The 57,671-nt window shown below is 33.0% G+C and carries 22 protein-coding genes, 7 tRNA genes, 1 other RNA gene and 1 pseudogene (1 of these 31 cut by a window edge); 22 read left to right on the top strand and 9 right to left on the bottom strand.

What is annotated here, in order from left to right; translation table 11 throughout:
• Positions 1-476: the 3' portion of an exodeoxyribonuclease V subunit gamma gene (gene recC / locus CIPSTX3056_RS02335; RefSeq protein WP_072666337.1), read on the top strand. It extends 2,908 nt beyond the left edge of the window; 476 of the gene's 3,384 nt are visible here — the last part of the coding sequence; the start codon falls outside the window, past its left edge; it ends in the stop codon at positions 474-476.
• Between the two features lie 256 nt (positions 477-732).
• On the opposite strand, the gene glnA is transcribed toward recC, so the two are convergent.
• Positions 733-2,142 (bottom strand): glutamate--ammonia ligase, encoded by a 1,410-nt coding sequence (glnA, locus tag CIPSTX3056_RS02330; protein ID WP_072666336.1) that lies wholly within the window; start codon positions 2,140-2,142, stop codon positions 733-735.
• Positions 2,143-3,369: 1,227 nt separating this feature from the next.
• On the opposite strand from glnA, the gene typA reads away from it, so the two are divergent.
• Positions 3,370-5,193: a translational GTPase TypA gene (typA, locus tag CIPSTX3056_RS02325; protein ID WP_072666335.1), complete on the top strand. Its 1,824-nt coding sequence runs from the start codon at positions 3,370-3,372 to the stop codon at positions 5,191-5,193.
• Positions 5,194-6,333: 1,140 nt separating this feature from the next.
• Entirely contained in the window at positions 6,334-6,810 is a 477-nt protein-coding gene (locus CIPSTX3056_RS02320; RefSeq protein ID WP_072666334.1) for a single-stranded DNA-binding protein, read from the top strand.
• 991 nt (positions 6,811-7,801) lie between these two features.
• Here CIPSTX3056_RS02320 and cls read toward each other — a convergent pair.
• The gene (cls, locus tag CIPSTX3056_RS02315) at positions 7,802-9,262 is read right to left on the bottom strand and encodes a cardiolipin synthase (RefSeq protein ID WP_072666531.1); all 1,461 of its coding nucleotides are present in this window, start codon (positions 9,260-9,262) and stop codon (positions 7,802-7,804) included.
• Positions 9,263-12,864: 3,602 nt separating this feature from the next.
• Between cls and ffs the strand changes: the two genes are divergently transcribed.
• Positions 12,865-12,959: signal recognition particle sRNA small type (gene ffs / locus CIPSTX3056_RS02310), an RNA gene on the top strand.
• An 882-nt stretch (positions 12,960-13,841) separates the two neighbouring features.
• Here the strand turns inward: ffs and gshA are convergent.
• Positions 13,842-15,410, bottom strand: a complete 1,569-nt coding sequence (gshA, locus tag CIPSTX3056_RS02305) for a glutamate--cysteine ligase (RefSeq protein WP_072666333.1) — start codon at positions 15,408-15,410, stop codon at positions 13,842-13,844.
• Positions 15,411-16,677: 1,267 nt separating this feature from the next.
• Here gshA and pssA point away from each other — a divergent pair.
• Positions 16,678-18,033 carry a CDP-diacylglycerol--serine O-phosphatidyltransferase gene (gene pssA, locus CIPSTX3056_RS02300; RefSeq protein ID WP_072666332.1) on the top strand — a complete coding sequence of 452 codons (1,356 nt, stop codon included), beginning with the start codon at positions 16,678-16,680 and terminating at the stop codon, positions 18,031-18,033.
• A gap of 1,723 nt (positions 18,034-19,756) precedes the next feature.
• Entirely contained in the window at positions 19,757-20,329 is a 573-nt protein-coding gene (gene dolP, locus CIPSTX3056_RS02295; RefSeq protein WP_072666331.1) for a division/outer membrane stress-associated lipid-binding lipoprotein, read from the top strand.
• Positions 20,330-21,210: 881 nt separating this feature from the next.
• Here dolP and folE read toward each other — a convergent pair.
• Positions 21,211-21,876 carry a GTP cyclohydrolase I FolE gene (folE, locus tag CIPSTX3056_RS02290; RefSeq protein WP_072666530.1) on the bottom strand — a complete coding sequence of 222 codons (666 nt, stop codon included), beginning with the start codon at positions 21,874-21,876 and terminating at the stop codon, positions 21,211-21,213.
• 448 nt (positions 21,877-22,324) lie between these two features.
• Between folE and sdhE the strand changes: the two genes are divergently transcribed.
• From sdhE to rplY, 6 genes are all read left to right on the top strand, one after another.
• Positions 22,325-22,618, top strand: coding sequence for an FAD assembly factor SdhE (sdhE, locus tag CIPSTX3056_RS02285; protein ID WP_414835984.1), 294 nt, complete (start codon positions 22,325-22,327; stop codon positions 22,616-22,618).
• Between the two features lie 3,257 nt (positions 22,619-25,875).
• A complete protein-coding gene (pgsA, locus tag CIPSTX3056_RS02280; protein WP_072666330.1) occupies positions 25,876-26,427 on the top strand; it encodes a CDP-diacylglycerol--glycerol-3-phosphate 3-phosphatidyltransferase in 552 nt (183 codons plus the stop codon).
• 304 nt (positions 26,428-26,731) lie between these two features.
• Positions 26,732-26,805, top strand: a tRNA-Cys gene (locus tag CIPSTX3056_RS02275).
• A gap of 11 nt (positions 26,806-26,816) precedes the next feature.
• A tRNA-Leu gene (locus CIPSTX3056_RS02270) sits at positions 26,817-26,902 on the top strand.
• Positions 26,903-28,146: 1,244 nt separating this feature from the next.
• Positions 28,147-28,219: transfer RNA gene (locus tag CIPSTX3056_RS02265), tRNA-Phe, on the top strand.
• A 664-nt stretch (positions 28,220-28,883) separates the two neighbouring features.
• Positions 28,884-29,171 (top strand): 50S ribosomal protein L25, encoded by a 288-nt coding sequence (gene rplY / locus CIPSTX3056_RS02260; protein ID WP_072666329.1) that lies wholly within the window; start codon positions 28,884-28,886, stop codon positions 29,169-29,171.
• A gap of 380 nt (positions 29,172-29,551) precedes the next feature.
• On the opposite strand, the gene nfuA is transcribed toward rplY, so the two are convergent.
• Complete coding sequence (nfuA, locus tag CIPSTX3056_RS02255) at positions 29,552-30,127, bottom strand: Fe-S biogenesis protein NfuA (protein ID WP_072666328.1); 576 nt, start codon at positions 30,125-30,127, stop codon at positions 29,552-29,554.
• Between the two features lie 4,828 nt (positions 30,128-34,955).
• On the opposite strand from nfuA, the gene lpxP reads away from it, so the two are divergent.
• Both lpxP and acpS read left to right on the top strand, forming a co-directional pair.
• Positions 34,956-35,876 (top strand): kdo(2)-lipid IV(A) palmitoleoyltransferase, encoded by a 921-nt coding sequence (gene lpxP, locus CIPSTX3056_RS02250; RefSeq protein ID WP_072666327.1) that lies wholly within the window; start codon positions 34,956-34,958, stop codon positions 35,874-35,876.
• 1,278 nt (positions 35,877-37,154) lie between these two features.
• Positions 37,155-37,535, top strand: coding sequence for a holo-ACP synthase (gene acpS / locus CIPSTX3056_RS02245; RefSeq protein WP_072666326.1), 381 nt, complete (start codon positions 37,155-37,157; stop codon positions 37,533-37,535).
• A gap of 2,331 nt (positions 37,536-39,866) precedes the next feature.
• On the opposite strand, the pseudogene pth reads toward acpS, so the two are convergent.
• Together pth and tmk are read right to left on the bottom strand one after the other, a co-directional pair.
• Positions 39,867-40,453: pseudogene (pth, locus tag CIPSTX3056_RS02240) on the bottom strand (aminoacyl-tRNA hydrolase).
• 716 nt (positions 40,454-41,169) lie between these two features.
• Complete coding sequence (tmk, locus tag CIPSTX3056_RS02235) at positions 41,170-41,805, bottom strand: dTMP kinase (protein WP_072666325.1); 636 nt, start codon at positions 41,803-41,805, stop codon at positions 41,170-41,172.
• 949 nt (positions 41,806-42,754) lie between these two features.
• Here tmk and CIPSTX3056_RS02230 point away from each other — a divergent pair.
• The 5 genes from CIPSTX3056_RS02230 (at position 42,755) to CIPSTX3056_RS02210 (ending at position 44,605) form a co-directional block, all read left to right on the top strand.
• Complete coding sequence (locus tag CIPSTX3056_RS02230; RefSeq protein ID WP_072666324.1) at positions 42,755-43,942, top strand: FAD-dependent oxidoreductase; 1,188 nt, start codon at positions 42,755-42,757, stop codon at positions 43,940-43,942.
• A 223-nt stretch (positions 43,943-44,165) separates the two neighbouring features.
• A tRNA-Thr gene (locus CIPSTX3056_RS02225) sits at positions 44,166-44,241 on the top strand.
• A gap of 13 nt (positions 44,242-44,254) precedes the next feature.
• Positions 44,255-44,339 (top strand) — tRNA-Tyr (locus CIPSTX3056_RS02220).
• Between the two features lie 110 nt (positions 44,340-44,449).
• A tRNA-Gly gene (locus tag CIPSTX3056_RS02215) sits at positions 44,450-44,524 on the top strand.
• Between the two features lie 5 nt (positions 44,525-44,529).
• Positions 44,530-44,605 (top strand) — tRNA-Thr (locus CIPSTX3056_RS02210).
• Between the two features lie 518 nt (positions 44,606-45,123).
• Here the strand turns inward: CIPSTX3056_RS02210 and cysK are convergent.
• Positions 45,124-46,071, bottom strand: a complete 948-nt coding sequence (cysK, locus tag CIPSTX3056_RS02205) for a cysteine synthase A (protein ID WP_072666323.1) — start codon at positions 46,069-46,071, stop codon at positions 45,124-45,126.
• Positions 46,072-47,680: 1,609 nt separating this feature from the next.
• Here cysK and asd point away from each other — a divergent pair.
• Both asd and mscM read left to right on the top strand, forming a co-directional pair.
• Positions 47,681-48,547, top strand: coding sequence for an archaetidylserine decarboxylase (asd, locus tag CIPSTX3056_RS02200; RefSeq protein WP_072666322.1), 867 nt, complete (start codon positions 47,681-47,683; stop codon positions 48,545-48,547).
• Between the two features lie 47 nt (positions 48,548-48,594).
• Positions 48,595-51,885: a miniconductance mechanosensitive channel MscM gene (mscM, locus tag CIPSTX3056_RS02195; protein ID WP_072666321.1), complete on the top strand. Its 3,291-nt coding sequence runs from the start codon at positions 48,595-48,597 to the stop codon at positions 51,883-51,885.
• A 160-nt stretch (positions 51,886-52,045) separates the two neighbouring features.
• Here mscM and epmA read toward each other — a convergent pair whose 3' ends face one another.
• A complete protein-coding gene (gene epmA, locus CIPSTX3056_RS02190; RefSeq protein ID WP_072666320.1) occupies positions 52,046-53,032 on the bottom strand; it encodes an elongation factor P--(R)-beta-lysine ligase in 987 nt (328 codons plus the stop codon).
• A 1,298-nt stretch (positions 53,033-54,330) separates the two neighbouring features.
• Here epmA and CIPSTX3056_RS02185 point away from each other — a divergent pair.
• Positions 54,331-55,563, top strand: a complete 1,233-nt coding sequence (locus CIPSTX3056_RS02185) for an N-acetylmuramoyl-L-alanine amidase (RefSeq protein ID WP_162271169.1) — start codon at positions 54,331-54,333, stop codon at positions 55,561-55,563.
• Positions 55,564-57,671: the final 2,108 nt, after the last annotated feature.

Here is a 57,671-nt window from a genome sequence, read left to right as displayed (position 1 = left end):
ATGTTCACGATGGATTAAGGCTCTGGTTAGAACATTTAATATATTGTGCAACAGGCAGTAAAGGCATTAGCCTTATGTTAGGACTTCAAAATAGTATTTGGCGTTTTTTGCCAATATCAGCAGATAACGCACAACAGTATTTAGAACACTATATGAATGGGTATTGCCTAGGTATATCTAACCCTTTATTAGTAACATACTCTGGAGGTGCGTGGTTAAAGGCCTGTTTTGATAAAAATTTGGGTATTATCTGTTATGATGATAGAACGCAGAAAAAGGCATATAAAAAATTGTTAGAGCGCTGGCATGGATCTTATCATGTTAACGGGGAAAAAAACGATCTCAGCTTGAAACGATTATTACCTAATTTATGCACTACAGATATTCAAGCCATAATAGCGGCAGCAGAGCACTGGTTTCTGCCAGTAATGCAGTCTCATCAGGAGGCTCAATCAGAATCTTATACAATTGTTTGACGCTAGACTGTCAATAGTAATAGTACATCTACAGTAGTAATTAATTGGTTTTTCCTGCTCTACAATTAAAATCTTTACAGCAGTGTGCTAAGTTTTTTACGATTTAGATACCACGCAATATATATTCTTACTCCCTACTTTAATTAGTATGAGAGCTAGAGCATGTCTCTCAATGCGCTCTAGCTCTTATCATAGTACTGTTTGGATATTTTAATTAAGTAACACAGCAAAATAAAGGTATATTTCATGCATAACGCTACACACTGTAATATAGTTCAAATTCAATAGGATGGGGAGTCCGTCGAAGACGTTCTATATCCTCTTGATGTAATGCAATATATGCGTCGATTGCATCGTCAGTAAATACATCACCCCGGGTTAAGAAAGCACGGTCTTGATCCAAGGCAGATAAAGCTTCATCGAAGGAGATTGCAACTTTGGGCATGGAGGTCTCTTCTAGAGGTGATAACTGGTATAGGTTTTTATCTCTTGCTTCACCTGGGTGGATCTTATTGATAATGCCATCTAAGCCAGCCATAAGCATCGCAGAAAAACAGAGATATGGGTTAGCCGAAGGGTCAGGAAAACGAACCTCAATACGACATTTTCTTGGATTCGAAACCATTGGAATTCGGATAGCGGCTGAACGGTTACGAGAAGAATAAGCAAGTATGACTGGTGCTTCATATCCTGGCACTAGGCGTTTATATGAGTTTGTAGTAGGATTAGCTAATGCATTCAGCGCTTTTGCGTGTTGAATTATACCTCCTATATAAAACAAAGCAAGTTCAGATAATTGACTATATCTATTACCCGAAAACAAATTTGTATCTTCTTTAGATAAGGAGATATGGCAGTGCATGCCGGATCCATTATCACCGTATATTGGCTTAGGCATAAAAGTAGCGGTTTTTCCATAAGTATGAGCAACATTATGCACTACATACTTATAAATCTGCATTTCATCAGCTTTTTTTATTATAGTATTGCAACGAGTAGCAATTTCATTTTGACCTGCAGTAGCTACTTCATGATGGTGCGCTTCAACAACGATACCCATATTTTCCATCATCAAACACATTTTAGATCGAATATCATGTGAAGAATCAACTGGAGGGACCGGTAAGTATCCCCCTTTAAGTTTTGGACGGTGACCTTTATTACCACCTTGATATTCTTTACCAGTATTCCAATGAGCTTCAATATCATCGATAAAAACATGTGATCCAGAGGTGCTATGCCCAAAACGAATATCGTCAAACATAAAAAACTCTGGTTCTGGCCCAAAAAATACATTATCTGCAATACCAGATCTTCGTAAAAACTCTTCTGCTCGTTTAGCGATAGAGCGCGGATCGCGAGCATATCCTATCATAGTATCCGGTTCCAAAACATCACAACGCAGAAGAAGCGTTGCATCTGCAAAGAAAGGGTCAAGGACGGCAGTGATAGAATCTGGCATTAAAAGCATATCGGATTTATGGATATCTTTCCAACCATGAATGGAAGAGCCGTCAAACATTTTACCTTCTTTTAAAAAATTATGATTTACCTGGTGAGCAGGGATGGTCATGTGTTGCTCTTGGCCCTTGGTATCAGTAAAACGTAGATCAACAAATTTCACTTGATTATCATTAATCATTGACAGAACATATTCAGCTGACATGTTTAATACCTCCTAGACTTGGTCATTGTTATAGCAATGTAAAATTGCGATTTTGTGTTCTGTACATGCTCGTGTTATTATATGCATTTTAAGTGGATACCTTATAAACCTTGTAACAGAATGTATCTGTAGATATTTTTTAAAAATTACCCTCAATCATGGCTTTGTACTTTATGTTTAGTATCCCTACTATTTTACTGCAAGCCTACGAATAGCGGGTTGTCTTAGGATATGGTTATAATCAGGCTTGATTGGTACATATATAAAAGAAGGATTCATCATGCAGGTTATCTTATATGAGAATTCAGTATAAAATATATGAATCATATATTACGTAGGCATAACTTATCATTTTACGTAGGCATAACTTATAATTTGATCTAGAACACAATATAATAATTGTTATATTGTGTTCTCTTATCCCGTGCTGATCCAGCTTTAATAACAAATATCTTGGACACACACTGTTGGTGGCACAATTCTCTCGCATTATAAGACTTGTATTCTGGCAATGATTCTTTTTCTTTTACTAGAGTAAAACATATCTGTATGTTTCGATATGTTTTTATACAGTGCAATAACACAATTATAGGTTGACACAGACCTATCTTTCATTACGTCTATTGTGTTTATGAGAAGTATGTAATGTTATATCCTTAGTTCTGCCTAACATTACTAGAGTCTTTGAGATTATTAGTTCTTTATGTAGTACGGTACGATACCACTGATTACTGATAATCATAACTTGCATCTTAGTAATGGTTGATTGATGCGATTCATTGTTAGTACAGACTTGCGTGTCATACATAATGATTTATTGATTCTAACCTCTCTTACTCATTTATAAAGATTATTAAATAGTTAAAACATAAATTGATATTCTCTATGATTCATATTATGACATAATATAATTTTGATCGCATGATGCAAAGCTATAATGTATTTAGCCGTAGATCGGTTGTGCAAAGAGTTATCACAGGCTAGGGGCATTCTTGACATACTATATCATTTAATAAATTTATTATATAATCATATAATTGACTATTACAATTTTTGTATAGTACAAGAATCAGAAGTGACATTATCTTCATGTATCTTTAATAGAAAGTTAGTATCTATAAAGAAGTAAAATTGATTAACTAAGATTATATGGTGTAAACTATTTGTATTACTGCATGGATCTAAGTATATGTTAGTTCTATACTTACTTATGCTCGAGGATAATTTGTGATCGAAAATTTGCGTAATATTGCCATTATTGCTCATGTCGACCATGGTAAAACCACTTTGGTTGATAAGTTACTGCTACAGTCTGGAACTCTGGATTCACGAACAGAGCCTGCTGAGCGTATCATGGACTCTAATGCTTTAGAAAAAGAGCGCGGGATTACTATCCTTGCTAAAAATACTGCTATTCAATGGAATGGGTATCGCATTAATATTGTTGATACCCCTGGGCATTCTGATTTTGGAGGTGAAGTTGAACGTGTGATGTCAATGGTTGACTCAGTTCTTTTAGTGGTTGACGCAATAGATGGTCCTATGCCACAAACACGTTTTGTAACTCAAAAAGCTTTTGAGAATGGCCTTAAACCTATCGTAATAATTAATAAAATTGATCGTTTCGGCGCCCGTCCAGACTGGGTTGTCGATCAAGTATTTGATCTATTTGTCAATTTAGATGCACATGATGAGCAACTTGATTTTCCAGTTATCTATGCTTCTGCTTTGAACGGTACTGCAGCGCTAGATTATCATGATATGGCAGATGACCTGACTCCTTTATATGAGGCAATCATTAAATATGTTCCCGCACCAAAAGTTCAGGTAAACGCACCATTTCAGATGCAAATTTCTCAGTTGGATTACAATTATTATGTTGGTGTGATTGGTATCGGTCGTATTACTCGCGGGGTAGTCAAGCCAAATCAGAATATTTGCATTATTAATAGACATGGAAAGATACGTAACGGAAAAGTTAGCAAAGTCCTAACTCATTTAGGTTTAGAACGCATAGAAACTAGCACATCTGAAGCAGGTGATATTATCGCGATCACTGGATTAGGGGAGCTTAATATTTCTGACACTCTCTGTGATCCACAAAATATAGCGGCGCTACCAGCGCTTAACGTTGATAAGCCTACCGTAACTATGTATTTTAACGTTAATACATCTCCTTTTTGTGGTAAAGAAGGTAAGTTTCTAACGTCACGTCAAATTTTAAATCGTTTGAATAAAGAGTTAGTGCATAATGTTGCGTTGCAGGTGGAAGAAACCGAAGACACTGATGCATTTCGAGTATCGGGGAGAGGTGAGTTACACTTATCTGTGCTTATTGAAACTATGCGGCGAGAAGGTTTTGAGCTATCTGTATCGCGACCTAAAGTAATCTATCAACAAATTAATGGGCATATGCAAGAACCTTTCGAGAATGTCACTGTAGATATTGAAGCGCAGCACCAAGGTGGTATAATGAAAGTGCTTGGTGAGCGTAAAGGAGACATAAAAGATATGGCCCCTGATGGTAAAGGTCGTGTGCGTCTTGACTATCTGATCCCGTCGCGTGGTTTAATCGGCTTTCGCACTGAGTTTATGACGCTAACTGGTGGTACAGGGTTACTATATGCCACTTTTAGTCACTATGATAAGATTCGTCCAGGCACAATTGGACAGCGTCAAAATGGTGTTTTAATCTCTAACGGCCAAGGAAAAGCAGTTGCTTTTGCGCTGTTCACTCTTCAGGACAGGGGGAAATTATTTATTGGGCATGGTGCTGAAGTATATGAAGGACAAATTATAGGATTACACTCGCGTGTAAATGATCTGACGGTAAACTGCTTGACAGGAAAAAAACTAACTAATATGCGAGCTTCTGGTACTGATGAAGCACCTACTTTAGTACCAGCTATAAAAATGTCTCTAGAGCAAGCTCTAGAGTTTATTGATGACGACGAATTAGTTGAAGTAACTCCTCAGTCAGTACGCATTCGTAAGCGTTACCTAAAAGAGAACGATCGAAAACGAGCTAACCGAAAACTCCTAAAATTTTAAAATTAGATAAAAATTAGATAGTGTAAGAAGAGTACTATCTCAGCAATTCTCACATATTACTAGTATAGTGACTGGCCCCTGGGTGCATTACGTAGTTTTGATCGTCAAATTATAATAATATCTAATGTTAGATATATACAATACTACAAATTTTCAAATTTTCCTGAAAAGTTAGCTTATGGGATTTCTGGATCCAGCGATAATGACTCTGTGGTCAGCCCGCGGTCGCTACACATTGTAACTGTTAATTCTATCAAGTGCTCTCTTACAAATACCTGTAGCATTTATTACAAAGATATTATAAAGACCGATCTATACATACACCTATTGATTTAGAATGTTGTGAGGTATTGATTTAGAATGTGAAGCTAAATTATTCAGTTTGACATAGGTGATCTAGTATTCTAGCTCTAGAGGTAGAGCATCCGATGTTTCTGAAAAATCTTTTCTTGAGCTGAAAGTATTTTATATATACTATCAGTAATACATCTTATTCGAAATTATGTTATTCAACAGATTTTTATAAGAAATTCAGCTCGCATTGACATATCAATATATGATACATCACAGATGTAAAAATATTTACAGAAGATTCTACTATCATTTATTGAATTTATTAATTCTCTAGTGGTTAATATATTAAAAATAATTTTTCTACACACATTCAGTTATTGAAAAATTAATAGCTTCAAAGTTGTATTTTAAGCATTGTAGTGTAAGAGCGATATAGTAATAAATATTTCTGACTAAATAGAAATATCGAGTTAATTAATGCATGAACGAAATTTACTATTTATTTAGTTCCTAAGGAACAAAGTCTATCACTTCTTATGGCCAGGTTGAATTAGTTGAGTATAGAACCGATCAGTGTTGGTATTCTGTAGGTTTTAAGATATATAATCTGTATACAGTAATAAATTATCCTTTCTTACTGTATACGACGACTGCGTACTGCATCTAGGAATTAGATCTGATATAGAATATGTAGTAATATACGTAGTATACACAATGTGTGTACTAATGATAAAGCTTTGGTTGGTGTTATTAGTGCAGTAGTATGGAATATAGGTTAAAACATTTCAAGGTTATGCGCAATAACCAGATTAGTTATCAGGATTATTAGTTCTTGGAGGCGATAGTATGGCTAGCAGAGGTGTGAATAAAGTAATTTTAGTTGGCAATTTGGGTCGGGATCCGGAAATACGATATATACCTAATGGTAGTGCTGTTACTAACATAGCTTTGGCTACGTCTGAAAGTTGGCGTGACAAGCAGACTGGAGAAACAAAAGAAAAAACTGAATGGCACCGCGTGGTTCTGTTTGGAAAACTTGCTGAAGTAGCCTGTGAATACTTGCGTAAAGGCTCCCAAATATATATTGAAGGATCTCTTCAGACACGCAAATGGACTGATCAATCTGGAATCGAGAGGTATACTACAGAAGTAGTAGTGAATGTAGGTGGTACTATGCAGATGCTTGGTGGGCGTATACAGGGAAATCATTCATCAAGTAAAGAAGCGCAACTATCTCGTTCTCCACAAAAGCCTGCTCAGCTAGAGAATAGCTTACCTAATACTGAATCAATAGTGGATTTTGAAGATGATATTCCTTTTTAAGTAAATGTGCTGTATCTATTAATTATTAGGTTAGAGCTTTTAGGTACAATTAGGTATTTAATTCATTTAGTAACATATGATGTAATCATTACATGAAGATTGCAATTACCTTATACATAATACACTGATATTTATAATATAAAACATCGATATTTTGATATATTTTGAATATATACACTAGAGAAAAAATTTGATAAGGTCAAAACTACAGAAATTATCTATATATTTCTAATATGCAGTGTAGAATCAGATGGTTTTTTATAGTGATTGATCATCACATGGACCTCTATTTTTGAGCATCTTGCTAAATGTATTATTCAGTCATTATATTAGTAAAGGTAGTTAAGGATAAACTGATAACCAATGATACATGCATATTGCATATCCCAAAACCTATACAAGATTAGTTCTCATAAGTATTTTTTAACTGATGCGAATTCTTGAAAACATAATATTCTTAAAAAATTTACATATTTACACATAGGTCTTGTTAATTATAATTGTGTATTAGAGTCAAGTAGTTATGCAGATAACTCTTATTAAGGTAAAAAATTCTAACAATAAGTATATGATAATGTGAATACATGACATATTAGCTATAGATACTGATTTAGTTTAGAGCTTTGATATACTAGTCATGGTAATAACCACTTATTACCATTCATAATATATAAAGTAGCATTTTTGATGCTGAATTTTTCTAAAATTATACGATTTATCTTAAAATTATACTATTTATTGATTTGTATTAGTAAATTTAGTTTTTGCAACAATCTACTGCACTTAGAAAAGCCAAAATATCTTACTGCCTAATCGTAAGAGGTAACGCTATCAGTGAGTAACAGCCATACTAAACGATCAGTAGATAGCGGCCGCATCTACAATATATTCCTTTATCGGTATTAGTAATACTAACAGAGGATTGCTTTATAACCCCTGATAACGATAGCATTTTATGCTACTATAATTATCCATTTATAGTAGCGTCCATTTATAGTAGCGGACTAAAGAAGTAGAATAATCGCTCTAAAATACGTTTCCAATAGGAGCGCTGAACCCAACAGTTCATATCTATTAAGCGCGATTTAGCAATATAATTCTCTTGAACACGCGCCAGATCACTTCCAAATTGATGATTATCAATGACCAAGCTGATTTCAAAGTTAAGCCATAAACTTCGCATATCAAGATTGACCGTGCCAATGAGACTAAGCTGCTCATCAACAAGAATGCTTTTGCTGTGCAAAAGTCCACCTTCAAATTGATAGATTTTTACTCCAGCTTCAAGTAATTCGCTAAAAAATGCTCTACTAGCCCAACGGACTAGTAATGAATCATTATGACGTGGAATAACAATACTAACATCTACACCACGATAAGAAGCGATACAGATAGCGTGTAATAGATCATCGCTTGGAATCAGGTAGGGAGTGGTAATTATTAATTTTTTGCGTGCTGAAAAAACCACAGTTAATATCGCTTGATGAATAATATTTTCTGGAAAGCCTGGGCCTGATGCAATCACTAAAATAGTACGGTCATTCTTTTTTTCAAGAAACATAACCTTCTTATCTGGTTTTACTGGTAAAATGCGCTGCCCAGTTTCAATTTCCCAATCACTCGAATAAATAGCTCCCATGGTAGTTGCGATCGGACCTTCCATACGTGCCATTAAATCTATCCATTGACCAATTTTTGTGTTTTGTTTAAAAAAGCGCGGGTCCACTAGATTCATACTACCAGTATAAGCGATATGATTATCAATCAGAACCATTTTTCTATGCTGCCGTAAATCCATACGTCTAAAAAAAATTCGGAGTAGGCTAACTGGTAATGCTTCTACTACATCTATTCCAGCATTACGCATTCGATTTGGCCAAACTGTTCGAAAAAATTCTACACTACCAGCAGAATCAAGTAAAAGACGGCAGTACACCCCGCGTCGTGCAGAGGAGATTAGTGCTTCTGCAAGTTCATCAGCTTGTCCACCAGGTTTCCAGATATAAAAAACCATTTCAATGTTATGGGATGCTTTTTCTACATCCCGAATCAATGCGCGTAATGTATGATAACTGCTAGTCAGAAGCTCCAATTGGTTTCCTTTGATTCCGGAAATTCCCTGTCGATTTGCACAAAGATGAAATAGTGGTTGAGCAATCTCACTGTTCTGTGTAGGGTAAGGGTTTTGGATAGATTGTAAGTTTTTGAACCAGATAGCCATACAAGGCCACACTCTACGCGCTCGTTGAGCACGGCATTTACCTAAATGTAATTCTCCTAGAGTGAGGTAGGCAATAATTCCTAGAAGAGGTAAAACATAAATAATTAGTAACCAGGTCATTGCAGAGGGTACTGATCGGCGTTTAATTAAAATGCGACAAGTAATTCCAGCTATTAAAAACCAATAACCGAAAACTAGTAACCAGCTCATGGTGGTATAAAAAGTTGCAATCAAATTAATCATCCTGTTTACAGATTCATTTTGAGTTTGTTATAAAAACAGGAACCTGTAAGAAGGAAGTCCCTAGCAGGGTCATTATACTATCCAATAAAATACTAGTTTGAGTTTCTTAAATTGTGCCATCTAATAGTTTATATGTATCCAAGCGTTTTTAGTATAAGATTTATATCTATCGAGATGTGATATGTGTCATCATACAGAGCATAAGAACTATTGTAGAGTTACTATATGCATAGCGAGAGTTCTGATAGAAAGGTATACAAGTAGTAATAATTTTTATACATTGTGAATGTATACTGCTCTATTAGCTTTACCGTAATTAACGATCACATCGTACTATCTTCATAGTAGTGGTAATCTGTATTAATACGCAGCTGAAAGAGTTAGTGCCAGAGCCAACAGCGATCGATGTTTTCATGTACAGATATTGCATGATAGTGATAGAAATTAGAAGAATATCTTCTAACTAGAAGCAACTAATATTCAAAATATCTATGGTATACAGTTATCAGAATTTCTAGAGTTTGTGCGTGAGAAAGATTCTTTTAGCTTCCACAGCATAAAAATATATTTTTACTACAGCATATAGCGCTATAAGACAAAATCTATCAATAATTTATAGAACGGACACTTATATATAGAGCATACCTCTAAGACCTAAATGAGACCTGTTTAGGCTATTTTTAGTATAGTGGTAACTATAGATTATCATTTGATATAAGTTTAGCGCATTGCGCTATGTATATAAATATTGATAGCGGTATTAATTCTATATCTTTCGTTACAGCTTCTATGCTGTATGTCAGACAATAATAGATTAAAAACTTTATGGGCATAGTATGATACAGCTGAAGCCTGAGGTTATAAAGGCACGTAGTATCACTTCAAAAGGATTTTCCACTTATTTTTTAACAGTAGCATACTGACTTTTAGTGTTAGATCAAATATCATGATATGCAAGCATTATATCAATTTTTTCTAAAACTTACGTAATAACCTTGAGATCAAGGATAGGTTTTAAAATGTCTTATTATGCTTTCCGTTATTGTTGGAATATTTTTCTTCCTATGATTATTGGAGTTTACGATGATCAAGTAATAACCTTGCATTACTTTACAGGACGCAGAAAGCTTTATATTGCCACTTATTAGTTTTAGTATTTTGCAGATTCTTTATTCAGTTGGATAATTTTGGAGTATGCGTCTTGCATGTTTGTATTTTATTAGCTTGCACTTAACGTAAAGTGAAATCCTGATAGGATTACTTACTAAAAAAATAATAATAGGATAATTTTACAACAAATATGATCTAAAAATTATGGAGAATGCTAGGGCTCTACGATCTTATAGCTTTAAATGGCTCTTATCTCTGTTTGCGATACACAGGGACAGCATGTCCAATATAATCTAAAAATGCCAAATAATTAGCATTGATCGGAGTACAGTTATTGATATTTTAGAGATTATCGAAGATAACAATGTAGTACCATTAAGGCTCGAATAACTTTAGGTAATCTTTAGGTAATATTTGTGATGATAGAGCATTGTATCGTGCTATGCGTATACACTAGTCGTTAATATATAGAGATTCTGGGGTTTGTGTTTAGATTTTTTATAACTTCAACAATAAATAAATCATTAGATGTGTCCAGATCAATATAATGGATTAGAAGACATTGTAGATTCTAATCAGAAGATTATATATTTTGTGTGAACGAATTACAACAGCTTTCACTGATCAAGCAGAAATAGAGATTTAGTGCAAGCTACTGATGTAAATAAAAATTCATCTATTTTAGACAAAATTAACTGAAAATTTTAATCAAATCTTTTATCGTAAATATTTTCTTATAATGCATAGGTGGTAAAAATTTATCTTAAAAATGTTATTTTAAATCATGGAGCTTTATAAGACTAATAATAGCCGAACATTAATTACAATTAGTGATATCGCATAGAAAAATTCAAAAATTCTTATATAATATAAAAAATATATTATATACAATAAAGCAAGATCAAGGCTGAACATTTAAAATATTAGATATGATGGATGATCATAATTAAAGTTTAGGAAAAAGATAATCGGAGTAGGAATAATAATTGTTATCATACTGTGCGGTGTGATGTATTTGCGTGGGAGACGGAATTAATCTTTATTGGAGTTGTTAATTTTATACTTATAGCTTCGTGATAAATCAGGGTTATATTTTATCTTTACTTCAATTCAACCCCGCAACATGGATTACTCATCATTATCCAATACATAGCATCAGAAAAATATATTGTATATATCACATAATGAATAGAGCTCTAGTAGAGACAAAGATGTATTACAATATACTATCAATACAATTATCAATACAATTAATTTGATACTAGTGTAAATATACTATATTAGCATTACCTGTCGTGCTAGTTATTTCTTTTTGGAAAACCTATTTGTGGGCCTGATTTCAAAATCCCTCTTTTTGATTTAAAATGTTATTTTTCTGGAATTTGCTAGAAATTTTAAAGGTTAATTATATCTTATATGAAATAGAGTCACGTAATGCTCCCTGGCAGAGTGATCCCTTATTAAAATTGTGTTATAGTATGCAGCAAATATAATTAGTATTATTACACTCTATGAGTGCTTAACTTATATGTATATCTACTAATAGTAATACTATAAATTTTTATACATAGTATGATTTTCTTATTGTATAAGCATATTCGCATCTACTTTAATTTTGTATGATTACTAATAAGTTAAATGTTACATAATAAATCACACTCTAGGCATCTTATCGCATGATGTTATTATCCTTATATGATAGCAGATTCTATTAAGATAAATCTTACACTATCGATCTCTAAACATGTAATACGTTTGAAAAAGAACTATTACGTAATATTCTATTAACTAATCAACTGGGACCTCGAGAGAGCGCTATTGCTGTGTGCCGACTACGATTTGCATGTCAACCAAGATTATTAGAAGCATTGCCTTGATTTGACTAAACAATACTAGCAAGATTAAGTATAATGATCTTCTCTTTCCCAGAGCTCAATCATTGATTGCATTATGCAGTTTTGGATCTTGAAGCTTAAAATTTTTATTTATTACTAGCTCAGTCATAGAGCACTGAACATAAAGGTTGGGTCTGCATACACAAAGTAAGCCTAATAGAATTGTATTCTAGATCAATGCTAAGCGCGGGAGAGCATACCATAATGAATTATGGTATGCTCTCCCGCGCTTAGCATTGATCTTAGGTGTGATTAATATACGAAAACAAGGCATGCATAATGCTATAGTAATATCCCCTTGAGCAGGTCAATGTGTTTTCTGCTTTTTTTGATGGTTAGAAATCACTTGACAATTTATACCTGAAGACTAAATGTACTGATGATCTTAGTGTATATACTCTATATAATATAGCTATGTATATATTTATTAAGCGATTTAATGTACTTATAGATCTCATGAGAGAATTAAATAATGATATGATCATTACCAATGATGCATTATGTGCTAATATAATACTTGTATTATACACAGGAATAATGGATAATATCATGTATCATAAAATTAGTAATCTACTATGGGAACCTTGTTAGTCATCTGCAATGTGAATCTGCCAACTCGGTCAGGTTCGGAAGGAAGCAGCCGCAACAGATAACACATGTGCTGCATACAGCTAACACGGTTCCCGCCAATTGAGGTTATGATCTCTAATATAGTATAGAGAGATACCAATATAATGATGCCGTCACTAATCATATTAGAATACATTAATATATAAAAAATATATAAAATTATTTATAGTTAAAAATCACTGTATATCTATATTCCAGTTAGATTACACAATACGCAACAGATGCTTCAATGTGTTTCCACAATCCTCTTTTTCTTTTTTAAAAAATCGTTTTTCTACTACATTAGAAGTATTCTGTAACATTTTTTGGTATTTTAAGCTAACTGATGATACGACACATGCTTAGATCCCCATTCCTAACCTAATGCATCCTTGGGGATAGATTGACTTTCATGACCCATAAGGTCTATAGGAATGCACTATTGATACTATATGTATAGATGCTATAATCTCAATCCTTTCTATAAGCTAAAACCTTATTAGGTGCTCTAATAAATAAGGTACTATTTTGTATCTCTAAACACTAAATTATAGAGATATCTGGCTTTCTGGCCTAAGTATTTATCTAAATGCAATTAATAACTTCTAACAGAATGTTTTTATAACTTTTAGATTTGTACTATTATATAGTACCATCAGACAGGAAAGGGCAGCTACGCTTAAATTGATGCATATTAAAAACATATGACATCGCAATTTTCAATCAGAGAAAACAGTATAAATTTTGGTTTTTTAGTGCGACATGTTATTACCATAGTGGTTTTTCTGCCCGTTGTTCCTATTGCTTTAGCAAAAAATTATCAGTATTAGAGAAAATCAACTCTTGTTATCAAGGCACCGCATCTATGTGTAATATTTACAGATAGGATGCAATTAGTCTTAAGATAAATATCTATTAAATAGATAGCGAAATCAAATATTAATGTGGACATATTACCAATGATATATAGTATCAGTAGCGCCGAATTTCTGTGACTGTGCGTCAGCAGCTTCAAGCTCTTTTTGGCTGATCCTAGATCGTCTTGCTTCGTTAATAAAATGATGACTTTCTAGTACTTTTAGCGACTCATGACTTAACTTGTCTTTATATTGCCAGGCTAAAGCAAGACCAGTATTGCTCACGCCATTAGATTTCAACATTGGTAACAAACGACCAGAATAAGTTAAATCAGGGTCTTCAAAAAATTTTTGTAGATCTTGACAGACTTTTTGGTATTTAGGATTTGTATTAAGACTGTCTAGTATTTTTGCTATGCGCTTTAAATCATACAAGAGACTTTTTCCTACTTTAGAGACTGGATACTGAGTAGTTCGGCAATCGATATGTACAGTTTGTCCATATTTACGGCCTTCAGTAATAATTACATCCCAGTTTTTACGTATACTGAGTAGCCCTATACTATCTATCTTAGGAGCATCAGCAATTGCACACCAAATCAGAAACATATCCAAAAAGCGTATCTGTTCAGATGAAACACCAATAGGTGAAAATGGGTTAACATCCAATGAACGGACTTCTACATATTCAATCCCCCTGCGTTGTAATGCATCAGATTGAGCTTCACGACATCGCGTAACCCTCTTAGGCCGTATAGGTATATACAGTTCATTTTCAATCTGCAGAATGTTAGTATTTAATTGAATCCAATTTCCATTTTTATCCTTTACTCCCATTGCTGCAAATTCTTTTGATGGAGTTTGCATCGCTTTTTTTAAACTAATGATATAATCTTCAAAATTATTAAAGGTAATGTCTAAGTCGCTTGGAGATCTATTCAGATAACCCATGTTACTTAGGCGTAGTGAGGTGGCATGGGGTAAGAAAAACATTCCGTTTTCACTGTACTCCAATGGTAGTGCGCTAGCTTGACCTTGCATAAAAGAAGAACAAATGGCTGGTGATGCACCAAAAAGATACGGTATGACCCAACCAAGACGATAATAGTTGCGGATCATTTGTAAATAACCTGCAGAAATTATCTCTTTTCCGTTTTCTGCGTCACATACGCCCGCCCATGATTTCCAAAAAGATAACGGTAGTGAAAAATTATAATGCACCCCTGCAATAATTTGCATGGAGGCGCCATAGCGATTTTTTAATCCTTGACGATAATGTGTTTTCATTTGACCAATATATGACGATCCATATTGCGCGAGTTGTATTTTTTGGTTTGGATGCATCTTGCATGGCATGCTCATTGGCCACATAAGTTCTTTTCCTAACTGTCTAGATACATGACGATGCAGGTCACCTAAAAATTCTAGTAGGTGATCAATATCATCATCAACTGGCGTAATTAATTCCAGCAGCGCTTCCGCAAAATCTGTGGTAATCCATTGATGAGTCAGGGGTGATCCAAAACACATCGGGTGTCGAGTAGTAGCGAGTAACCCATCAGGTTTTACACGTAAAGTTTCTCGTTCAATACCTCGTTTTATGCCTCTTATTGAATCAGGATGAGACTCTAACCAGGAAAGGGCTTGCGATACATCCGGGATCAAAATTGACCTCCCGCTATAGAGAAATTTTATAATAAAGCATGATGTATTTCATGCACTGAGGTGACGGTATTTTTAATATTTCTTCAAAAGGATCATCTGTTTAGCAGAGCATTTTCAGGCTTTACTATATAACGATAGGTAATGGCTTAGTGCGCTGTCTGTAATTATATAATATATTATCGTATAATCTCATATTATGGAGTGAACTATAGAATATCTTATTATGATTTAACGCATAGCGTTGGCAGCGTATTGTTAAATTAAATTGGCTATCGTCTTTAAATAAAAAACTAACAGATCAGGAAAGAGTTCAGGCATATTTTGTTTGGATCATAACAATTATAGATATTAGTATATATAACTTGAATTAAAGATCAAACACGCTAGCTCTCTGTTAGAGCATATATCTATTCTTTTGAACATGTATATGCAATGTCCATCTATACATACCTGTCTGAATGCTTTTTCTGCTTAGAAAAAGAGCGCCTGCTATTTGCTGCTTTATGTACTGCAGAGTTTACTTTTTTAATTTTTTGCATTATTAAACAATATAAGAGCATTGAGATCAATATACTCACTCTGTTATTTGTGACATCATCATATATGATATATGAAGAATAGACCTCCAGGTATACATGATAAATTCAACGGTAATGTGATATATGCTAAAATATATCTACTATGAGCAGACCTAATTTACGCTATAAGATTTCTGTTTATGCTAGAGTCTTTTTGTACCATAACATTTTATGTGTACTTCATTGGACCGTAGTGGCGCGCATTTTTCTCATCTGTTAAAATTGGATGACAGTAGATATCACAATAGGTTATTAATCTTAGTGCATAATATAGAATGTGTTTTGTAGATTCACAACATCATAGAACAGTACCCTCTATATTATAGGTTATATCTTTTATAGCATATAATGCATAACAGATAACGATCGTATATGGAAAACAACAATTTTTAGTTAATTTTTACCAAAAGATACATAGTTATTTTTAGTAAAATTTTGATAGATGATTCTCTGATCACATATATTATCTTATTTAGAGTAGGTGATTCATGTTAAGGTATACACAATACCCTCTAGATACTAGAGCTATATATTGACGCAATAAGGCAATATCTATTCTAATATAGAATAGCGTTATAGTTTTATTATTTTAATGGATTTTACTGTATATGACAAAAGATTATTTATAATTGGGTACATCAGTTTTCCTATTTTTATTCATTGTTTCACTAAGAAAGAAGCTCGCTGTAATGTCGTTCAAATCTCAATGTAATAGGCACCAACAATACCTGATGCAACTGCCTAAAATTCCACAATCAGTGGCTGGTTTTAGCACATTATTTTCACCACTGGACTTTCGATATCTCTTATTAGAGAAAATTTCTTCTGCTACGTATAGGATCTATATTATTGCGCTATATTTAGAGAATGATGAAGGCGGACAAGCAGTCTTTTCCGCACTCTATGCAGCTAAAAAACAGAAACCCCATTTAGATATTTGTGTATTAGTGGACTGGCACCGTGCGCAACGTCGTCGCATTGGTACGGCGTTAGGCATGACTAATGCTGATTGGTATTACTTGATGGCTACTAAGAACCCAAATGATTCCGTTCCTGTTTATGGGGTTCCTGTCAATACTAGAGAAGCATGGGGTGTACTGCATCTGAAGGGATCGATTATTGATGACACTGTTTTGTATACTGGTGCGAGCTTTAATAACACTTATTTGCATCAGAAAGATACTTATCGTTACGATCGCTATCAATGCCTGAATAATCGGGAATTAGCGGATACGATGCTTCAATGGATTAAAAAAAGTCTATTGCAAGATAAAGCTGTTAATAGAATAGATCAACAAGATCCTTCCGCCCGCTCTGATATCAAATATTATACTCGAAAGTTTCGTCGGGCCTTGCGTCGATGCAATTATCAATTTCAGGCCCATGAAGAGCATGAATCTCTTGCTATTACTCCTCTTTTAGGCTTAGGAAAACATAGTCTTCTTAACAAGACAATTTATCACTTCATGTTATCTACGCAGTATGCTTTAATGATTTGCACTCCTTATTTTAACTTGCCACGTATTTTGGTCAAAAATATCCTATTTTTATTACAACAAGGAAAGACTGTAGAGATCATTGTTGGCGATAAAACCGCAAATGATTTCTATATTCCAGAGGATCAGCCCTTTACTATGATTGGCTCCTTACCTTACTTATATGAAATTAATTTACGCTCTTTTCTTAGCCGATTACAAAATTATATTAATACAGGACAGTTAATAGTCCGTGTATGGATGCACGGTCAAAACAGTTACCACCTGAAGGGGTTGTGGGTCGATAATGAATGGATGATGCTTACAGGAAACAATCTTAACCCACGCTCGTGGCGTCTAGATTTAGAAAATGCTATTTTGGTGCATGACCCACTACAACAACTGGCGCAACAGCGTTTCGATGAATTAAATGTGATCCGAAAACATACTATTTTGATACAAAACTTTCAGGATTTAGAAAGCATCTCTGATTACCCAAAACCAGTACGTAGATGTATTCGTCGCCTACGGAGTATACATATAGATCAACTGCTTCGTGCTATTTTATAAATGACCATGCAATTGAATGCCCGAGATGTGTCTTGTATTGTGTCATCTACATAGCTTGAGTGGAGCTGTAGGTACTAGTTAAGAGTATTAAGAGTAAATCAGTCTATATAGATTAAACCTAGTAAAATATCAACTCTTTATCGGTATGATATTGGAGGCTATAAATATAATATAAAATATAAAATATAAAATGTATTAGTTTGTTTATTTTAACATAACTATATGCATGCTTATAGATTATCCGGTGGTGTTTCCAGCAGTCTACTTATATTATATTATATTATCTCAATGCTATATATAATACAGCATAATATATCAGACTAAATGGACTACCATCGCCATCACTGTTACGAAGGCTAATGCTGCATATATTATGATTTTCAGAAATTTAAGAGTCTTCTATGTTTTTGTTTAATCTCAATAATAATATTTTCTATATTGTCAATTGATTATCTGTTTGAGTGAATTACCTCAATATAGCTAATTCTTATAGAATAGCTGATCTTTTTATAAGAGAAAATTGGTATTATGGTTATAAAATTTTTAGTGCGAGCATTAATAGTTAAGCTTTAATAGAATTCTATTGCTATATAGAATATATCTATGACTCTAGAATTATATTCTCGATCTCTTGTGAGGGCTGTTGTTCAAAGGAAACATGATGTTAATTTTTCATACCTAAAACATATAGCGCACTTATAATTTATTTACTGTGTAAATACTAAGCATATGATGTGTCATATGCTATACTAATAGTAGATTCACCGAAGATCACTTATCATGCTTATATAAGTTTCAGATGGATTATTATAGTATTGTTTATGTTTAACTTATATAAATTTCTATTTGCATTAGTGAGCTATAATGTATGTTGGCTAATGATATGATCATACGGTTTTGTATAAAATACATTGCGAATAAATATAATTCAGCGCTCCATTAAGATAACATTAATTAAATGAATGAATCTTATCATGGCTATTATGCCTATGATATAATGCAACAGATCCTATGGTTTGGTGATGTTGTATATAAACATATGATGATATCATAAATATACTGATACTGTTGAATGATGCAGAGATGTAGATTACACTGATTGAGTATAGGATTATTTTTAGTATAGGTATATTTTACTAAGGCCGGCGTCTTAATATCAAAACGTAGAATAATGAATCGGTATTGTATCAGTATCTTGGAAGATAGAAAACTAGATTGAAATAATAATAGGATTGTCCCGGTGTGAATCAGTATTTGTAATATTCATTATTTGTGCTGAACATTTAATAAAACATCTATCTGTTAATAAGTTATTAGCAAATAATATAAAAACAGTAATCAGATCATATCTGATATTTTATTACATCTATAATTATCTATAGATAGTCTAGTTAGTTTTAATACTATCCCTCCTCACAAAACTTCAGGAGCGGTTTCTATGTATGAAGTCTATGTAATAGGATTAAAAGAATATATTTTATCGTATAGTCATGTTTCATGATGTGACTGAAGTTTTAAAAATGCATTGATATGTAATATCATTATTCTTCAACATTGTACTCAGGTAATACTGTAATTTTTTAAATTTTCAGCATGTTGTCGCGCAAACCTAAAAAATGATCAATTAAGAGTTAAAGATATGATTACATGTGCTGAGGTTATCTGTCTCATCTTATAGATAGAACACATTATGATACCAGATATAATATATCAAGGAGCTTAAGTGCAGATATTATCTAGATGTGTGCTTATTGTAATAATAGCAATGATACCAGGCTGTATGGCTGGTATCATTGTCAGCGCTGCCGTAGCAACTAAAGCGATTACTGATCCGAGGACTTTTGGTACTCAGATTGATGACGCGACTTTAGAATTTCGTGTAATGCATGATTTACATCAAGACAAGCAAATTCAGAGGTTTTCTCATATAATTGCTACTGTTTATCAGGGTAGAGTACTACTTACAGGTCAAGCACCAGATATTACCCTATCACAACGTGCGCAAAACATTGCTATATCCATTCATGGCATACATGAAGTATATAACGAAATCCGCTTAACTCATCAGGTGGACTCACATACTATGTCATCGGATATGTGGATCACTACTAAAGTTCTATCGCAGTTGCTCTATAATAATCAGGTCAAATCTTCACATATTAAAGTTCATACTGAAAATAGTGAAGTTTTTCTTTTAGGTACAGTAACTCATACAGAAGCCATCACTGCAGTGGAAATTGCGCGTAGAGTTCACGGCGTAAACCATGTTACAACTGCTTTTTCTGTTATAGAGTAATACTAGACACAAATATACTTAGATATCTATGCTGATTTTATTCATGAAGCATATGCAGTATGTTATTTATATCTATCGGGGTATCTATCGGTGAGCTATAAGGTAGACCCCGTCGTAGCATCTATCGTCAAAAAATTAATATTTTGTAAGTAGAATACAGATTAATAATAAGGTATATAACAGTCGTAGGTGATAGTTTATCTTGAATAAATACACTAAAAATCAGTATTTTTCTTTTTGAAGTCATCACTTATTTTTCAATTACAAATCATCAACATATTTATATGTTAATCAAATATTATTTTTTACATAATGATGCGTATCATCTCAATAGTATTAAATAAAGCATATTTAATACTATTGAGAGTGTATTGCTTTTATAACAGTAGTTAAAAACAGTAGTTAAATTAGTTAAATTGCCACTATAGATTTTCAGAGCGTAACGCAAGAATCCATATAAAGCAATTTTTGAATTATTTTAGAATCAATTGTACTGTTCAGTAATAAAACTAACTAGTAATATATGAGGTTCTTCTTGTAAGAGAAGTTGAATGAATATTATTAATGGTTATTTTATGCATAACCATTCGTATTTATTATTGTTGAGCGCGCAACAGGAGTAGCAATAATAATTGATATGATGTGATATATCTATCATCTAATATGATAGATATTCTTTGCCTGTTTGGCTAAAATATAACTAATAAAATTATAAGATTGATAGCATCCGTCATTAGTGTCGCTACTAATATGAGTATCGCTACTCAGATAAACCTAGGACTGTTGTTAAATTATTTGCTACTATAGCGTGCGATACAGATGTTAATCGATATAAACTGAGCAATCCTTAATATATGCTTTTAATCATTACAGTAGATTGATCAATGATCATATACTGATTTTAAAAACTCCTGTCGAGTATTATCACTGGACTTAAAAAGTCCACCTAGAGAGGTGGTTATAGTAGCACTAGTGATATCACGAATACCACGCCCCTTAACGCAATAGTGAGTAGCCTCAATAGAGACTGCTACATTACAAGTATCAAGCAGTATTTGCAATGCTATAAAAATTTGTTGAATTAGTCTTTCTTGCACCTGAGGGCGACGTGAAAAAAACTGCACTACACGATTAATTTTTGATAAACCAATGACCTTATCTTGTGGGATATATGCAACTGTAGCCCTACCATCAATGATAACAAAATGATGCTCGCAGATGCTAGTTAGGTTAATGTTGCGCACGATTACTATTTCATCAGCTTTTACTATATTGTTAACTAAAGTAATTTGAGGGAAATTCGCATAATTTAAACCAGAAAAGATCTCATCAACATACATTTTAGCAATACGCTGTGGTGTTTGTGAAAGACTAGCATCTTCTAGGTTTAGATCTAAAAGTTGCATGACGGATGCTATATGTTGAGCGATGATCTGCTTTCGTTTGCTATTATTTATTGCTTGTCGAGGTGATTGAAGCGGATTCTCAAGACCACAGGTTAGTAACGCTTCGTGAACTCGTTTGGCTTCTGGACTCCATGTATCCATTTCCATATATTATCTCCGTGAGAGTAGCGATGTATGTTTCTAGGATTAGGTTTTTATATCTTACACATCGTAGTTATTTGTTCGGGGACGAAATGTAGTAACAAGATAAGCGGGTGCGGAATAATGTTACTGTAACATACAGGGTCACTTTTTATTTTATGTTGTAAATGCTATTTTGATATACAATATGAACATATTCTACTGTATTTATAGTATAAGCATAACCTTTATACTGCAAAGGTTTTGAGGTTTTGAATATAGTGAGGATTATAATTGTAGACCATAATAGATCAACAAGTACTATTAACTGTTCTTGGTCACTCAAGACTTATATGTTTGAAAGGCTGCATACAAAAACAGTCAGAGTAAATTAATAATACATTTAAGTTATATGACACAAAAGAAGAACACGCATTACACTTTAGTAATAATAAATAGATTAACAACAATGAATAAGCATAAAACAGAAATTAATATTGATAGTATAAACAAATCACGTATTTACTGGGCATGTCGTCGAGGCATGCGAGAGCTTGATCTTTTAATAATACCGTTTTTTAAATATAACTTTGATTCTCTAAAAAAGAGAGATAAGCAACTTTTTTCGCACTTGTTAGAGAGAGATGATCCTGACTTATTTAGTTGGTTAATGAATCATGAAGAGCCGGTAGATGCGAATTTTAAAAGAATTATCAGTATTATACAAGATAGCAATCAACAAAGAGATGCTGAAACATTATGAATGTATCCAACCATGATGCGATCATATGAAGTTTTTTTAATTTATGCGGTCTACAATAGAGTCTAGACCGGACTAGACTCAGCGAGACCATCTTAATAAAGATTCGAAAATATATGATTTAGAAGATTGATAGTACGTATATAATTTATATGTTCTGATATCGCATTAAGAGCAATCTTCTACTTCGCTGGATTAAATGGTATTTATATCAGTTTTAGGATTCTCTATTAGAGATTTATATTACTAAAAGTAAGAGCAATATTAAGTGTACAGTTTAAGACCTGATGCTACTTATGATAGATTTTAGGGGCATTCAATGCTCTAATTTGGTTAACGATTATTCAGTAATAGTATTTATAAGCTCAAGCCCCTGTTGTTCATCGGGCATTACATCTTAACAGTGACCTGATATGAGGATACATATTGTAAAGATATACTACATTAAGTTTTTGCTAAATAGCTTAAAATTTAATTTTTATTAAAACTCTCTTGAGGATTTTTTAAAATAAGTAAGACAGATTGTATACTATACCCGATATGTTTTAGCTATATTGATGTCAAACAAGAAGAGTAAGAGAATTACTCTCTATCAATATATTGCGATATATTGATAGAGAGTATAGAAACATGTTCTTAATAAATAAAAATCTGTTATTAGTTTTCTTTTTAGCGCATATATAATAATTAATTATATCAAAAGGTAACGATAGAGTTATCTTACTATATAAAATATTAATCAATAATGCTTCGTGATGCTATCTTTTTTAAAGATTGGCTAACTTTTGATAAAAATAACAGTGACACAATACGAGATATATGTGATTACAGACTGGCATGTATTTATAAATCTAAAATTTATCTCGTATAATTCACTATACCGTGAGTTGTAGTCCGTTATTATTCTAATAACGTTAATGAATTTTTGCCATACCATACGCTAGAGTAAGTTGTTGGACATCTATTTTCATATTGAATGACATACTATTAATAAACTATATTTATAGAGATACCTATATTATCTATGGTAATATATTTATACTACTATATAGTAGATCGTTGATATGGTAAGAGTAATGCGTTTTTACATGAAAGGATAATACTTATAACGCAGACATTGACAGTAACACCATCACCAATATCATATAATTATATCCAATGAATATTGGAAACTTTCGAATCACATACATTAGAATAATGATAGGTTATATATTAGTTGATTCTGTATTAAGACTATTGAAGAATTTAGAGAGGTAAAAATAATAGCAGTAATTTATTTGATGCTAAATCTTGCCTGTAACAATAATGATCAGAGAAGCTAGTGTCTATAACATGCCACTGTGCTAGTGACACTCTGGCAATAGAGTGAGTTATGTGCATCAAATACAGAATTTTCAAAGTCTTTATTTGATATTATTTGAGGGGGCTGAATGCATAATACAACTAGGTTGCTAGCTTCTTTTTTGGTACCCATGGATTTAATAATCACTAAAAAATCTAATTGTTAGAAGACGATTCTAACAAGTTATAGAAATAGATATCATAATCTACAGTTATACTGTAAGAATATATACTGATATATTTTTAATGATTATTGCTAACCTCTACAGTTATTTCAGTTATCTACAATAAATAAATTGGGTTAGTAATCTGAATCTTTCATAAAAGGCCATCAAGTATAATCCCGACTTTGAGTTTAAAGATATCTCTGGTGCAACAGAGATATTAGAACATGTATTACAATGGACAGTATCTCTGTGTTTAATGTTTAGAAAATTATTTATCTTAGTTTTTACTATTACTAGTTACTAAGCAGTGTCTTAGATCTCTTATGTTGAGTCTTTTGAAATGGTAAAATTTGTTCAGTATGGACCTTTTTAGTTAAGAAAAACAAAGCAAGTTTTAGTTTTGTGTTTTAATAATTTTTTGTCTACGTAATTTCATTCAGGTTTTTATATTTAGAGGAGCTCATCTTATCTCTAATATAAAATGATGTAGTGGAAATTTGTGCGATTTAAGTTTCAGTATATGATACTTGATATATTTTTGGTGTTTTATAAAAGGCTTTCGATGGTTATCATTACTTCTGATGATATTGATCAATATCCATTACTCTAACACTATTCAGGATTCTATCGGGCAGTATGATCCATAAGGTGATATGTATTGCACTTTACCTCTTATCATTATCATTATTCTGACGTTATTAGATACAAGGTAGTGATAGATTTTTAATGTAGGTTATCAATAGATATGCAACGACTCAAAGAAATCTTTAAAGCAACTAGCCAGAATTAGATGTAACTCATAGAGTTATCTGATGCACAGAATAAGCTTCTTATATACCGTTGTAGAATTCTGCTTTATCTTCATTAATCGTGTATAAAATCATCACAGGTTATAGCACTAGCAGTAATCTACTGTATGAGCAATATAGATGTATTATATGTATAATAATAGTGCATAAATAGTTGCTGTGTATATATTACATTTAATACGCAATACATGTAAATCATTATGTGATGAATATCACTTCACAATCTTATCGATAGTACGATTTACGAATCATTAAAAAAACAACTCATCCAACCCACAAAGAGTGAACAAAGAACATATAAAATATTCTATCATTAGATTCTGTTCGCACAGGTCATAATAAAAGTCATTTTGAGATAGGTTGTAATTTTTTAGTAGAAACTAAAAAATAGATTTTTTAAAAACTAATCCGTTCACAATAAGACTGCTCGATTTCGGAATTATTGCTCATGATGAGAGAAATTATGAATACAGATACAAGCAAAGAAAATAATACTACCCAAAAGTCTATCTACTGCCTAGTGCGCATATAGTTTAGTATGCTTATAAAGCATCGAATAATTGTACAATTATGGAGTATTACAATCAACGGAATAAATTAAAAACACAAGTTAAGATCGTATATTGTAAGATGTTATGTATATTAGTACAGCTAGCAGAACTAGTACAACATCAGTAACTAGTATGTCATGACGATACATTAGGTCTATCGGGAATCCCAAAATAAGATAAAAGCAAGAATTGATTTTATAAATCTTTTTCAAAGAGAGCAGTGATGTATATATGTAATATAAATCGATTTAGGCTCAACTATGATGAACATGCTTAAAAGCACTTCCTAGTAATGCAGGCATCAAAAATCGTATTTTCCTTATAATACGATTGATATTTTTTCAAGATAATACCTCTAGATAATTGACTTGACAGAGCCAATTAGCATAATTATGCCACTAAATATTCCAACCTTAATCACTCTGTTGCGTATAGTATTAATACCATTTTTTGTGTTAGTTTTTTACTTACCATCTCAATGCAGCTCTTTGATGTGTGCGTTAATCTTTGTCTGTGCAGCAGTCACTGACTGGTTTGATGGTTTTCTTGCGCGACGATGGCAACAGACAACACAATTAGGTGCCTTTCTGGATCCAGTAGCAGATAAAATCATGGTTGTTACAGCATTTATATTAATCGTAGAATGCTTTCATTCTTGGTGGATTACATTGCCGGTATCAATTATGATTGCTCGTGAAATTATTATTTCTGCTTTGCGTGAATGGATGTCGGTAATAGGAAAGCGTAATAGTGTAGCAGTGTCATGGACTGGCAAGGCTAAAACCACTATACAGATGCTTGCGTTATTCGCATTACTTTGGCATCCAAATAATATCGTAAAAATAGTAGGTATTACAACATTATATATTGCAGCGGCTTTAACATTTTGGTCTATGTTGCAATATTTCTATGTATCACGACATTATTGGCTGAAAAAGAAATGAACATAGCTGCCCTAGAAGAATAGTAGTACAATAATTAAGAAAAATTTAATTGACTCGTGTTCACATACTAGTACAATGTTATGTATTAGTCTTATATGTCTATATATTATCATTATTACTATTTTATATAGTTCATTAGAAAAAATATCTAGCTTCCAATTACTAATCGCGAATATTGAAATGCATAGCTATTGAGTGCATGGAAGCTTTACCTAAAACTAAAAATAAAAATAAAAAAACTGTTATTATGATCAATAATAACAACATAATCATTAAAGGGTTATATTGTAACAATCGATCATAAGGCGCGTTGGCAGAGTGGTCATGCTACGGACTGCAAATCCGTCCACCTCGGTTCGACTCCGAGATGCGCCTCCATCTTACACTTAGCCCGGATGGTGAAATTGGTATACACAAGGGACTTAAAATCCCTCGGCGCATAGCTATGCGGGTTCAAGTCCCGCTCCGGGCACCACTATGACTTTAATGAAAATTCAATCAGTTATTTTAGCTATTAATATCAATTATATAGTATAGATTAGTGCGATATACTAGATACTAGTATAGTATATTCTAGCAAATATTTCCTCATACTTATTAGGCAGGTAATACGTATGATTTTATAGAACAAGATCCTAATAAATACTAGCGTATCATTCTTTTATGTTCACTTTTATGCTTATTGATACAAGAACTTCATGCTTATTGATACAAGAACTTATTGATATAAGAAAATACTGCGGCATATACTATATATATCGAAAGTAGAAAAATATACATTTTATGTATAATAAGGAAAGGATAGGTATCGAAAATCATCGTATATTGTATATATGCAGGATTAGGAACATTATACGATTATAATATAATCTTAGTGATTTTTCGTGATATCTCTCTAATGCGACTGAGTTAATACTTTATATTTTTATATATTTCAGTGGTAATACATCTATCATAAGCCCATATATATTTGAATCTTTTATTAAATACCTATATTTTGATAACTCTTCTAAATTCTATTTTTTGTTGCTCATAAAAACGTTGATCACACATAAAATGATGTATTCTATGTCTAAAACATACCTTAGTTTTCAATAAAAACTGATAATACTTAATAAAAATACATATACAGTTCATGTCCAATAGAATTGGATTCAGTCAAATAAGTTGCTCGCAGTATATTTAGTAGATATAGTTATCCACTAACAGTAATACAAACTCCTATGTTCCCTTGTATCTGCCATGAAATACGGAGATTATCTTAACAGATCTTAGAGATGCAATCAGCATTAGAGTTTCTAGGTTTAGTATGTTGCTAGAATCAGATAGATATCTTATGGTGATATATACATAAAATTATGACTCAGCTATATCTCAGATTGTTTTTGACTGATACAACTATTTTTTACTCATACATATGTTAAGATTTGTATGAAACAACTGCATATCGCGATAATAATAACAAGACGGTCAGTGATCAAGTGGCCCACCTGCTGTATTTAGATGGATAATAAAAGCGATGGATGATAAAAGATGTTATAAATTTTTAGTACTAAGATTATACATCTATGACAATCTTTGTAAGATTTGAGAATACAGAAACGATCGTATCATTAATCGGGTGGTAATCTAGTTATATTGCAGATCAAACTTATATGAGTATACTCAATAATAAAATCGTTGACAGTCACAGGTGTTTACGGTGTAATAAATAATACAGCCCGGATAGCTCAGTCGGTAGAGCAGGGGACTGAAAATCCCCGTGTCCTTGGTTCGATTCCAAGTTCGGGCATCATTTTAAGCTTATTAAGTAAGATGTGACTTTTAGAGCAGATCATGGTAGATCATGTAGTATACTAAGTTTATAGATGTTCGGAGGATTGTAGGATTAAAATCCTGTAATACTATTACATGTATTGCATTGGTGTTATTACACCTATATCAAAGTCAATCAAATTCTACTAATAATGTGTAGATCTGTATCGTAGCAGTAGTCAGATACTGTTGATCTGATATGGTTGTATTTTATATGATAATGAGAAAAATCATATTTTCAGATTCTATATGGTATATGCGCTATTTTAAATAAATAATTAACGCTTATTAATAAAATGTATACTAGTGTATACATTTAAGTTGCACATCCTAAATACTAAATAGCCAAATCTGATCGGATGGTGCGATAATATACACAGTAAGACACAGTAAGATATAAAGACTTCGACTATTATGGATGTATCGATCAAGGTATACTATATACTAAATCTCTGCAATAGAGATCAGATAGATATGTGATAACATAGATATTTTTTATAACATGTGTATTTCTGATCAAATTAATACAGAGTGATGATTCTCTATCGGACTACAAAACCTGTATAATAACAACTTATATTATAAGATTCCCGTACAAGACCTATTCAACACAAGACCTATCCAACTTAAAGAGAATTTATATGTTTATCATTCATGCTGAAAGCCGTAAGACATATGGTACGGGTTCAAGTCGTCGTTTACGTAGAGCGGATAAATTACCTGCAATTATTTACGGTAGGAAAATAACTCCTTGGCCTATCATGCTAAATCAAGACTTGATTATGAATATTCAGTCAAAGATTCATTTTTATAAGGAAATTCTAACCATTATCATAGATGGTACAGAAATTCCAGTAAAAGTGCACGCTATACAGCGTCATCCATTTAAAGACAAACTACAACATATTGATTTTATTCGTATGGAATGACTTTCTATTCCTGAAAATAAGTGTTCAATGGATATACAATAAAAAAACAAATGAAATTTTTTATACATAGCTTAACAATTATCATTGTAATCTTATCACTGATTGATAAACATTGTAACTTCAATTAAGTTATAAACTTTTAATTATATACATTCTTATGATAGATTATCAATATGTATCTTGATACCTTATAAGGTACATATATATTTAATATATACTAAAGCATTTTAATGATACCATCTATCACATTATCTAATAAAATACGGGTTTGAGCGCTGATTTGTATCGTGCTGCTATATTAAAATCATATAGCTATATTATAAGACACTGTTAGTTCAAATAAAATATCTGCTAAGACGCTGTCATCTTACTTCATGTTATTAATAGAAGGAATGATCGCCATACTGATGTTCAGTTAGATCTTTTACACCTTTTAGTTCTGAAAATTGAGCTAATAGCTCTTTTTCAATGCCATCCTTGATAGTTACATTAACCATTGCACAACCATTGCAACCTCCGCTAAATTTTAGGATAACATATCCTTCACTGGTAATATCAACTATAGACACTGCTCCGCCATGTCTTGCTAGCTGTGGATTTATTTGTGCTTGCAGAACCCACTTTACACGATCAAAAAGTGATGCGTCATCGCTAATTTTTCCCATTCTAGCATAAGGTGCTTTTAGTGTGAGTTGAGAACCCATTGGATTTATAATATAGTCAATTTCAGCATCTTGCAGATAAGGAGCGCTTGCATTATCAATAAATGCTGATAATTTATCAAATTTTAACTCGATATCATGCGTGCTGACCTCATCCCCAGCACAGTAGGCTACACCACACTCAGCAGCAGAGGTACCTGGATTAAGTACAAATACGCGAATTTGAGTACCATGAGGCTGTGTTGATAGCAGTTTAGAAAAATGTTCTTGGGCAGATTTTGTAATGATAATCATGACTAATGCTCAATAGTTGATTGGTTTTGTATTATAATAAAAAATTTTCTTTGGATCTACAAGATGAGATCAAAATATTAGTCGTTACTAGATTCACAATTAATAGGTTTTTACAATTTGAAGTTTATGAGTCTGCAGATAGTTCAATCAGAGTTTATGCAAGCATATAATTGTAATGTTAAAGATTTGGCGCTGCAATAGTAAGTCAGATAAAAATTAAGAGCATCTCTTAAGATTTTAATTGTTATAGATTATCTTGTAGATTATCTTGAGTTCTTCTTGAAGCTCTTCATCCTCTGTAGGAGGTATTAGTTTGCTAATCTGTTTTATTATGGATGTAAATTAAAAATTAAGGTAGGTATTGAAATATAAATATTTTACGAATACACTTTCAAACTAATATAGAATAGACGGTTAATATCATTTATCGGGGGATCTCGATATTATCTAGTTACGTTTTTGGTAAGAGGATATAGTTTTCATAAAACACTAAATTATATTACTTCTGCGTTTGCTCTATATTATACTGTGATCTACTACACAGACTGTGTACTGATAGTTGATTAAAGAGCATGCATACTTAAAATTTATTGAATGTCTTGACAGAGTCATATAAAAATAACAACTACTACTATTAATATAGCCAGCGGATATAAAAGATTTTTTGCAGTGTGTTCTATGCGCTTTATACGCATTTGTATTTTTATGATGTTTTTCAGAGTGATGGAAGCAGCTCATTATCGGAAGAGCATAGAGATGAGTGGGTATACGATTAATTATGTTTATTTTTATTGCGCTTAAGCATCTTACTTTTGAGACTAGAAATCCTGATCATCAGCCAATAACGCATATACATATATAACTAGTGAGGTCGTATTTTGCATAGATATTCGATGGTTTTACTTATATACAAATGTAACTGACTGTGAGTATTTGCGCTCGCTTACTAATAAATTTATATTATCTAACGTTAATATTATTAATTTTACCAGGACGTCTATTTTTAGAGTAGACTTGTGAGTTTTGATTTAACTAATGGATAAATTCATCACGCTATCACGCATTCTTTTAGATTTTCTAGATTTTCTAAAGGTTGTATGAAGTTATGTATCCATTTTTGATTCTAAAATCATAAGAGACTGAGTTAGGTATTTTCTGATGTAGATATTCATGGAAGTGATGATGTGTACTAAATAGATCTACTTGAACAGCAGGACTGCGAAACAGTAATATGCGCTTGCACCTAATAACTGCAGTGATCATAGATGATCATGTCTCTAGTCGCAATACTGCCAATCCAGAATATAGTGCGCTCTTATGAGATACAGGGGACGAATAAAATCAATGTTAGATAGATGATAGGTAACAGACATCATTTTTAGTAAAAAATCAATTTATGAACTATCATAGCCTGTAATATCACTATTGGCCATTAGAACCTCAATAGTATATATATTAATAATATGAGCAGTTCCTGAAAATATCGCAGCGACTTCGTTCATGAAAATTCTAAGGTATGTGACCTGATTGGTTAATAACATTTATGGTATGATGTTAGGACTGTAATTATATCATCATGTATTAGTCGTATTTGACGATAATGAGATAGGATTTAATAGCAATTAATCGCTAGGCTAATCAGGTGAATTGTTTTTAAATAGCAACGTTAGAGCTCTCGCACAAATCACTAACATCATCTTAATTCTCAATCATAGCAATACACAATATTTTCAACTTATCGCATAGTCAAATTCTTTATATAAAGATCAAAAATTAATAATAATAGCATGATCAGCATCAGAATTGTAATGTGAACATCTTCTGTTACTCCTATCATAATAGCCTTAAAAAAGTATTAATAGTGTTCTAGTAAATAGTTAGTGAATTTTCACTGTATAGCATACTTCGATTGGTAGACATGATTATCAAGTATCTTGTTTTCGTCTAGAATTTTTATAGTATATTTCTGCGGTTAGATATATCACAGTACGCAATCAAGAAAATACACAAAACATATATTAGTTCAACTGAGATGAGTTAATATGATGATATTTTTAGAAAAAGATGCTTAAGGTACTACACTGCTCATTGAGCATTGCATCTGTTAATAAAAGAAATCAAAAGATTTACTGTAATTTTTTTTAAGAGCTCACGGCATCTATTGCGATGTCACAACAAGAGTGATCAATAGAGCTTGGAGGATTCTTTAACCATTTACGACGTTAATCAGGTGATTTTAAATGTTGCTATAATAAAGGCATTAAACAAAATCTTTAACCTGACAGCAAGGTGGTAGTGAGACTCTTATATATGTAAGAATCTATTTAGCTTACCCTGTGCAGACATAGATAATGCTTCTGTTGAGAACTTTTGTCACTATAATAATATTATCTATTGAGGTAGATTCATGCTGACTGAATACGAGAAATTATTTTTTCTAATAAATATAGATTCAATGAATTTTTAGAAATATTGTGAAAATACTAATTGTTCAACTATGTAGTATTAATAGTGATTAGACTAATAGTAATTAGACGATTTTTGATCGTAGTACAGTCTATTTATGTATTTTATTTGAATAATTCTATATTTTAAAAATAGCAAAAATATTTCTTGAGATCAAATATCATTATATTTACCTAGATAAGCAATTGTATTAAGTACATCTACAATGACGAAAACAGCATACTAACTTGCTAATATTCACGATACATGCTATGGTCTATTACAACATAGACCATGTTTATGTATTTTCTGCATCAGGGGTGATAGAGGGATGTGTGTATAAATATTAATTGAATATCTTATTCTTTTTCAGTCTTGTTAGAGTCAAGGACTTCTATATGAGAGTATCGTAGTGTACAATATAGTTGAGTTCAATGGATTGATCAAAAACATTACAAAACTATTAATAAAAGTTAGATCCACACACTCCAAGTACCTTTAACATTCCATATAATATAATTATGCTTTTTATTTATTGCGTCTTGTTTAGTTCTATGAGAGATATAGATCGGTAATTAGCAATGTCTATGATGTAGACAATCTTTTTATAAAATGACAACATCCTTTTAGGATCTATCGTGATATACAAAAGGTTTTATTTACAGTTAGCACGTGTAAGACTGTAGGTACTACACACATGAAGAATTGCAACTATTACTTAATCTGAATAAGGGTGTGTGATTCTTTAGTCCAAATCTATTCATATATTTAGAATATAGATATTGTGGTTTGTTATCTAAACATCTATATTGTATAATAAATTGTAAGATATATTTTGGGCTGTGACAATGCTATGCACTGCAATTAGTTTATACTTTTATCATAACAATGATCAAGCTATGCTAATCCTATATGTGTGACATGTGTGACGCCACAGCTAAAATAACCTACAATTTTGGGATTCTCAGTAAACATTACATGCCTGTAATGTTTGCTATTTTTATTTTTTTAAACAGTTCAAAACACTCGCGTACCTGAATGGTTACCAATAGGTTTATTCATGATAAAATATCAGGGAGAAAGATTCTTATAACTCATAATCAAAAAGGATTTCATAAAATTATCATATGTAAAATGTTATAGAGATCTTTTACAGAGATCTATTCATTCGTTGTTCTATTGCGATCTATGATAAATTGGAGTGATACTACTGGAAAAACAACTGATTAATAGCTAATAGTGTGAAATACGCGTAATATCGCTACTATATAATAAAGAAATATATTTTTATATATAAATAGATTTCATCTATTCAAACAATTTATCTATAACATTGCATCTATTAAAACAATTTATCTATAACATTATAACAACTGATAGATATAGTAAGAGATTTATATGACGTGAGTTAAGAGGAATGTGATATATGCTGCATTATTAAAATGAGCCGCTTTAGTTTGAAAATATCTTTTATCTTTTTGATGCAAAAAGGTGTACTTTTTCATAGAAGCGCAGCAGATAAAAGAAACTCGTTACATATCTTACCTAATATTCAAGACATAGTGTACTATAATGTTATATTTAGGCAGTACATAATTTCTGTAGTACATAATTTCTGTAAAGCGTAGAGAAAAGACTATATATAAAATAGTATTACTATGAGACTTATCATGATAAATAGAGATCGAGTGGGACGTCAATTTTGTATCAACAATAAATACTGGGTCCTTGTTTCATTGTATTAGTACTAATGTCTGGTTAGTTAACGGAGTTAACATAATAACTATACTGTTTGCTGTAGCAGCATATCAGATTCAGTGTATAAATAAAATTTCTCTAGATTTAAAGCAGCTGATCTAATTTAGCGCAAGATCATTAAAATTATTAAGAGTATTATGAATATTTTTTAGTAGCATGTATAGGATAGACATCTTACATTTTGGTATGCTTAATATATTTAGGCCAGTGTTTATTCTGTAAAATAGTTCCTGCATATAGATGGTAATAATTAGATAGTAATAATAGCGAATTGCTATGCGGTATGTATAGCTAGCAGAAATTATTTGATAAATATCATATACGTAATATTTACATAATTACGTATTATTTACATAATATTACTTATTTTTATTCCTTGAAAATAACTAGATCAGGGATTTTTTCAGATCTTGAAACAAGAACTCTTCTATCAGACAGAATCATATGCCAGGCACAGCCAGATATAAAGGTTATATATATAAAAGATATCGCAAGAATTTTATCTTTCGAATATAATTATATCGCATATAAGGCATAATATATTTGATATATGCTTATTCAGCAAACACTGCACTAGTTTTTTAAAAGCTCTAGAGTTAACCAACTAATATGTATATGAGTATATATGCATCAGGTATCACATTTTCATAGAGACTTAATACGTCCTCGTTATTGGCTAACTTGGTTTGGCATTAGTATCTTGTTTCTTCTAGTTCGGCTTCCATATCCTCTATTATATCGCTTAGGTACCTGGATGGGCCGTCTATCTATGCGTTTCATGCATCGTCGTATGTATATTGTACGTCGTAATTTGGAACTCTGCTTTCCGGATATGCCTAAAGATGAGTTAGAGCACCTTATCAATAGTAACTTTGAATCCCTAGGCATGGGGTTATTAGAAACAGGTATGGCTTGGTTCTGGTCTGATCGACGCATTAAGCATTGGTTTAGCGTTGAAGGTCTTAATCATTTAAAGGCCGCACAAAAAACTGGCCGCGGAATTCTTATGATTGGTGTGCATTTTATGTCACTTGAAATGGGTGGTCGAACTATGGGTTTATGTCATCCTATGACAGCTATTTATCGTCCACATAATAATAAAGTGATCGAATGGGTTCAAACCAGAGGTAGAATGCGCTCTAATAAAGCAATGATAGATCGACGCAATTTACGCGGTATAGTGCATATACTAAAAGCCGGTGACGCTGTTTGGTTTGCTCCAGATCAAGATTATGGTCCAAATGGTAGTGTTTTTGTGCAGTGGTTTGCTGTTCCTGAGGTAGCCACAACTAGTGGTACCTGGGTGCTTACACGCTTAGCAAAACCAATACTCATGCCGGTGGTATTAGTGCGAAAAAATGATCGAAGTGGTTATCAGTTACTCATACATGAAGAGCTTAAAGACTATCCAATAGAAAACAAAATGCAGGCGGCTAGATATATTAATCAAATTATTGAACGTGAAATCATGCGAGCTCCACATCAATATATGTGGTTACATCGTCGATTTAAAACACGGCCAAATGGTTTAAGATCAATATATTAATAATAATTAAATATTGACTATTAAGTCATAAACGGTTTTTTACATAAATCAATATTATTGATCTAATCAATAGATATTTATTAAATCGCTGCTTAGTAAATGATTAAGAAGTTCATTGTAATGGCTTTAGATTTTGGATTACATTATGCACTATAAATTTTAATAAATCAGTTATGTATATCTGTACTGAGTACATACTATAGTAATTTGTAACTCTACTCAAACAGTAGAGTCCATCGTGATATACACATTAACGCAGTGTGCAATATAAGATAATCATTTTATTGGATTTTTTATGAGTGATAGCTGTTTCGGTAAAGCTAGAGCGCTATCAAGATAGTTCTATATAATAGAGAGACTAGCTATTAATTTATGGTTTAATATAGAGAGCTAGAGAGGAAAAACTGACTGCATTAAGAATAATAATTATAAGGATTGTATAATTATTTTTTTAGAAAACCCTTTCATTTCAATAAACCTTAATAGTTGTCTAGTACTAGAATATGTTTAGACAGGATTTATGATTGAATACTAGATTAGGATTAAGATGAAAAAATATATTTTAACTTTATATATTTATATAAACTTTTAGAGCCAGTATGCGTATATTTTATAATGATAATTATGATGATAATTTTTAGTACAATTTTCATATTTATTAAAGATCGACTGGATTCAACTAGATCAACAATGAGAAAAGAGCGGATGCTCTGATAATAATGAATGATTATCAAATACTCATCGAGAGTGGTAAAATTACGATGATTATTAGTAGAATAACTTTACTGGAAACAGCAATATAAGAGAGTGAGTAGAGCCTGTTGGTCATGCGCATATGCATATTCTGTTGAGCAGTCAGTATATGCAAAAATTTAAATAATTTTGCATATACTTGGCAATGCTACTCTTTTGGAATATATTCCATATTATCTCTAACTCAACATATTATGCATATAATTAGTCATTACGTATTACATTCAGACATAAAAAGTGATAAAAAATCATTTTTTATGTCATGCCAGTTATTGTGATAACATAAAATAATTAAAAAATCTAACTAGTTCTCGCATAGAGATTTGAGTTTTACCTGGTTTCGCTAATGATCGCTAGAAGAGATTATATGATTGCATTGAATCTAAATATTGGATAGACAAATGAGAACAGATATATTGTTTTTTTGTAGGTGTAAAATCTTAATAAATACAATAGGTGGTGATATGTACATCAGCTATATAAGATCAAATACGATATGAAGCAGCTATTTGGCGTTACTTCATAATGTCTGTTTGTGGTGTAGGAATTGACATCGTAGAAATTATTCGAATAGCTTCGACAATCAGAAAGGTAGGCGATCGATTCGCAGAGCGCATACTAAGTGATGCTGAATTCAGTCAATATAAAAAAAATCTCAAGCCAGAACTTTTTCTTGCTAAACGGTTTGCAGTCAAGGAAGCTACCGTTAAGGCATTTGGTATTGGTATGAGAGGTGGTTTAGCATTCAATCAAGTAGAAACCTGCCATGATAGTCTTGGCAGGCCTTATTTGTGCCTTTTAAAACATGCAAAAATCATAGCGCAGACTTTATGTGTAACACGCATTCATGTCACATTTTCTGATGAAAGGCAATATGCTTGTGCTATGGTAATTCTTGAGGATTAACTCTTTTAATGAGTTATTAAAAAATGAGTTATCAAAAATTTTATGCACTGATTTTTACTCTATGATGCTTTACTTTTTGAGTCATTTTACTGTATGTAAACTGTAAATGCGATTAATATTTTTGAGTCAATCAGCAGAGTAAGTAAAAAGATAGAAAACATTCATTTTTGACGGTTATCAAAAAGCTAAATTTTGGGTTACTCACGTAGTATAATCCAGATCTTTTGATGAAGCTAGTAGGCTTATATTTACAACTAAAACTACAATAACCATAGTTTTATTAAACTTTTATGTTTTATAAACATTGTGTGGCATTTTAACAACGCCCCTCAAGTAATCAGATTTATATTGTTAAAATATAGGATATGAACACCATACTATGGTTTATCAAGCAGTGCATAAAACTTTGATTTGATACTATATATAGCGGTATATATAATAATATATATTATACAGCGACTAGTTATATCTTTACTATACTCTGTATATAAAGAATAGATCGCTATACCAAAATCCATCCGGTATCACTTAATAATCTAGATATTACAAAACGGGATAGTAAAGCCATGACAGGCGTCATAAGTGTAAAAACTTTACACGAAAAATGATTATTTTAAAGGCTAATTAGGATTTTTTTCACTAAAGCAACTAGTGTACTTAGAAGAATAATAATGCTATATACGGTAAATGGCCATGGTCCCCCACTAGAACAGGATCATAAAATTGAGTTACTCAATGCCAATAGAGCTTCTAAGTAATGTTTAATAATCTTCTTACGATGGGGAAGATTTATCATGATAGCGATTTTAGGTGTGCATAGTACTAATATTATTAGTATCATTCTTCTTAGATCTTGTATGTACTAACCCCTAATCATACTAAGTATTATATATCATATAAGCAACAGAATGAATATGGTTAAAAATACTTAGCAATCCCTCTAAGCATAACAGGTCTCTTTTAAGAGATCTGAGATGAAAATTTCTGCTATAAGTGATAGTGATTTCATCTGATCCTGATGAGTCTGTTTTTAGAGTACAAGGCATCATAATAGAATGGGAAAATATCACAGTCTTATGATCACTGGGAGTGTTATATCCTTAGACACAAGCAGAATCTTAAAAAAATGAATAGGGTTTTAGGTTAATCTCGTACTGATACAATTCGTTGAGACGTATACATCACACGATAACCTGATATAGTCGCGATATACTATCGTATCATGCATATGATTAGATCTTTTACAATTTATTTAAAATTAACAGATTATAGATATCAGGAGGATATTCCTTAATATATAGAGTTATTTTAGATTGTAGAGCTTATTTTAATTTTAAAATGTCGGTAAGGTTGCTGCTATCCTCTCAGCCACAAGAGTAAAGCCAATTTTTTTTCTTGAGAAATTAGATTTAAGATAAGTCTCTTACTATGAACTGCGTAAATATATAGTCTTTACTTCAGATAAAGTGATATATTTTTATAACTATAAAATCTATAGCTATCATCCTTCTGATATCATCGTTGTATGTATAGGTAAAGAACAGATAAAGATTATATGATAAGTGATGTTGCCACTTATTACCTTTTAATATCACTAGTCGTTCTCTTTAACCTTTAGATGGAATCCAAAAGTTTACTAGAATTTCATATTTTAAAATACTGTGTGTAATGTTCCATGGATATAAATACTTGTCATAAAGAGAAACATAGGATTTACACAGAATATGTTTGGCATGATGTCATTTTTCTGTTTGAATAATATTCAATGAGAATATCACTGGATTTTCAAAAAATTATAAATTAACATATCGTTATTCTATTAGAATAAGTTGTATATATTCTGTATACTACTAAAAACACTAAACCTGATTGAGTAAAGTTGCTCGCTAGGGGCCGAATTTCTGCACCTTTATTATGATAAAGATCACTAATATTTACTAACTCATATTAGTAGCAAAGATAGACAATCTTGATATTTTTTTAAAGTGTAGCTACTTATCTATTCAACCTTGTATTAAATATATAAGGCACCTGCTTCATATAATACAGACTCTTAAAGCGCTACATGCTGACAGAAGTGATCTCTCGAAGTGATCTCTCATGTAAGTAAATAAGATTAATGCTTATAGCATATAGCTATGGAATATCTAAATGGCAACCGCATTATGAGATAATATTCATCCAATTTTTCTCTTTTAGAATCACTAAAATATAAAATAATAGACTAATTGTGAATATAAAGTGATAGTAATAGATCAGTAATCTATTACTATCTATTATACACTAACACTTAGAATCCCTATCCATTGATTACTATCATAACAGTAAAGATTACGTTGCTTTAAAACTATGTAAACGGTTGATTGCTTTTATGCGATTTTCTATCAACCAAGTCTCGGTGCAAGAAATGGCTTCATTAATTGCTCTGTCAATAAGTTGTTTTTCTTTTATTTTTGGCACACCCAAAACAAATTCTACCAATTTATTGCGATCGTCTGGGCACCCAACGCCAATACGTAAACGATGAAACTGTGTATTATTACCTAGGCTTTGGATAATATTTTTTAGACCGTTATGCCCTCCGTGATTACCATTTTGTTTAAATTTTGCAATACCAGGGGGAAAGTATAATTCGTCGTGTACTATTAGTATATTGCTTACAGTAATATTGTAATATACCGAAAGAGCAATCACTGCTTTTCCGCTATAATTCATGGAAGTTGTAGGAATCAATAACCAGATTTCTTTATTACCTATCCTGCAGCGCGCCGTATAACCAAAAAATTTTTTTTTTCTTTTAAAATTTGATTATGGCGTTTAGCTAGCTGATAGATATACCATGCTCCAGCATTATGCCGAGTTTTAGCATATTTCTCGCCAGGATTTGCAAGCCCAACTATTAATTTAAGATGACTCATATGATGTAAGACCCTGTGCTGCACAATGCATAATGTCTGATACTCTACAATAGTAAAAACTTTAGATTTAACCTAAAAGTACATTTTGTTTACGATGGACTGACGCCTCTAGAGAGAGGAATATAAAAGATATATAAAGGATATATATGATGCTATGTCAGTAATTAGTCTACTTAAGTAACATACTTTATGTACTAACTTTTATTACAGATGTACTTTTGGAAATTATTTCATACGTTATTGTACGCCATGCAATACGTAACTTCCGTAGCAATACGTAGATTCTCTGTATGACTTCATTGGTATCAATTACTTGTTTAAAACTATATACATATCTGTACGTTTTATATGTAAGTAATGCCATTACCTAAGATAGTTGAGGAAATTTCTATTAGTATTGCATCACATCACATCACATTCTTATCTTTGCTCAAAGTAAATTGTGCAAAACAAACGCTTGATGGTCTCATATTATGATATATAACATAAAAAAATACATAACTGAAAGAAAATGCTATACAGGTACGCGATGATCATCCTGATTATATCAGGTGATAATTTAACAATTGATTGTTAAAAGATGATTAATTGATATTTTCATTGCCTTTTCTAAAAGAATATACATATGTGTCAATACATTACATACTTGAATATTCTGATACATCTAACCAATTTACCTATTCTAAATGTTATCTAACATCAGATAGTGTATAGACTTAAGGTATCTCTTGTAACCACTGATGAATAATGTTTTCTATATCAAGTGCTACTTGTGCCTGTGAACGACTCGCATCAATAGTACGAATCTGTTTATCAGATGCAGCTAAGGCAAGATATTGATTACGAATTTTAGTAAAAAAATGTAATGATTCTTTTTCAATTCGGTCTAATGGGCCGCGTTTTTTTACCCGTTGTAAGCTGATTTCAGGAGGGACATCTAAATACAACGTAAGATCTGGGTTAAAATTACCAAGAGCCTCTTCCTTTAAACTACAGATAAAATCATGACTAATCTCACGACCTCCTCCTTGGTAGGCCCGTGAGGATAGCTCATGACGATCTCCTATGACCCATGTGCCCCGAGCTAATGCTGGCTTTATGACGTGCTCTACTAATTGAACACGTGCTGCAAATACTACGAATAATTCAGCATAATACGTTATCTTCTCTTCGTTATATGTATCGTTTTTGATTAGCTCACGCAACTTCTCTGATAGTGGCGTACTACCTGGTTCACGCGTATAGATGACATCATGAATACCATGTTCACGTAGTATGTTAGCCACCACAAGGGATGATGTCGTTTTTCCTGCCCCTTCTAAACCTTCAATGACAATAAATTTACTATTCATTTTCTCTCTATTTATGGAGGGGTGTGTTATAAGTTACATGATAGTTAATAGGTGTCTAGAAATTGCTTAGGAATTAGGATATAGCTCTATCTTAGAGACTTTATACAATATTGTAATAGAATGATTCTATACATGAAGGTTTCTTTATAACGATGTACTGAGTACTGTCATGATTTACTTGATGATTTACTTATGCATCGTATTTGGTAATTTCAGATAAGATAATCGTTAAGTCAGTTTATCTTTATCAACAATGTTGATTAATTTAGAAAAAATAAAATTTTTGATGTTTGTCAGTAAAAATATAGGTGATGTTCGACGAGTTAGCTTTTTATTATGTCACCAACTAAAACTGTATCAGCAAGCACCTGACAAGAACCTTAACATAAGTCACTATCTTTATCCTGACTTGGTTTAACTATATTTACGAGCATGCAAGCAGAAATCATGATTCATGCAATTATGCAAGCATTATAACTGCATGCATGTTCTTGCACATCTAAGATATTAGCTTTTATTTCATATTAGTTGACTGGATGTCATGTTGTATTATTTTCATATCCAGATGTTTTCATGTAACTAATTTAACAGTTAGGAGATATTTATGATTTCACAGATCATCTGATCAATATCAACTCTTTTATAAATCTTGTGCATTTATTTTATATAAATACTGATCACTTTAGATCATAAAATAACACTCTTGTCAAGGAAGTTATTTTTATTGTACATTTATTACTTTTATGGTTGCTAACAGAGTATTTTAGCAGATTGTATATCATTGTGCAGTGAATCTACTCTATTATTGATATTATATATCAATATATAATTACTGATATTGTATAAATACATAATTCGAGGTCTATCATATTTCAATAAAAATAATCAATTTTGTTAGGCGTAGTTTTATGATGACTGAAAGTACCTAAACAAACGGATTGCGCTATCGATGCAACATATAATTGAGGTTGTAATAGTTGGTGGGGGATTGACAGGGGCAGCATTAGCAAGTGGTTTAGCACAATATGGTTTTGATGTTGTGGTAATTGAGCAGGAAGATGTGCCTAATTTTAACCCCTTATCTTATCCAGATCTTAGAATCTCGGCTATTAGTGCTGCTTCAGTCAGTTTGCTCCAGAAGTTAAAAGTGTGGCCCCAGGTTCTAATGATGCGTTGCGTGCCGTATCGTGTACAGGAGATTTGGGAACACCCTATGGCCCGAGTAATACTGGATGCTAGATCTTTAGGTTTAACTGAACTAGGTTATATGGTTGAAAATCATGTATTAAAATATGCCTTATCGAAACGTTTGCACAATCAGAATGTGCCGTTACTGTATAATACGCGCTTAAAAAATTTACGAAGAATTAATGGAATTTGGCAGATTTTTTTAGATAATGGTAAGGTCTTGCAGGCGCGTCTTGTGGTAGGTGCAGATGGATCAAACTCACAAGTGAGAAAATTAGCTAATATTAGAATTCAGGGTTGGCGATACGCACAATCTTGTATGCTTATCAGTGTGCGCTGTTCTGATCATCCGGGGGACATCACTTGGCAGCAATTAACTCCCGAAGGTCCCCGCGCTTTTTTACCGCTCTTTGGATATTGGGCGTCGCTAGTGTGGTACGGAAAACATACTTATATTCAAAAATTACAGTCAATGACTATGTTACAACTACAACGTGAGATCCAACTGAATTTTTCAGATCGCGTTGGACAAATCACTCCAACAATGTCTGGTTCATTCGTGTTAAGTCGCAGTCATGCTATGAATTACGTATTACCAGGATTAGTATTAGTTGGTGATGCAGCACATACGGTTCATCCCTTTACAGGGCAAGGTGTTAATTTAGGCTATCGTGATGTATCTGCTTTACTTGCAATCCTCAACGAGGCTCATCATCAGTCGGATCAGTGGTGTTCAATAAATGTTTTACAACGCTATCAATATCAGCGTCAAAAAGATAATCGTCTAATGCAAAATGGGATTGACTTATTATACTATATTTTTAGTAATCAGTGCTTACCGGTAAAAATTATACGTAATGTAGGATTGATAGCAGCTAATCACGCAGGAGCCATTAAATACGATGTTTTAGCTTATATGCTAGGATTAGCATATGTCACTGAATACTAACTAGAGATATCGTTGTATTTTCAGTACACTGGATTAAAGCGATTATTCGACATGAAATTTTTCTTGACCAAATGCGATTCATATGATTTATTAATTGCATTAATGGCCTATTTTCAATAAATATGTAAATTTTTGTTGCATATCTGTATCAGTCTTTTTAAACTAGTAGTTACTTCAGTGACTACAGTGACCTTAGTGACTGTAGTTATCTTAGTTACTCAATGCCGGTTTAGCTCAGTTGGTAGAGCGACTGACTTGTAATCAGTAGGTCACCAGTTCGATTCCGGTAGCCGGCACCATTAAAAGAGTATGGGTGGGATTCCCGAGTGGCCAAAGGGAGCAGACTGTAAATCTGTCGTCATTGACTTCGAAGGTTCGAATCCTTCTCCCACCACCATCGCTTTAGCATATAACTCTGACAAGCACTATGCTATCAATACAACATCACACGCAGTGATATAATACATACTAGAAATATCTTCTAGATAGATACAAACTTCTAAAGTAGCGGATATCGTATAATGGCGATTACCTCAGCCTTCCAAGCTGATGATACGGGTTCGATTCCCGTTTTCCGCTCCAACTATGCTGATATAGCTCAGTTGGTAGAGCACACCCTTGGTAAGGGTGAGGTCCCCAGTCCGAATCTGGGTATCAGCACCATGAACAATTTGCGCTATTGCACATTATGACGCAATATTGAGACACAATGACTAGAGCTATTCTTGTATTCTTCGTTCACGGTATCTGCGAAATAATTAAAAATTTTCACTAAACACCAAGACATCAACAGTATTTTTATAAAATATCATGCAAAATGCGCCATCTAAAAACAGATTGATATTAGATTAACAGGATATCCGATGGTATCGTATATAAATTATCAGTTTAATTAATATTGCAAAATAATGGATTGCTAAAATTTTTGAAAAAATTATTCCTACTATAGGACCACAAGAAGTCTTGTGATCATCTAGATAACATTCTAACTTAATATTAGTGCATTTACTATAGCATATGCATGTAGCATATACACACTTTTAAAGTGTAATAAAAATGAGAAGTGCGTATCTTAATGAAGATCAGCACATCACGTATACTTATTGGAAGAAGAGATTCAAAGGACAGTTTGTTAAGACAGTTTGTTGTACACTCGATGAATCTTATGTTATATTCAGAAGTTAGATATCAGCAAATAAATCAGTAGATAGGTAACGCTCCCCGGACGAGGGGAGAATTACGACGATATTTTTTTCTATGAATGCCTCCTCCTTTTGTAGTTTTATTGCAGCAGCTAAGGCGGCTCCAGAAGAGATTCCAGCTAGGATACCTTCTTGTATCATTAAAAGACGCGCAGTGGAAATCGCTTCTTCATTTGTAATAACTATGACGCGGTCTATAAGAGTAATATCAAGATTATCTGGAATAAAGCCGGCACCAATACCTTGAATTTTATGTGGACCTGGAGTAATTGCCTGACCGCTTAACACTTGAGAAATTACGGCGGAGTCACTTGGTTCTACTGCAATAGAAATTAGACTTTTGAGTCCTTTGGTCCCTTTAAGATAGCGACTGACCCCAGTCAGGGTTCCGCCAGTACCAACGCCAGCGATAAATACATCCACATTTCCATCACAATCTTCCCAAATTTCTGGTCCAGTGGTTCGTTCGTGAATCGCGGGGTTTGCCGGGTTATTAAATTGTTGTAGTAAAAGATACTTTTCCGGATTAGTAGCGACAATTTCTTCTGATTTTTTAATGGCTCCTTTCATACCCTGTGAACCTTCAGTGAGCACTACGCGAGCTCCTAATGCTTTTAGTAGTTTTTGACGCTCTATGCTCATTGTATTTGGCATTGTTAACGTTAAACAATATCCTCGTGCTGCTGCTACATATGCTAAAGCAATACCAGTATTTCCGCTGGTTGGTTCGACTAATTGAATATTTTTTTTAAGAACACCGCGCTGCTCTGCGTCCCAAATCATACTGGCACCAATGCGACATTTAACACTAAAACTGGGGTTACGTGATTCCACTTTTACAAAAATCCGTTTATTACCAATACGATTTAGCCGAATTAGTGGCGTATGACCGATTGTGAAAGAATTATCTGAGTATATTTTGCTCATAGCTTATCCATAACTATATCAATATGTAGATTTTAGGTAGTTAGCAAATCTACGTATATTATGACGTGAAAATACATTGTATATTTTATTTTTTGATAATCTCATTACAGAAATGATAAGATTATCAGTACACTGACTGCTGTATACTGTAAAATATATGCACAGGATGATTGCATGCAGGGTAGAATAAGTAATAAATCATACATGTTATCTATGAATATCAACATATTACATGAATAACTGGTTATTTTAAACGACCAGAGAGTCTCAGGTGATTATATTGTTAGTTAAGCAATACTTTTGCGATGATAAGAATAGACTTATCATTTTGATAGTTAATCATATGTCATTAATTTAATTGAAGAATGATAACAAAATAATAACAAAAATAAGATAAAGTAAACTTTTTTAACTGATATTACTAAATAATTGAATATAAGATTATAGTTTATGATTCAAGAATAACGATTCAAGCCTGGATATAACTCTTATTTGCTTAGTATGGGCAGTAATGTTTGATTCAACCAAAATATATAACGTTAACATCTTTGGTTAATGATGTATAACTCTAGAGACAGAGCTAGTATGCGAGACCAATTTATCTATTGATATTATTTTATACTGCTTCATGCGTTATTGAAATCCTAATGGTTATTGTAGATTGATAATTGACGCTGAAACTTCTTTTCAAAATGGTGTTAAAACTTATCGATGTCAAGTTTTTCGATGACGCTTTTTCAGATACACTATTAAGTACATTTTTCATATTCCTAAGGTTACAAGGTTTTAATTTTATTTTTGTCATTCTCTTGAATATTAATGGAATGTAATTACAGAGATATCATAATGACTGGCAGAACAGAGTATATGTCGGTATTATATTGTATATAAGCATGAGTATGCTTAATTGTATATAAGCATGAGTATGCTTAATATTATATGATAAAAGGAATTGTCATCTATAGTTATTGGCATACAGTAAGTTAATTAATGATTTACACTTATTACATAAGAGCGATTTTTACTCAGTTTGCGCTGGAAGAGAGATTGAAGGTCTTGCGTAAGATAGAAAACCTTGCTTGGCATTGTTCTTTAAAAGCGATAATATAAATAAAGATTTTCATCTTTCAATTTATATACAACGATACTGTGTATGAACTGTAGCATGGGATTGATAGAGTTTATTTTTGCTATGCATATTATGATGAAATATTTAAAGTTTTCCCTGTGCTATAGTACAGTTGATTATAATACGATTGCAACGCTTGGAAGCATAGCTAAGATATATCGAGTTTCTTGACTATCTTCTTTACGTGACACGCAATCATACAAAATAGAAGTAGAACACCTAAGCAGTTAATCGAACAATATAGCATGTTTTGATTTTAACGTATAGGCTATAGTATTAGATAAGATCCTTATCTTTTCTCTCTAAGAGCCTTTTATATTAGATATGTAATCCATGCATAGACAGAATATACACTATATACGGATCATTACAGAGTGTTTAGGCTATACTTGATACGATCATCACAGTATAGTTTATACATAACAATCTGATTGCATCTAATCTATTAAATTTTCAGTTTTTTGAATTCATGAGGTGTATATGCTAGATTGCATAAAGCTTGCCCTGCATCATGCTTTTCCTAAAACAGTTATCACTTCACTGCTTGGTTGGGGAGCTAGCAAGCATATTCGATGGATTACTAAGGCTGCAATTGATACTTTTATTTGGTATTATAAAGTAGATATGCAAGAATCTAAGACGGTTGATACGGCTAGTTACCACACGTTTAATGATTTTTTTACGCGTTCTCTGCGTGATGATCTTTATCCTATTGAAAATAAGCCAGAATTGTTGCTTTCTCCTGTTAACGGAACAATTAGTCAAATAGGAGCTATTCAGGGTGATCAGATTTTTCAAGCAAAAGGGCATTCGTATTCTCTCTTATCACTATTAGCTGGAAATTACGCTATGACTGATTTATATAAGCATGGTAGCTTTATTACTACCTACTTATCTCCAAGAGACTATCATCGTGTTCATATGCCATGTAATGCTATTTTACGTGAAATGATGTATATACCTGGCGATCTTTATGCAGTTACCCCGTTTATAGCACGACATATTCCTAATATTTTTGCACGTAATGAGCGTGTAATTTGTCGCTTTGATACTAATTTTGGATCTATGGCACAAATTTTAATTGGTGCCGCTATCGTCGGCAGTATTGAAACTGCTTGGTTAGGCACTATTACGCCACCACGTGAAGGTATTATAAGGTGCTGGAACTGGCCTGCACATCACGCAGAAGAAGATTTTGTTTCTTTAACTCAAGGGGAAGAGATGGGTAGATTTAAGCTTGGTTCAACAGTCATTAATTTATTCTCTCCTAATACCGTAATCCTAAATCAAAATCTTGCAGCAGAAAACCACATTCGTCTTGGTGATCCGATTGCTATCATACGGTAGCTAGGCTAAACTACAGGTGGTTATCATCAACTGATTACGAGATAGCCATGTTATACTTATTTGCTATTACTATAGGCGGGTTTTTTTTTCAGCCGGTTTATGTATCTAACGCACACGATACATTAAAAGTAACTCACGAATACGAGGAGCCCGAAGCTTCAAAAAATAAAACTTATCAAGCAACAAGTAATCATTCGATACTCTCTAAATCTTTATATTGGCTGAAAGAATATCAGAAATCTATACATCGTGCTCAGGATTATCAACGGAGTATTGATAATTTTCCTGGGAAGTCTCATGAGTATCGTCACCACATAGATCAAAAGACACTGTATTCAAAATCATTGTTAGCTAACATGAGTGTTGCTGAGCTTGAACAAGAGATTCAAAAAATTAGTAAAGATATCGCGGAAGAAACCCGTCAGGCTCAACTAGAGAATAATCGTGTTCAGGATATTAGCGATTCTCTATCCTATCTACCAGCTAAACAAGCTGAAGCGCGTCGCCTTTTGCATAATGTATCTCGTCAAGTAGGTATATCATCATCTTCAGGTAGTGTTATAGAACAGTCACAACAAACGCAATACCAGGCAGAGCTTTCTGCGCGTAAGGCGAGATTGGACGAACTTATATTAGAGCAGTTGTCGGCAAGCAATCGACAAGAGCTTGCGCATATTCAAGCCGAAATGCATCAACGTAAAGCTGCCGCACTAACTCAAAGATTACAAGAATTACGTAATCAATTACATGCTCAGCAGCAGCGTTCAGTAGAGCGTACTTTAGCGATTAATGAGCGGTTAGTAGGGGTACATGGAGAAATACCAAATAACATCGCTGAGCAATTTCATAGTAACCGTCAACTATCGTTAGAACTAACACAGCAAGCTCTTCGCATGGATATAGTAGCTTCTCAACAGAGAACCGCTATCACCCAGACAATGCAAATTCGTCAGGCATTAAGCACTATTTGCGAACAATCTCAGTGGCTTGGAGTTTCAAATGCTCTAGGTGAGGCCCTTCGTGCATTAATTGCACGCCTTCCGAAGATTCCAAAGCCACAGCAATTAGATAGCGAAATGGCTGAACTACGCGCAAAGCGCTTATATTATGTCAATTTACTGGAACAGAACGCTTTAGTCAGACAGGATAAAAATCCTTCTCTCACTAATGAAGAAGAGCATATTCTTACAGAACAGCTGAAAATCCAGTATAAACTGTTAACCTCATTATTATCTGGTTGCGATACTCTAACCCTCGAATTAACTAAATTAAATGTCAGTAACAGTCAATTAGTGGATGCATTACATGAAGTGAAGGATGCCACTCACCGTTATCTATTTTGGACGGCTGATGTTGGCGCGCTGCACGCCACCTATCCAGTAGAATTACTAAAGGATTTGCAGCGGTTTTTATCATTAGATACATTGGGTCAATTGAGCAGAGCAATAGTAATGATGGTGACCAGTCGTGATACACTTCTTCCACTGTTCTTAGCTATCATATTCGGTGTTTTTACTGTTAGCTCTCGTCGTCATTTTCGTGCTTTTCTTAATAAATCCGCTAGTAAAGTTGGAAAAGTTACACAAGACCAGTTTAATTTAACTATACGAACTGTTTTTTGGTCTATTCTTGTTGCAATGCCATTACCAGTTTTATGGGTAGCTTTAGGATATGGCCTTCAGCATGCCTGGCCTTACTCAATTGCAGTGGCCATTGGTGATGGTGTCAGTGCTAGCGTGCCCCTATTATGGGGCTTTATGATTTGTAACGTCTTTGCCTGTCAAAAAGGCCTATTTATTGTGCATTTTCGCTGGCCAAAACATCGAGTAGCTCTTGCTATGCGTTTTTATAGATTATGCACCGGAGTGGTAGTACCATTACTTATGATGTCCATAGCCTTTTCTACTCTTTCAGATCGTAAATTTTACCCTACTCTTGGTCGCTTGTGTTTTATTCTTATTTGTGGGGTACTAAGCTTAGTGACAGGAAGTTTGAAACGTGCCGGTATTTCTTTATATTTTGGTAATCAAGAAAACTATTCTAATATGATCAATAAAATCCTATGGAATATAATGATTACTATCCCGGGACTGGCATCTTTAGCTGCTTGTATTGGTTATCTAGAAACATCGCAAGCCTTACTAGCTAGGCTTGAAACTTCATTAGCGATCGGTTTTATTTGTTTAGTAGTTTATCATGTTATTCGTCGATGGATGCTAATTCAGAGACGTCGCATTGCTTTTGATCGAGCGCGCACTCGACGTGCAGAAATCCTGTCGCAACGCATTCGCACTGGAGAAAAACTCACATCTTATCAGCAAATTACTGATAATATAGAAATAGAAGAACCAGCTATTAATTTAGATGCTATTAGTGCACAATCCTTGCAGTTAGTGCGCTCTCTTCTGACATTGATTGCCTCAGTTTCTATAATTGCCTTGTGGTCAGAAATTCATGCTGCTTTTAGTTTTTTAGCAAATATACGTCTTTGGGATGTGAGCACTACCATTAAGGGAATTGATACTATACAGATAATGACGCTTGGATCAGTAATGAATGCCATTTTAGTTTTAATTGTCACAACTCAATTAGTGAGGAATATGCCGGCTTTATTGGAGCTGGCTCTACTACAGCACCTTAGTCTTACACCTGGTACGGGTTATGCTATTATTACTTCTACTAAATATTTAATTATACTACTTGGTAGTTTAACAGCTTTTTCCTTAATTGGTATAGATTGGTCTAAATTACAGTGGTTAGTTGCTGGTTTAAGCTTGGGATTAGGTTTTGGTTTACAGGAAATCTTTGCTAATTTTATTTCTGGATTGATTATTTTATTTGAAAAGCCAATTCGTATAGGTGATACTGTAACTATTCGTGATCTAACTGGCACCATTACACGTATTAATACCCGTGCTACAACAATAACTGATTGGGATCGAAAAGAGATAATTGTACCTAATAGGTCATTTATTACTGAACAGTTGATTAACTGGTCCCTATCAGATTCTGTCACGCGTGTAGTACTAAATATTCCCGTATCGTTAACTGCTAATAGTGCTCAGGTGACAAAAATTTTGCTTGATGCTGCAAAGCACTGTCGTTTTGTCTTAAACAATCCCCCTCCAGAAGCTTTTATAGTAGATGTTAAACAAGGTATACAGTTATTTGAATTACGTGTACACGCCGCTGAAATGGAAGATCGAATGCCATTACGTCATGATCTTCACCAGCTAGTATTGCTTGGTTTGCAGGCAAGTGGTCTAGATATACCATGCCCAGCATTTCAGGTGCGAATGGATGTGCTTGCATCTGCATCTAATAGACGTCAGAGATAGTTGTCATAAAAATTTTTGGTAAGATCGAAAGTATAGCATTAAAAGATTGATATATGCAATTAAGAGCACTGCTTGTAAGATATTGATCTTACAACAAAGTGACCTTATAATGGTTGGAGCATAGACTTTTAATACCCTTATATTAGTTATTATGCAATAATTAACAACGATCTACTGAAAAGGCAATAACGTCGCTCAGCGTATCTGCCTTGAGAGCCAGCATAACCAAACGATCAATACCTAACGCAACGCCAGAGCTTTCTGGTAGTCCCTGGATTAACGCATCAAGCAAATAGGTGTCAATAGGTTGTTTTGATAAACCTGCAAAATCGCGTGCATCATTATCTCGTTCAAAGCGCTGACGTTGTTCATTGGCATCTGTAAGTTCACAAAATCCATTTGCAAGCTCAATTCCTTTAAAATAAACTTCAAAACGTTCAGCAACACGATTATCTTCTGTGTTTATAACCGCAAGTGCAGCTTGAGTAGCAGGGAAGTTATAGATAAATACAGGTCTTTCGTTACTAATTTTATTTTCTATGCCGTTGATAAAGAGAAGCTGTAAAATTATGTCTCGATTCTTTTCGTGCTGAGTGAGATTCTGTAGGCCAAGTTTTTTTGCTACTATACGTAATTGATCATTATCGGCAGATAATGGATCAATATCTAAGTAATTTAAAAATGCTTCCTGATACGAGTAACTTTCTGCTGGCTCACAGTCTAAGATAGCCTGTAACAATTCGTTTACCTCACCCATTAAACCGTACATATCGTAGTTTGGTCGATACCACTCTAATATTGTAAACTCTGGATTGTGGTAACGCCCGCATTCTTGGTTTCGAAAACTACGACATAACTGATAAATGGGGCCACTGCCTGCTGCTAGTAAACGCTTCATATGATACTCAGGGCTAGTTATTAACCAAAGGTTAACACCATCTTTATTTTTCCAATCCTCAGCTTGAAAAAAGCAAGTCGAAAATGAGGCAATATTTACGTCAGTGACTGCGGATTGACTCATAGCTGGCGTTTCTACTTCTATTATTTTACGATCGTGGAAGAAGCGTCTGATTTTAGCAATAATTTTTGCACGGTGAAATAAATTAACGAGTGGCGCACTTGGGCGCCATTTATTTATAGTGTTCATTTTTATCCTGTAATAATTCTATGCGGTTTGACTGTATTGTAAGTATTTATTTATATTTATCATTAAGGCGTTGAATATCGCTATTTTAGCGATCATAGGTCATCTGTAAGTATCACGTGCTAATTTTTCATTCAGGACAGTTGTGCATTTGTGTTTTATATACCTATACACGTTACGGTCTTAGTGAAGAGATAGTTACTTGTTGTATGTATAACATACAGACGTGCATAAACTCTCTTTTAGAGAAAGTATGAATATACTATTGGTCATTGGATGTGATATTAACGTAATATTAATATCATGCATTGTGTTGCGCTTGTGCATAGATTATTAATCTGATTGTGTTGCAACTAGCACTATATATATGTGATATATGTGATGAAATATTCTATTACTGAATATTTATAGTTTTGTCAAAATTTCTAGGAACACCTTATGGCTGTGTATTATTAAGCATATAACTTTCTGTTATATCTCTTTCTGTTATATCTAGGTATATTGAGAATAACTGATAACAGTTATTATTTACCTAAAATATCCGGATGTGGCTCAATGTAGGTATATAAAATATAGGTATACTATTTTGGAAAAATATGCATGGTTACATAGTAACCTGCTACTATACTAGATATAGAGACTAGCAAAATGTTATAGATATAGCATGACTAAATGGGATAATATTAGCTATTTGTGTCGCTTGTTGTGATTTAATAACTCATTTCATGACTAATGGATATGTTTAAAGCATCTTCTGTTATTCAGCTTTGCTTATTGTCTGCTAAATATGTGCATATATTCTACTCTTGATCATAATACTTCAGACTCTTTATGTTCAGTGCAGAATATAGGCGCAGTTCTTCAGGATAAAGGTGCTACTATTTATTCAACCTCTTTCACTTATTAAGAGTAATCTTATATCTTATTTTTACGAGATATAGATTATGGAGTACAATCAAGAAATGATCAGTCGAACCTATATTACAGTAAAACCTATTGAATTGTTTAATTTTTGGAGTGTTATTATTACCTATATAGCAGGTCTGATCTAAACTGAATGAAGTAAAATATACGTTTTCTGTAACTTTTGGAAAAACAAAGCAGTGAAAATCTAAGCGATGAAACATTGTTTCCAGTGTGCTGTTATATATCTAATGAAAAAATATACTTGATATCTCATAATTTTATGGTCTTTTAAAGTTAGGTGTATTGTTTGTTTTTTGATAGTTTAAGCATTTTATAGCGGATAATGCATTTAAAATTCTAGCATGATACCATATATCAAACGCTGGCTATTGTTAATGCCAGTATTCTTTTTTTTTTCTGTTCAGGCTTCTACCTTGTTAGAGATTGATACTGCTAATAGCCCAAATTCAGAAAATATTACGCTGAGCTTTTCTAAAAAGCCGGTATATGTTTTCTTTTTTCTGCATCATCCTGATCGTATAGTTATAGATGTTCATAATAGTACTATACTCGATGGACTACCACGAGATTGTAGCTCTGATGGTATTGTAAAATTTATTCGAGTGAGGATGAGCAATACTCGTAATATGCGTTTAGTTTTTCAATTAGCAGATTGTGGAAAAATACGAGCTGTCACTAATCATAGTGGTTCCCGTTATAATCTTATTTTTACTATGATCCGCCATCATCGGATCGGTACACACCGCCCTGCTGATTCTTGTAAATTTAAAAAAGGACCACTCGCTTCATCTGCAGGCAGCGTCTCAAAACATCAACATCTTACCTCTCAGATCAGAAGGTACACTCGGAGAAACGCGGCGTTTAATGCGCATGGTGTCAGAAATAAGATTATAGTTGCGATTGATGCCGGGCATGGTGGGCAAGACCCTGGAGCAATTAGCAGACATGGCTTAAAAGAAAAAAACATAACTATCGACATTGCACGTCAACTTCAAGCATGGTTAAATTCTGATCCTATGTTTTATGGAGTAATGATTCGTAATAGTGACCACTTTATTTCTGTCTCAGAGAGATCAAAGATAGCTCATAATAAAAAGGCTAATATACTGATATCTATTCATGCAGATTCTGCGCGTAATCGCAGAGCTTGTGGCGCTTCAGCATGGGTTCTATCTAATCGCCGTGCTAATCGTGAACTAGTCAATCGGTTAGCAAAAAAGGATGGTCAGTTTACAATTTTTCAAAAAAATAACCACGGTATGCTCAAAAGCAATTATACTGATCGGTATGTTAGGAAAGCTCTATTAGATCTTCAGTTTATCTATTCGCAGCGAGTAGGTTACGAGGTAGCTACTAAAGTATTATGTCAGTTAAAACATGTAAGTCCTTTGCATAAAACTAAACCGGCATATGCAAGTTTTGGGGTGCTTCGTTCGCCTTATATTCCTTCTTTGTTAATTGAAATTGGTTTTATCAGTAATACCACAGAGGAAAAACTTCTTGCTAGTCGTTTGTATCAAAAAAGACTTAGCAAGTCATTGTATCAAGGTCTCCATAATTATTTTTTATTTCATCCGTCGCAATACGTGTCTGCGAAGAAAACGTGAGAATCATCATCCACAATAGCAGTGAGACATACAAATATCAGAATTTATAAGGTACGACATTTTTATGCCTCACTGTCATGAATTAAGTCAAGGAGGTCGAGTGTCTAGTATGTATGCACCATTCATACCCTGTTGAAATTATCAGACGTAGCGTAGTCAACCTAACAAACAACATCTGCTCTTAGTATGTATGCTCATACAACTACTTGAGTTAAAGTAACAAGCAGTATTTATGTTCAACACGAAAATAAGATAAACATAAGCTTCTTCTATAAACGCATAATATCAAAAATACCACTGTAGGTTCATAAGATAAGTAATGCATCTTTAATATGATTATGTATGTCCTAGACAAACACAGTATAATGATCATTATGTGGTAATCAACTTAATGAGTAATCCGTACTGTCAGATAATCATGACATATTCCGTTCTAAACTACTCAAACTATGTGGGGGATCTTAGGTCCTGATACTCAGGATATAGAATGCTTCTTCTATAAAGATTATGTCATGACAGTGCTACTCCCCAAGATCAGAGGCTCACCTTCATGGCTATATATAGCAGTAGGAGATAAAATCATTATTTATCCTTTTTAGGATTACAACGTTTCAACAGAATACACGTGTGATCCCGGTTAAATTGAGTCCAATAGTGTATATTGCCCTGATGTGCCTCAGGGGAGACAATGATTATGCTATTTATTCCAATAGGTGATATATCTAATTTGATTTGTAATTTTAAGTGTAAGCATTTATATTGTAACCTTAATTAGGTAGTATCTGGTTGCATCTAGTTATCACCAATATGCTCCATATAATCTATAACAATCTTTAAAAACTAAGAGTTATAATTAACGCCTGATTTTTCTCAATAGTTTTATTGTATTGAATTGAATTGAATATATAATATGATGAATTACTATTCTTCTCTTGCAATTGTAATGCAGTGTAGAAATATAATGTCGATTAATGCCCTGCGTATTTGTTTGAATCAGAAATCTTATTTAGAATAGATGTAATACTTAATTATATCCTTGTGCGATACATAAGCACCATTACGAGTCATGCTTCATTTCATAAAGATTTATTCAGTTATCAGCTGAGTTTAGACTTCTTTTCCTTGCAGCAGATAATATCTTTCTAAGAACAACCGGGATTTGATGGAGATATATATGCCCTCAAGGGTGTTGTGAGAGCTATTTTTATGAAAAATGCATTACAATAAACTGAGCTATAGTTTACAGGCACGACAATAATATGCACTCAAAGGTTAGAAAAGGTGAGAAGGAAGCAACTGATCACTATTACGCAGTAAATACATACCTAAAATTATTTTGTTTAAAATGACAAGTTTTTAGCATTAATAATGCAGATTATTAAAATGCTAATATTGTCTAATCTAGTTAAATCGTAACACCAGCATGACTTAGATATTCTACAATAGAGTGTATTCTTGGGATAGGTATCTCAATGCTCTTTCTTTATAAGCGGATAGAAATGATTACTAGACTGGGTTATACCCCATGATATAGTGGAGAACCACTAGGCGCTATTCTCAGCTATAACTAAGACCGTTAGTATGGATTACTTCTGTTAAAACGATGAATAGTAAAAATGAATCACATCAACTATTAGAGTAGAATAGTATACTGTATTTATTATTATAACTCATTTACCTAAGAATTATTATAACTCATTTACCTAAGACGATATGAATATGGACAAAATACCCTACTAAAAGGAAAGCCCTACTCTCTATCATGTTATGAATATGCATTTAATGACAAATGGTGCTATAAAATGGATAAATATTAACATAAGTAGTACGCAATCACTAATGCTAGTCTTGATAGACTAATCTCTTTCAAAAGAATCTTATTGAGCATGATGTTTGTGATAAATGAAAGTTTAAATTCCATGTATTGTGACAATAGCTCAACGCATTACATTCGCAGTATAGAGATGGATTATATCAAATAAATTATTGATTATCACTTCACTCAAATAGTATAGTGTTTTTACATTTTACGTTCCATTCGAAGATGCATTTTAATGATAAAATACAGATCACTGAGCACTAAAATTTGAAGTTACTACAGAGTCATT

This window comes from Candidatus Erwinia haradaeae (genome assembly GCF_900698965.1).
Lineage (GTDB): Bacteria > Pseudomonadota > Gammaproteobacteria > Enterobacterales > Enterobacteriaceae > Erwinia_E > Erwinia_E haradaeae_A.
This window is presented reverse-complemented; position numbering and strand designations above follow the sequence as displayed.

Excerpts from the sequence above, each read along its gene's own strand:
- sdhE (WP_414835984.1), top strand. The coding sequence starts at position 22,325 with ATGAATAAGCATAAAACAGAAATTAATATTGATAGTATAAACAAATCA.
- nfuA (WP_072666328.1), bottom strand. The coding sequence starts at position 30,127 with ATGATTATCATTACAAAATCTGCCCAAGAACATTTTTCTAAACTGCTA.
- epmA (WP_072666320.1), bottom strand. The coding sequence starts at position 53,032 with ATGAACACTATAAATAAATGGCGCCCAAGTGCGCCACTCGTTAATTTA.
- CIPSTX3056_RS02230 (WP_072666324.1), top strand. The coding sequence starts at position 42,755 with ATGCAACATATAATTGAGGTTGTAATAGTTGGTGGGGGATTGACAGGG.
- pssA (WP_072666332.1), top strand. The coding sequence starts at position 16,678 with ATGTCGTTCAAATCTCAATGTAATAGGCACCAACAATACCTGATGCAA.
- cysK (WP_072666323.1), bottom strand. The coding sequence starts at position 46,071 with ATGAGCAAAATATACTCAGATAATTCTTTCACAATCGGTCATACGCCA.
- glnA (WP_072666336.1), bottom strand. The coding sequence starts at position 2,142 with ATGTCAGCTGAATATGTTCTGTCAATGATTAATGATAATCAAGTGAAA.
- CIPSTX3056_RS02185 (WP_162271169.1), top strand. The coding sequence starts at position 54,331 with ATGCCAGTATTCTTTTTTTTTTCTGTTCAGGCTTCTACCTTGTTAGAG.
- folE (WP_072666530.1), bottom strand. The coding sequence starts at position 21,876 with ATGGATACATGGAGTCCAGAAGCCAAACGAGTTCACGAAGCGTTACTA.
- rplY (WP_072666329.1), top strand. The coding sequence starts at position 28,884 with ATGTTTATCATTCATGCTGAAAGCCGTAAGACATATGGTACGGGTTCA.
- acpS (WP_072666326.1), top strand. The coding sequence starts at position 37,155 with ATGTCTGTTTGTGGTGTAGGAATTGACATCGTAGAAATTATTCGAATA.
- tmk (WP_072666325.1), bottom strand. The coding sequence starts at position 41,805 with ATGAATAGTAAATTTATTGTCATTGAAGGTTTAGAAGGGGCAGGAAAA.
- lpxP (WP_072666327.1), top strand. The coding sequence starts at position 34,956 with ATGCATCAGGTATCACATTTTCATAGAGACTTAATACGTCCTCGTTAT.
- mscM (WP_072666321.1), top strand. The coding sequence starts at position 48,595 with ATGTTATACTTATTTGCTATTACTATAGGCGGGTTTTTTTTTCAGCCG.
- CIPSTX3056_RS02320 (WP_072666334.1), top strand. The coding sequence starts at position 6,334 with ATGGCTAGCAGAGGTGTGAATAAAGTAATTTTAGTTGGCAATTTGGGT.
- pgsA (WP_072666330.1), top strand. The coding sequence starts at position 25,876 with ATGCCACTAAATATTCCAACCTTAATCACTCTGTTGCGTATAGTATTA.
- asd (WP_072666322.1), top strand. The coding sequence starts at position 47,681 with ATGCTAGATTGCATAAAGCTTGCCCTGCATCATGCTTTTCCTAAAACA.